At 39.9% G+C, this 57,671-nt stretch carries 39 protein-coding genes (1 of these 39 running past the window's edge); 23 read left to right on the plus strand and 16 right to left on the minus strand.

What is annotated here, in order from left to right; genetic code table 11:
• Nucleotides 1–337 precede the first annotated feature (337 nt).
• The 16 genes from JWQ54_RS21515 to JWQ54_RS21590 all read left to right on the plus strand — a co-directional run bounded on the left by JWQ54_RS21515 (nt 338) and on the right by JWQ54_RS21590 (nt 33,279).
• On the plus strand, nt 338–1,375 hold the full coding sequence (locus JWQ54_RS21515; protein WP_299589198.1) for a DUF4097 family beta strand repeat-containing protein: 1,038 nt from the start codon (nt 338–340) through the stop codon (nt 1,373–1,375).
• A 324-nt stretch (nt 1,376–1,699) separates the two neighbouring features.
• On the plus strand, nt 1,700–4,120 hold the full coding sequence (locus JWQ54_RS21520; RefSeq protein WP_299589201.1) for an ABC transporter permease: 2,421 nt from the start codon (nt 1,700–1,702) through the stop codon (nt 4,118–4,120).
• Between the two features lie 118 nt (nt 4,121–4,238).
• Nucleotides 4,239–6,608, plus strand: coding sequence for an ABC transporter permease (locus JWQ54_RS21525; RefSeq protein WP_299589204.1), 2,370 nt, complete (start codon nt 4,239–4,241; stop codon nt 6,606–6,608).
• Nucleotides 6,609–6,721: 113 nt separating this feature from the next.
• Nucleotides 6,722–9,157 carry an ABC transporter permease gene (locus tag JWQ54_RS21530; RefSeq protein ID WP_299589206.1) on the plus strand — a complete coding sequence of 812 codons (2,436 nt, stop codon included), beginning with the start codon at nt 6,722–6,724 and terminating at the stop codon, nt 9,155–9,157.
• A gap of 136 nt (nt 9,158–9,293) precedes the next feature.
• Complete coding sequence (locus tag JWQ54_RS21535) at nt 9,294–11,723, plus strand: ABC transporter permease (RefSeq protein ID WP_299589208.1); 2,430 nt, start codon at nt 9,294–9,296, stop codon at nt 11,721–11,723.
• Between the two features lie 128 nt (nt 11,724–11,851).
• Entirely contained in the window at nt 11,852–14,317 is a 2,466-nt protein-coding gene (locus tag JWQ54_RS21540) for an ABC transporter permease (protein WP_299589210.1), read from the plus strand.
• A gap of 239 nt (nt 14,318–14,556) precedes the next feature.
• Nucleotides 14,557–16,983, plus strand: coding sequence for an ABC transporter permease (locus tag JWQ54_RS21545; RefSeq protein ID WP_299589212.1), 2,427 nt, complete (start codon nt 14,557–14,559; stop codon nt 16,981–16,983).
• Nucleotides 16,984–17,085: 102 nt separating this feature from the next.
• A complete protein-coding gene (locus tag JWQ54_RS21550) occupies nt 17,086–19,449 on the plus strand; it encodes an ABC transporter permease (RefSeq protein ID WP_299589214.1) in 2,364 nt (787 codons plus the stop codon).
• Between the two features lie 117 nt (nt 19,450–19,566).
• Nucleotides 19,567–22,026, plus strand: a complete 2,460-nt coding sequence (locus tag JWQ54_RS21555; protein WP_299589216.1) for an ABC transporter permease — start codon at nt 19,567–19,569, stop codon at nt 22,024–22,026.
• A 63-nt stretch (nt 22,027–22,089) separates the two neighbouring features.
• A complete protein-coding gene (locus JWQ54_RS21560; protein ID WP_299589219.1) occupies nt 22,090–24,510 on the plus strand; it encodes an ABC transporter permease in 2,421 nt (806 codons plus the stop codon).
• 135 nt (nt 24,511–24,645) lie between these two features.
• Nucleotides 24,646–27,045 (plus strand): ABC transporter permease, encoded by a 2,400-nt coding sequence (locus JWQ54_RS21565; RefSeq protein WP_299589222.1) that lies wholly within the window; start codon nt 24,646–24,648, stop codon nt 27,043–27,045.
• Between the two features lie 300 nt (nt 27,046–27,345).
• The gene (locus JWQ54_RS21570) at nt 27,346–28,023 is read left to right on the plus strand and encodes an ABC transporter ATP-binding protein (protein WP_299589225.1); all 678 of its coding nucleotides are present in this window, start codon (nt 27,346–27,348) and stop codon (nt 28,021–28,023) included.
• A 24-nt stretch (nt 28,024–28,047) separates the two neighbouring features.
• A complete protein-coding gene (locus JWQ54_RS21575) occupies nt 28,048–29,397 on the plus strand; it encodes a TolC family protein (RefSeq protein ID WP_299589228.1) in 1,350 nt (449 codons plus the stop codon).
• Between the two features lie 170 nt (nt 29,398–29,567).
• Nucleotides 29,568–30,161, plus strand: coding sequence for a porin family protein (locus tag JWQ54_RS21580; protein ID WP_299589231.1), 594 nt, complete (start codon nt 29,568–29,570; stop codon nt 30,159–30,161).
• 210 nt (nt 30,162–30,371) lie between these two features.
• Nucleotides 30,372–32,153: a glycoside hydrolase family 9 protein gene (locus JWQ54_RS21585; protein ID WP_299589234.1), complete on the plus strand. Its 1,782-nt coding sequence runs from the start codon at nt 30,372–30,374 to the stop codon at nt 32,151–32,153.
• A gap of 91 nt (nt 32,154–32,244) precedes the next feature.
• A complete protein-coding gene (locus JWQ54_RS21590; RefSeq protein WP_299589237.1) occupies nt 32,245–33,279 on the plus strand; it encodes a glycosyl hydrolase 53 family protein in 1,035 nt (344 codons plus the stop codon).
• Between the two features lie 4 nt (nt 33,280–33,283).
• Here the strand turns inward: JWQ54_RS21590 and JWQ54_RS21595 are convergent, their stop codons facing one another.
• The 5 genes from JWQ54_RS21595 to JWQ54_RS21615 all read right to left on the minus strand — a co-directional run bounded on the left by JWQ54_RS21595 (nt 33,284) and on the right by JWQ54_RS21615 (nt 38,167).
• Nucleotides 33,284–34,342, minus strand: coding sequence for a DUF3667 domain-containing protein (locus tag JWQ54_RS21595; RefSeq protein WP_299589240.1), 1,059 nt, complete (start codon nt 34,340–34,342; stop codon nt 33,284–33,286).
• Nucleotides 34,343–34,363: 21 nt separating this feature from the next.
• The gene (locus JWQ54_RS21600; protein ID WP_299589242.1) at nt 34,364–35,623 is read right to left on the minus strand and encodes a nucleoside permease; all 1,260 of its coding nucleotides are present in this window, start codon (nt 35,621–35,623) and stop codon (nt 34,364–34,366) included.
• Nucleotides 35,624–35,779: 156 nt separating this feature from the next.
• A complete protein-coding gene (locus JWQ54_RS21605; protein WP_299589245.1) occupies nt 35,780–36,382 on the minus strand; it encodes a bifunctional nuclease family protein in 603 nt (200 codons plus the stop codon).
• Nucleotides 36,383–36,412: 30 nt separating this feature from the next.
• Nucleotides 36,413–37,390 (minus strand): electron transfer flavoprotein subunit alpha/FixB family protein, encoded by a 978-nt coding sequence (locus tag JWQ54_RS21610; protein WP_299589248.1) that lies wholly within the window; start codon nt 37,388–37,390, stop codon nt 36,413–36,415.
• Between the two features lie 39 nt (nt 37,391–37,429).
• Complete coding sequence (locus JWQ54_RS21615) at nt 37,430–38,167, minus strand: electron transfer flavoprotein subunit beta/FixA family protein (RefSeq protein ID WP_299589307.1); 738 nt, start codon at nt 38,165–38,167, stop codon at nt 37,430–37,432.
• Nucleotides 38,168–38,273: 106 nt separating this feature from the next.
• On the opposite strand from JWQ54_RS21615, the gene JWQ54_RS21620 reads away from it, so the two are divergent.
• Nucleotides 38,274–38,597 (plus strand): tetratricopeptide repeat protein, encoded by a 324-nt coding sequence (locus tag JWQ54_RS21620; protein ID WP_299589251.1) that lies wholly within the window; start codon nt 38,274–38,276, stop codon nt 38,595–38,597.
• Nucleotides 38,598–38,727: 130 nt separating this feature from the next.
• On the plus strand, nt 38,728–39,927 hold the full coding sequence (chrA, locus tag JWQ54_RS21625; protein ID WP_299589254.1) for a chromate efflux transporter: 1,200 nt from the start codon (nt 38,728–38,730) through the stop codon (nt 39,925–39,927).
• A gap of 10 nt (nt 39,928–39,937) precedes the next feature.
• On the opposite strand, the gene dnaB is transcribed toward chrA, so the two are convergent.
• Entirely contained in the window at nt 39,938–41,506 is a 1,569-nt protein-coding gene (dnaB, locus tag JWQ54_RS21630; RefSeq protein WP_299589257.1) for a replicative DNA helicase, read from the minus strand.
• Nucleotides 41,507–41,802: 296 nt separating this feature from the next.
• Here dnaB and rlmB point away from each other — a divergent pair, with 296 nt between their 5' ends.
• Nucleotides 41,803–42,567 (plus strand): 23S rRNA (guanosine(2251)-2'-O)-methyltransferase RlmB, encoded by a 765-nt coding sequence (gene rlmB, locus JWQ54_RS21635; protein WP_299589259.1) that lies wholly within the window; start codon nt 41,803–41,805, stop codon nt 42,565–42,567.
• A gap of 85 nt (nt 42,568–42,652) precedes the next feature.
• Here the strand turns inward: rlmB and JWQ54_RS21640 are convergent, their stop codons facing one another.
• Nucleotides 42,653–43,738 carry a mannose-1-phosphate guanylyltransferase gene (locus JWQ54_RS21640; protein WP_299589261.1) on the minus strand — a complete coding sequence of 362 codons (1,086 nt, stop codon included), beginning with the start codon at nt 43,736–43,738 and terminating at the stop codon, nt 42,653–42,655.
• A gap of 331 nt (nt 43,739–44,069) precedes the next feature.
• Here JWQ54_RS21640 and recQ point away from each other — a divergent pair, with 331 nt between their 5' ends.
• On the plus strand, nt 44,070–46,262 hold the full coding sequence (recQ, locus tag JWQ54_RS21645) for a DNA helicase RecQ (protein WP_299589309.1): 2,193 nt from the start codon (nt 44,070–44,072) through the stop codon (nt 46,260–46,262).
• Between the two features lie 91 nt (nt 46,263–46,353).
• On the opposite strand, the gene JWQ54_RS21650 is transcribed toward recQ, so the two are convergent.
• On the minus strand, nt 46,354–48,255 hold the full coding sequence (locus JWQ54_RS21650) for an OmpA family protein (RefSeq protein WP_299589263.1): 1,902 nt from the start codon (nt 48,253–48,255) through the stop codon (nt 46,354–46,356).
• Nucleotides 48,256–48,408: 153 nt separating this feature from the next.
• The gene (locus tag JWQ54_RS21655; protein ID WP_299589265.1) at nt 48,409–49,032 is read right to left on the minus strand and encodes a 7-carboxy-7-deazaguanine synthase QueE; all 624 of its coding nucleotides are present in this window, start codon (nt 49,030–49,032) and stop codon (nt 48,409–48,411) included.
• A gap of 182 nt (nt 49,033–49,214) precedes the next feature.
• Between JWQ54_RS21655 and JWQ54_RS21660 the strand changes: the two genes are divergently transcribed.
• The 3 genes from JWQ54_RS21660 to JWQ54_RS21670 are packed head-to-tail and all read left to right on the plus strand — an operon-like array spanning nt 49,215 to nt 50,751.
• Nucleotides 49,215–49,979 (plus strand): hypothetical protein, encoded by a 765-nt coding sequence (locus tag JWQ54_RS21660; RefSeq protein ID WP_299589267.1) that lies wholly within the window; start codon nt 49,215–49,217, stop codon nt 49,977–49,979.
• A 5-nt stretch (nt 49,980–49,984) separates the two neighbouring features.
• Nucleotides 49,985–50,317, plus strand: a complete 333-nt coding sequence (locus JWQ54_RS21665) for a Rieske 2Fe-2S domain-containing protein (protein WP_299589270.1) — start codon at nt 49,985–49,987, stop codon at nt 50,315–50,317.
• Nucleotides 50,314–50,751 (plus strand): hypothetical protein, encoded by a 438-nt coding sequence (locus tag JWQ54_RS21670; RefSeq protein ID WP_299589273.1) that lies wholly within the window; start codon nt 50,314–50,316, stop codon nt 50,749–50,751. Before JWQ54_RS21665 ends, JWQ54_RS21670 begins: the two co-directional genes overlap by 4 nt.
• Nucleotides 50,752–50,821: 70 nt before the next feature.
• Here JWQ54_RS21670 and JWQ54_RS21675 read toward each other — a convergent pair whose 3' ends face one another.
• From JWQ54_RS21675 to JWQ54_RS21705, 7 genes are all read right to left on the minus strand, one after another.
• Nucleotides 50,822–51,703 (minus strand): bifunctional 5,10-methylenetetrahydrofolate dehydrogenase/5,10-methenyltetrahydrofolate cyclohydrolase, encoded by an 882-nt coding sequence (locus tag JWQ54_RS21675; protein ID WP_299589274.1) that lies wholly within the window; start codon nt 51,701–51,703, stop codon nt 50,822–50,824.
• Between the two features lie 76 nt (nt 51,704–51,779).
• Nucleotides 51,780–53,567 (minus strand): translation elongation factor 4, encoded by a 1,788-nt coding sequence (gene lepA, locus JWQ54_RS21680; RefSeq protein ID WP_299589275.1) that lies wholly within the window; start codon nt 53,565–53,567, stop codon nt 51,780–51,782.
• A 95-nt stretch (nt 53,568–53,662) separates the two neighbouring features.
• The gene (locus JWQ54_RS21685) at nt 53,663–53,881 is read right to left on the minus strand and encodes a hypothetical protein (protein WP_299589276.1); all 219 of its coding nucleotides are present in this window, start codon (nt 53,879–53,881) and stop codon (nt 53,663–53,665) included.
• Between the two features lie 105 nt (nt 53,882–53,986).
• Nucleotides 53,987–54,619 (minus strand): type II CAAX endopeptidase family protein, encoded by a 633-nt coding sequence (locus JWQ54_RS21690; protein WP_299589277.1) that lies wholly within the window; start codon nt 54,617–54,619, stop codon nt 53,987–53,989.
• 129 nt (nt 54,620–54,748) lie between these two features.
• A complete protein-coding gene (locus JWQ54_RS21695; RefSeq protein WP_299589278.1) occupies nt 54,749–55,291 on the minus strand; it encodes a hypothetical protein in 543 nt (180 codons plus the stop codon).
• Between the two features lie 112 nt (nt 55,292–55,403).
• Complete coding sequence (locus JWQ54_RS21700) at nt 55,404–57,074, minus strand: hypothetical protein (protein ID WP_299589279.1); 1,671 nt, start codon at nt 57,072–57,074, stop codon at nt 55,404–55,406.
• Nucleotides 57,075–57,184: 110 nt separating this feature from the next.
• Nucleotides 57,185–57,671 carry the 3' end of an ABC transporter transmembrane domain-containing protein gene (locus tag JWQ54_RS21705; RefSeq protein WP_299589280.1) on the minus strand. 1,340 nt of this gene lie beyond the right edge of the window, so only the last 487 of its 1,827 coding nucleotides appear in the window; its start codon lies beyond the right edge, outside the window; the stop codon is at nt 57,185–57,187.

Raw genomic sequence — 57,671 nt, forward strand, 5'->3', positions numbered from 1 at the left:
CTGCAAATCCCGGTAAGATACTCCACCTTTTAAATACTCTGAAACGATGGCTGACTTGTTTATATTATGATTCATCTTTCCACTGTTTATTTGTCAACCTATTTTAGGGAAAGTCAGTTGAAAAAAATGGAACGCTTTGCCGGCGTGAATACACAAACTTGCGCTTCGCCTCATCTAAAACTACGGCTGCTCATGGTTGGAGAAGGGTTGGGATTAGGTGACCGTTTGCTTATGTCGAACTCTCGTTAATGACATTGGTCAATCCAGGCCATTATTATTTTTAACACCATGCAACGTAGTGAAACAAAAAGTAGTCTAATAGATAAATAAACTTAAAATGATGAAAACTTACCTTGCACTATTATTAATTGCCTGCTCAAGCACGGTTGCTTTGGCCCAGGGCAATTCGGATAAAACTCCTTATCAAACCAAATCATTAGCTAATGACGCTATTAAGGATGTATTTGTAAAGACATCGGGCGGCAGTATTTCTGTTAGCGGAGGAGGCGAATCACCCCGTATTGAAATCTATGTACGCGGCAATAATGGCCAGGAGCTTTCAAAAGAAGAAATTGACAAACGCCTTAGTGATGACTATGAGCTTAATGTTTCTGTAAGTAATCACGAATTACATGCAACTGCAAAAAGAAAGCATGAAGGAAATTTTAACTGGAGAAGGCAACTGAGCATTTCTTTTAAAATATTTACGCCAAGGCAAGTTGCTACTCATCTAAATACCAGCGGCGGAAGTATCCACCTGGACAATTTAACCGGTGCTCAGGAATTTAGCACCAGTGGCGGCAGTTTGCACATGGATAACCTGGCTGGTCTGATAAAAGGCGAAACGTCAGGCGGTAGTATTGATGTTAGCAATTCAAAAGATAATATCAACCTTGAAACAAGCGGCGGAAGCATCCGTGCAAAAAATTGCCAGGGTAAAATAAAGCTGGAAACATCAGGTGGTTCATTACACCTTGAAGCATTAAATGGTTCAATTACTGCTAACACAAGTGGAGGCAGCATCCAGGCAAATGATATAAAGGGTGAGTTAATTACCGGCACATCTGGCGGCAGTGTTAATTTATCAGCCATGGCCTGCAGCCTTAATGCATCTACAAGTGGTGGCAGCATGCACGTAGATATGCAACAGTTAGGAAAATACGTTAAGCTTGATGTTAGCGGAGGGCATGTTGATCTGAAGCTTCCCTCAGGCCAGGGCATGACCCTTAATTTGTCTGCAAGTAAAATAAATACAGCCCACATAAGCAATTTTAGCGGTGAGTGGGAAAAAGACCATGTAAAAGGTACTTTAAACGGGGGCGGGGTGCCGGTTAATGTTGATGCCAGCGATAACCTGACTATAAGCTTTAATTAGTAGATTCAAATAGTTTTGATCAACGGTTCTGATGTGCTAATGGTGGCATATCAGAACCGTTTTTTGTTTTATCCCCATCATAGGTTTTAACTTCAATCAAATCCGAAATCGGAATTCCGAAATCCGAAATCAAAAACTACTGTCCGCAGGCGTAACACAGGGTGTTCGTTAATGATACAGTTATAATTAAAATTAAAATACAATTAATTGATTTGCAATATGTTATATAATTGGTATGTATTTTAAACCTATTATTAAAAAAACGAACAATACACAAGGGGATTCTAATGGCAGTTAGCAAATCCCCACCAATAAATTAATTAGATGATTAAAAACTTTATAATAACAGCCTGGCGAAATTTGAGGAGAAACAAAGTATTCTCGCTTATAAACGTTTTTGGATTAGCGGTTGGATTAACCTGCTGTATGCTTATAAGCGCTTATTTATACCAGGAATTAACATACGATACTTATTCTGCAAATGCTAAACAGCTGTATAGAGTAGGTTTGCGTACCGATGCAAATGATGCCAATAATTATCCGAATGTTGATATAGCAGTAGGGCAGGGCATAAAAAATGCGTACCCCGAAGTGCTGGCTACCACCCGCTTGGAAAACCGTGGACCGGTATTTGTAAAATACAATGATAAGCAGTTTAAGGAAGAGAAAATTGTACTGATTGATTCAAATTTTCTCCAGTTATTTTCAATCCCCTTATTAGAAGGTGATATTAAAACTTCGCTTACCGAACCCAATAGTGCAGTTATAACAAAAGCTTTTGCATTGAAGTATTTTGGTAATTCATCAGCTCTAAATAAAGTTCTGACCATAGCGGATGTACCTACCAGGATTACCGGTGTTATTGATAAAGTTCCGGATAACTCGCATTTTCATGCTGATGCGTTTATGAGTATCTCAACTTTTATAACTGCTTCAACAAAACAAACGTGGAGCAATATTGGCTATTACACCTACCTGTTGCTAAACAAAAACGCTGACATCAAAAAACTGGAAGCAAGTTTCCCGCAGCTGGTAACCAAACATGTGGTGCCTGAAATTCAGACTGACATGGGGGTTAGCCTGGCCGAAGCTCAAAAATCTGTAAATACCTTTAAGTTTTTTTTACAACCTATAACTGACATTCACCTGCACTCGGCAACCAAATATGAATTTGAGGCCAATGGTGATATTCACTATGTGTACATATTTGGCGCCCTGGCATTATTTATTTTACTGTTAGCCTGTATCAACTTTACCAATCTTTCAACTGCAAGCTCGTCAAAACGCTCAAAAGAAATTGGGATCAGAAAAGTATTAGGATCCGAGAAAAACAAGCTGGTTTCGCAATTCCTTACAGAATCTGTGATGCTTACGGCCTTAGCAATGCTTTTTGCACTGGGTATAATTTACCTGTTGCTGCCATATTTTAATAATCTGGCCGGCAAACACATTAACTTCGGATTTTTCCTGAATTACCAGGCTCTGATTTTAGAAATTACCCTTACAATATTTGTTGGCGTGGTAGCGGGTATTTATCCTGCATTTTTCCTATCGTCATTTAAAATCCTGGCAGTGTTAAAAGGGAATAGCGTGGCTCAAACTGCAGGCAAAGGTGGATTACGCAGCAGCTTAATTGTGTTTCAGTTTGCTATATCAACTGCACTTATTATAGCAACCTTTGTGGTTTACCAGCAACTGCATTATATGCAAAACAAAAAATTGGGTTATGATAAAAACCAGGTTTTGGTAATTAACGATGCCTACACGCTTGGTAATAATATCAATGCTTTTAAACAACAGCTTTTAAATGATAACAGAGTGGTAAATGCTACTATATCAAGCAGTGTGCCTGGTTATAATGGGGGCGTTGATGGCACACAAATTTATGCCAAAGATGTTGCTGATAAAGGCACCCGGTCTGAAATCCACACAAATATTTTTCATGTGGATAATACCTATATCCCAACATTGGGCATTCAATTAATTAAAGGGCGAAACTTTTATCCGAATGCTCCCGGCGATTCGGCTTCGGTTATTATTAACGAAGCAGCTGTACGCGATCTGGGTTGGGGAAATACTAATCCGCTTGGAAAAACAATTATTCGCTCGGGGCAGCGGCATTTTACAGTTGTTGGGGTAGTAAAGGATTTCCACTATACATCGGCCAAACAAAAAATTGTTTCATTAATGATGTTGAGCGGACATAGTACAGGGTCAGTAATAGTTAAAATAAAAGCTGCAGATGTTCATACACTTGTAAATGATATTAAAAACCAGTGGACCGCTTTCAATCCTGGCGGCGTGTTTAACTACACATTTTTAGACCAGCAATTTGCTTCGCTATACAACACCGAGGAACGTACCGGGCAAATATTCACATCATTTGCTGTTATCGCTGTAATTATAGCCAGCCTTGGCCTGTTTGGTTTAGCAGCGTTTATGATCCGCCAGCGGGTAAAAGAAATAGGGATCAGGAAGGTTTTAGGTGCAACATCGGGCAGCATTACAGTAATGCTATCAAAAGAGTTTTTAAAGCTGATAGTTATTGCATCGTTAATTGCTTTCCCGATAACATGGTATGCCATGAGTAAATGGTTACAGGATTTTGCCTACCGGATAGATATTCAATGGTGGGTATTTGTACTGGCGGCAGGTATAGCTTTATTGGTAGCTACAATTACAATCAGCTTCCAATCAATTAAAGCAGCCCTGGCAAACCCGGTGAATAGCCTGCGTTCTGAGTGAGGTTGGTCATTAGGCACTAGTCATTTGTGGATTAGACTAATTATCCAATAATACAATTTACAACCTCAAAGCACGAATGACTAATGACAGCGAAGCGAATGACAAATGACTAAATACAATGATAAAAAACTACTTCAAAACCGCGTGGCGGAATCTGGTAAAGAATAAATTTTATTCAGCAATCAATATTGCCGGACTTACTATAGGCATGGCAATCGGGATGCTTATTTTATTATGGGTACAGGATGAGCTAAGCTTTGATTCTTTTCATACAAAAACAAAAAACATCTACCGTGTTAATTCATTTTTGGGAAGCGGGAGCACCAAAAGAATTTGGGATAATGCACAGGCGCCGGTAGCAACTTATGCTTTAAAAGAAGTGCCTGGTGTTAAAAATGCGGTACGTATAACCCATGCCTACAATAGCGTTTTTGGTTATAAGGATAAGCTATTAAAAGAAGAAAATGCAGCATATACCGATCCTTCGCTTTTTAGGATGTTTGATTTTAGATGGATAAAAGGAGATGCCAAAAATCCATTCCCTAATAATCAGTCTGTAATCATCACACAATCTACAGCGAAAAAGTATTTTGGGGAAGAAGACCCTATAGGGAAAGTGTTACAGCAAGATCATAAGGACAATTATACAGTGAGCGGTGTAATTGCTGATTTTCCGGATAACTCAAGCATAAATTATAATATGCTGTTCTCAATGAACCTGGTAGCCAGGGAATATAACGGCAAGGGTTTCTGGAAATCACTTGATAGCAACTGGGGTAATTTTGGGTATACTACTTTCTTTGAAATTCAACCCGGTACGCCTATAAAACCCATTGGGGAAAAACTGATCCGGATCCAGGCAAAAAATGCACCATGGATAAAGGTGAATTTAAAGGAGAATGCCTATCAGTTACAACCACTTTCAACAATTCACCTGTACCAGGCAGATGGCACAGCATCAGGAATGCAAACGGTTAATATATTTTTAATTGTTGCTGTTTTAATATTGCTGATAGCCTGTATCAATTATGTTAATCTTTCAACCGCCCGGTCGATGATCCGCGCAAAAGAGGTAAGCATCCGTAAAATTGTAGGCGCTCAAAAAACACAACTGTTTGCACAGTTTATTATTGAAACAGTTCTGTTTTTTGGTATCGCGCTGGTATTTGCATATGTCTTAATTACCCTGCTAATGCCATATTATAACCAGATCTCGGGAAAACACATGCACCTTAACCTTGCCGATCCCGCAGTATGGAAAATAGTTTCGGTTACTGTTATCGGTACATTGCTGGCATCATCTATCTATCCATCTATATTGTTATCGTCTTTTGAACCATTAAAGGCATTAAAAGGGAAAATAACATTAGGCGTGGGTAATGTTACTTTCAGGAAGATATTGGTTACCACCCAGTTTGTTTTTTCGGTTACCCTGATAATTGTTACCCTGGTAATTGGCAAACAATTAAAATATATCCGTGAAAAAGACCCGGGTTATGACCGTTCGCAGGTTTTCTCTTTCAATATGGGCGAAATGCAAAAACACCAGGATGTGGTTAAAGCTGAATTAAGAAATCATCCGGGGATTGAGGCTGTAACTTCATCGGATAATAACCTGGTAAATAACATGCATACCACTGCAGGTGTAAACTGGGATGGGAAAGACCCTAATGCCGGTATCGTTATACATCACCTGGGGATAGATGAGAAGTTTATCCCGTTGATGAAAATTAAATTATTGGCCGGAAATAATTTTTCGGGTGTAAAATCAGACTCAGCCCGTTTTATCTTAAACGAAACAGCCGTTAAATTAACCGGGATAAAAAATCCCATTGGTAAACGCCTGAAGTTACAGGAAACCGAGGGAACCATTATTGGAGTTGTAAAAGATTTTAATACAGCATCGTTAAAAGAAAGGATTGAACCTACTGTAATTTATTTTGAGCCTAACGGTCGTTTACTTTATGTAAAAACCACCGGTAAAAATGCCGCCAAAGCCATTGCTGCGGCTAACCGCTTATGGAACCGGTATAATCCGGGTTTTCCCTTTGAGTATAGCTTTATGGATGAAGAATATGGCAACCTGTATAAAACCGACCAGCGAACAGGCATTTTATTTAACCTTTTTTCTGCAATCGCAATTATCATTTCATGTCTTGGCTTGTTAGGATTAGCAACATATACAGCACAGATCATGACAAAAGAGATCGGGATCCGCAAAGTACTGGGTGCGAGCGTATCCAGTATAGTAACCCTGGTTTCGAAAGATTTTTTGAGGCTGGTTTTGCTTTCTATCGCAATAGGTTCGCCAATTGCATGGTGGGCTATGAATAAATGGCTGCAAAATTTTGTTTACCGGATCGATATTAACTGGGTGATATTTCTTTTGGCAGGTTTAATGGCTGTAGGAATTGCATTGATAACTATCAGCTTCCAGTCAATAAAAGCGGCCATTGCAAACCCGGTGAAGAGCCTGCGTTCCGAGTAAGATTAGTCATTGGGCATTAGTCATTTGTTTAACCGGATGATTAATCAAAATGACCAATGACACAGCTTTAAGACACTAATGACCAATGACACAATGACTAATGACTAAATAAAATGATAAAGAACTATTTGAGGAGTGCTTTCAGAAATATCAAAAGGCACCCGTTTATCTCATTCATCAACATATTTGGCTTAACCGTGGGGTTAACCTGCTGCTTGCTTATTTTGGCTTATATTATAAATGAGCGCAGCTATGATAAATTTAACAAGAACGCTAAGGATATATACAGGGTAACCCGGATCTTTTACACTGCGCCGGGAGTTGAAAACCTGCACCTGAGCGCGGTTGCGCCGCCCTTTGGCCCTTTGCTTAAAAATGCATTTTCTGACATAAAAAAAATGACCAGGATGCTGCCAAACGGAACAGTTGCCTTAAAGTACAACGACAAGCTTTTTAATGAAAAGAATGCCGTTTTTGCTGATGAGAACTTTTTCGCGCTGTTTAATACACCGATAGTAAAGGGCGATGCTAAAAACGGTTTGCTTAACCCTTACAGCATAATGCTCTCAGAGGATATGGCTAAAAAATATTTTGGCGATGAAAATCCAATAAACAAATCCATTTTACTGGATAACCCAAAGCATGATTTTAAAGTGACCGGTGTTTTCAAGGCATTCCCGGCTAATTCGCATATGCATCCTGAAATATTAATGTCATTTAATACTCTAAAGGATTCGGCTATTTATGGTGAAAAACAATTGCAAACTAATTATGGCAACAACTCATTTTATACCTATCTGCTTTTCCCTAAAGATTACAATGTTGAACGGGTTAAAGCGCAGTTACCTGATTTTCTTGATAAATATGTCAGTTTCCAAGGTCTGCCCGGGAACCTGAAAACCCACCAGGTAACAAAGCTGGAACTGCAAAATTTGACTGACATTCACCTTAAGTCGCACCTTGATGATGAGATTGAGGAAAACGGCGATGTAAAACGCGTATATATATTTTCAGCAATTGCTCTCTTTATTTTGCTGATAGCCTGTATAAACTACATGAATTTGTCTACTGCCAGGTCGGCCTTAAGGGCAAAGGAAATTGGGATCAGGAAGGTAATAGGAGCACAGCGGAAAGAGATCATCAGCCAGTTCCTAAGCGAATCGGTATTAATTACCTGGATGGCGCTCATCCTTGCTGTTATATTAACGCTTTTACTAATACCATTTGTAAATAAGCTGTCCAGCCAGTTTTTATCGTTCAATAGTTTGCTGCAGTGGAATATTTTATTGCCGTTAATCGCGCTTCCGTTTGTTATCGGGTTGATAAGCGGTATCTACCCGGCAATTTTTATGTCATCATTTCTACCTGTAAAAGTTCTGAAGGGAATAATAAAAACAGGATCGGGTGGTATTTCTTTCAGGAAGGTGCTGGTAGTAGTACAGTTTTCAATTTCTATAATTTTAATTGTGGCGACAACTGTTGTGTTTCAGCAGCTCCAATACATCCAAAAATTGGCGTTGGGTTTTAATAAAGATCATATTATAACGATGAATTACCCGAATGCCTTAACCAAACAATATGAAGCATTTAAAAATGATTTAAAAAGAAACACAACCGTTAAAGAAATAGGCATCTCATCCCGCATTCCATCCGGGCGCTTACTGGACGATCAGAATGCAAAGATAATAGAGGGGGGATCATTGCAACCCATCAAAATCGACCTTAAATATATCACCGCCGATTATGGTTTTATTCCAACCTATGGCATGCAAATGGCAGCAGGACGGAACTTCTCAAAAGCTTTTGCGAACGATACCAACAATTTTATTATTAATGAGGAAGCAGTAAGGGAATTTGGCTGGAAAACAGCTGAAAACGCATTGGATAAGGATATGGTGTATGGCAGTACCAAAGGAAAAATAGTGGGAGTAGTTAAAGATTTTCATTTTGAATCGTTGCATCAGAAGATCATCCCGTTATTATTTAGTTTGCCGTCGCCTAACAATTACTATGGTAAAATTTCGATAAAGGTTGACGGCAATAATACCAAAGCCGCAATAGCTGCTGTTGAACAAACATGGCACAAATACCTGCCCGAAACACCATTTGATTTTACTTTCCTGGACGAACGGTTTGGCCAGCTTTACAACAGTGAACAGCAGCAGGGGAGTCTGTTCACAATATTCTCGTGTATTGCTATATTTATTGCATGCCTTGGCTTGTTTGGTTTATCGGCCTTTACCATAACACAAAGGGTTAAAGAAATTGGTGTGCGCAAAGTATTGGGTGCCAGTGTTCCGCAGATAGTTACCGAGCTTTCCAAAGATTTTTTAAAGCTTGTTTTGATAGCGATGATAATTGGGTTACCTGTAGCTTTTTTTTCAATGAATAAGTGGTTTTTAGGTGATTTTGCATTCCGCATTGACATTAGCTGGTGGGTATTGTTGATGGCGGGTGTAATAGCTCTGATTATCGCTTTTTTTACCATAAGCTTTCAATCAATTAAAGCAGCACTGGCAAATCCGGTGAAGAGTCTGCGTTCCGAGTGAGAGTAGTCATTGGTCATTAGTCATTAGGTCATTTGTTTAGGCGGGTGATTAGACTACAATATCCAATGACACAATTTATAACCGTAATACACCAATGACTAATGACAGCAAAGCGAATGACTAATGACCAAATAACATGATACGAAACTATTTAAAAAGCACCATCCGTAATATTATGCGAAATAAATTTATTTCGTTTATAAATATTTTCGGCCTTACAGTAGGTTTAACGTGCTGCCTGCTTATCCTTTCGTATATTATTAATGAAAAAAGCTACGACTTATTCAACACCAATGCCAAAAACATTTACCGTGTAACGCGTACTTTCTATGCTGCTGATGGAACGGCGAGCCTTCATACAGGTTCAGTAGCTCCCCCCTTCGGGCCCTTGCTCAAAAATGCCTTCCCCGATATTGAGCAAATGACAAGATTATGGCCCACGGGGTCGGTTACGCTAAAATATGGCAGTAAGCTTTTTAACGAAAAAGATGCTTTTTATGCAGAAAAAAATCTGTTCTCAGTTTTTAGCATTCCGGTTTTAAAAGGCGATGCTAAAACAGCCCTCGCTGACCCATATAGTGTTATGCTAACCGAAAGTATGGCAAGAAAGTATTTTGACGGCGCCGACCCGATGAATAAAACTATTCAGCTTAATGGCAACAAGCGCGAGTTTAAGGTAACCGGTATTTTTAAGGAACTTGCCCCAAACTCCCATTTCCATCCCCAGCTACTGCTATCATTCAATACACTTAATGATACCAGCGTTTACGGCCAGATACCTCTGACAACAAGGTTTAACCATAATGCTTTCTTTACTTATTTGCTTTTTCCTGAAAACTATAATGTAGCCCGAATTGAGTCGCAGCTTCCATCGTTTCTTGATAAATATGTCCACTTAAATAATTTACCCGGTAATACCAAAACGCATCAGGCTACAAAGCTCGACTTGCAAAAGTTAGCCGATATACACCTTTATTCCCATCTTGATACAGAAATAGAGCCAAACGGAGATATAAAGAGGATCTATATATTTTCGGCTATCGCGTTGTTTATTCTTTTGATAGCGTGCATTAACTACATGAACCTGTCGACAGCACGGTCTATATTGAGGGCAAAAGAGATAGGCGTAAGAAAGGTGGTAGGGGCACTGCGAAAGGAAATTATCTGGCAGTTCCTGAGTGAATCAATTCTGATATCCTTTATAGCTTTGGCGCTTGCATTTGCAATTAGTGTACTGGTTGCGCCGGTCATTAATAAAATATCCGGTAATAACTTTTCAATAGATGTGCTTCTGCAATGGAAGGTTTTGTTGCCGATGTTTTTTCTGCCATTTGTAATTGGCCTGATAAGCGGGGCGTACCCAGCCTTGTTTATGTCATCGTTTTTACCGGTTAAAGTACTTAAAGGAATATTTAAGGTTGGCTCCGGTAATATTTCGTTCAGGAAAGCACTGGTTGTTACCCAATTCTCTATTTCAATAATACTGATAGTTGCAACCGCTGTGGTTTACCAGCAGTTACAATATATGCAGAACAAAAACCTTGGTTATAATAAAGACAATATTATTACAATGGACTACGGCCCCGGTTTTGTTAAACGATATGAATCCTTTAAAGCCGACCTTTTAAGAAACCCGGCAATAAAGAAAATTGGTAAATCCAGCTACATTCCATCTGATCGTATTTTAAGCGCATCAGATGCTGCGGTAATGCACAACGGTTCGATGCACCAGGTTAAAATCGAGCTTAAATTTGTACAGGCAGATTATGATTTCAACTCCACCTATGATATGCATATGGCTGCCGGACGGGAATTTTCGAAAGCATACCCAACAGATACAGCTGCCTACATAATTAACGAACAAGCTGTTAAACAACTGGAATGGAAAACAGCCGAAAATGCGATTGGCCGTGATATAAGTTACGGCGGCGTAAAAGGCAAAGTTATCGGCGTTGTTAAGGACGTGCAGTTTGAGTCGCTGCACCAAAAAGTGATACCCCTGCTTTTTCAATTACCCAGGTTTGATTATTTCGGAAAGCTTTCTATTAAGGTAGACGGGCACAATGTGCAGGCGGCATTGGCGATGATAAGCAGCGTATGGAAAAAGTATCAGCCAGACACGCCGTTTGAATTTTCTTTTCTTGATGATAAGTTTGCTAAACTCTATAGCGCAGAAGAAGAGCAGGGCACATTGTTCACCATATTTTCGTGCATAGCAATCTTTATAGCTTGCCTCGGATTATTAGGGCTATCAGCCTTTACAATAGGCCAGCGGGTTAAGGAAATTGGCCTGCGCAAAGTGCTGGGTGCAAGCGTGCCACAAATAGTTGTAGCGTTATCGCGCGATTTTTTGAAGCTGGTGATAATTTCTGCACTGATAGCCATACCTGTAGCATGGTATGCCATGAACACGTGGCTGCTTGATTTTGCATTCCGCATCAGTATTAGCTGGTGGGTATTGGCAATGGCAGGTGTAATAGCATTGATAATAGCTTTTGTTACCATAAGCTTTCAGTCAATTAAAGCGGCGTTGGCAAACCCGGTGAAGAGTCTGCGTTCGGAGTGATTAGAGGCTAGAAATCAGAGATTAGGTTTTAAAAAGCATGTTATAAAATTTCGGCTATGAGCTATGAACCATCAACAATGAACTATAAATAGAACCATCAACAATGAACTATAAATAAACCAACTGTCATGATAAAAAACTATTTTAAGATTGCTTTCAGGGGATTTTGGAAGCACAAGCTGTTTACATTTATAAATATAATTGGCTTATCAATAGGCATAAGTGCTTCATTAGTAATTTACCTCATTGTTCATTACGATCTTTCTTTTGATAAATTCCATAAGGATAGCGACAGGATCTATAGAGTTGTAAGTAATTTTAGCTTCCAGGGTAACCCAAGCTATACTCCCGGCGTTTGCGGCCCGTTAGCTGAAGCCATTAAAAGCCAGGCAACCGGGGTTGAATTAACTGCTCCACTTTTTACGCTAACCCCTGATGTATTTATTGCCGGAAAAAAAAATATTCCAACAAGATTTAAGGCCCAGGATAAAATTGTACTGGCGGACCAGGCATACTTTAAAATATTTAATTACGTGTGGCTCGCCGGCTCGTCCACCAATGCGTTAGATGCACCCAACCATGTTGTATTAACGTCGGAGCGCGCAAAGCTTTATTTCCCATCGTTGTCTTATGATCAGATGATAGGCAAAACTGTTACATATGATACCATTAAAACAACTGTTACAGGCATAGTACAAACGATAACAGAAAACACCGATTTTGCTTTTCATGACTTTATATCTTTTAGTACAGGTACAGCAAATAAGGATTTGGCCGATCAACTGGGGTTAAAAGAATGGGAAAATACAAATTCAGCCTCGGAGGTTTTTATCAAATTGTCGCCAACCGCTTCTGCAGCAAATGTTGAAAAGCAACTAAATACAATATTAAAGAAAAGCAGCCCGCCGAGACCCGAATTAAAAGGAAGCACCCACGCATTTAGCCTGGAGCCACTAGGCAACATTCACTTTAGTGAAAAATACGGAACATTTGATTTTAGCTCATCAGCTAATAAAACCACGTTATATGGTTTATTGGTAATAGGCGCATTCCTGTTGCTATTGGGATGTATAAACTTTGTGAACTTAACCACTGCTCAAGCAACTCAAAGGGCAAAGGAAATTGGCATCCGCAAAACTATGGGTAGCAGCCGCATGCAACTGGTTATACAATTTTTAAGCGAAACTTTTTTTATTACCCTGTTTGCAGTTATTATTTCGATGCTGCTGGCCCCGTTAATATTGAAGCTATTTGCTGATTTTATAGCCCCGGGCATTAAAGCTGATTTTATTCATCAACCTAATATTATCCTGTTCCTTATTGCGCTCACTATCATTGTAAGCTTCTTATCCGGTTTTTATCCTGCGCTCATGCTGTCGGGATATAAACCTGTTTTAGTACTAAAAAATCAGGCACAAAGCAATAGCAATAAAACCAGGAATGCCTGGCTTCGTAAATCGTTAACAGTTTCGCAGTTTGTTATAGCGCAGTTTTTTATAATGGCAACGGTTTTGGTGAGCAAGCAAATTTATTACGCATTGCATAAAGACCTTGGCTTTAAAAAGGATGCCATCATTTTTATACAAAGCCCCTGGAAGACTCGCAACATGGACCGAAACATTACATTATTAAACAAACTGCGTTCCATACCGCAGGTTGAAATGATAAGCATTGGCGGGGCGCCTCCGTCGTCCGGAAATACCAATACCACTGCGGCCGTATATATGGATGGAAAAAAGGAAATAAGAACCGGCGTAGAATTGAAAAGTGGCGATGAGAATTTTATTAAGTTATATAAGATCAAGCTGCTTGCAGGCAGAAACATAAAAAAAAGCGACACCTCAAGGGCGTTCCTGATAAATTATAAATATGCCCAAATACTTGGTTTTAAAAATCCAAATGATGCCTTAGGCAAACAGATTATTAAGTTTAATGGTGATCATAAAATGAAAATTGTTGGTGTTGTTGCTGATTTTTATGAGCGGTCATTGCAATCGCCTATTAATCCTTTGGCTATTCTTTTTGGTAAGGACACCTATCAAACCGGGACATTTCATATTGCATTAAAACCTCAAACCGATGGTGGCAACGAGTGGAAGAAGGCTATTGCGACAATGAGAAAGCAATACAAGGAAATTTACCCCGACGATGATTTTGACTATCATTTTTATGATGAATCAATAGCCAAATTTTATGCCGGTGAGCAGCATACTGCAACCTTGCTCAACTGGGCTACCGGCTTATCAATATTTATCAGCTGCCTGGGCTTACTTGGTTTGGCTATCTACACAACCAACCAGCGAACCAAGGAAATTGGCGTGCGCAAAGTGCTCGGTGCTTCGGTTACGCAAATAGTAACCTTACTATCGTCAGAGCTGGTGTGGCTGATACTGCTGGCGTTTATACTGGTAACGCCAATAGCATGGTATGCCATGAACAAGTGGATACAAACTTATGCCGACAGGACCCCGATAAGCTGGTGGATCTTTGCAGCAAGCGGCGCGGGGATGCTAATTGCAGCGGTATTTACTTCGAGTTTTCAAACAGTTAAGGCCGCAATTGCAAACCCGGTAAAGAGTCTTCGTTCGGAGTGATTTTTTTTAGTCCGAAAGTCAGTAAAGTCCGAAAGACCGTAAGAAAGATTGCTACATGAGGCTTTCGGACTTTACTGACTTTCGGACTTTCGGAATCCCACAACTGTATCATTACCGAACACCAGGTGTTACACTTACGAACATATTCGTACACTAATACATTATATAAATATCTGATTATTAACAATTTAAATATTTGGTATGTATTTTAACCGTTTTGTATCACTAAGAATTTTATCATGCTTAAAAATTACTTTAAAATAGCCTGGCGCAACATAGTCCACCATAAAGCGTATGCCGCCATTAATGTTTCTGGCTTAACGGTTGGTATTGCCGCCTGCTTACTTATATATGTTGTTGTTCAATACGAGTTGAGCTTTGATACCTTTAGGCCAAATTACAAAAATATTTACCACGTTGTCACCCAGGAGAAACGCGAAGATGGGTTTTCCTATAATCCGGGCATCCCTATCCCCTCAACAGATGCTTTAAGGCTTGATTTTCCGCAGGCAAAAGTAGCAGCGATAAATTTAAATTACGGCAGTCAAATAACAGTACTTAGTAATGTTTCAAATAGCGCTGCCAACAAAAAGTTCACTGAAAATTTGGGTGTAATGTTTATGGAGCCACAATTCTTTGACATTTTTAGTGCTGCATGGTTAACCGGTGATAAAAAAGTACTTGCAGAGCCCAATATGGCTGTTATTGATAAAAGTACGGCCATTAAATATTTCGGCGATTGGAAAAACGCCATCGGCAAACTGCTGAAAATGAATAATGTGCTCACTTTAAAGGTAGCCGGCGTGATTGAGGATGCACAGCCAAACAGTGATTTCCCGCTGAAAGTACTGGTATCATTCATAACCTGGAAACAGCACCCTAATGATTATGGATATGTTAACGACTGGCATTCAGTAAGCAGCAATCACCAGGTGTTTATGCAATTGCCTGCTAACGAATCATTTATCAGGGTTAATGAACAGCTTAAAACGTTTAACCACAGGCATTCAGGCGATAAGGGCAGAGTTGGCCGGGTGCAATTTTTACAGCCCTTAAGCGAAATGCACTTTGATACCCGCTTTGGGGGCTCCCTTGGCGACCATATGACTACGAAAGCAACATTGCGTACGCTGTCACTTATTGCCATACTTATTATTCTAATGGCTTCCATTAATTTTATTAACCTGTCAACGGCACAATCTGTAGGGCGGTCGAAAGAAGTTGGGATCCGTAAAGTATTAGGGAGCAGCCGGGTTCAGTTAATAAGCCAGGTTATGGGCGAAACAACAATTATCGTTATAGGCTCGGTATTGCTGGCTATGGTTGTTGCAAAGCTTGCATTACCCTATCTCAAAAACATCGCCAGTGTGCCGGACAGTATCAGTTTGCTTAGCGTGGGCAGCGCGCTGTTTTTGCTATTAGTAACCGGCATAGTAATTCTTTTATCAGGCCTTTATCCTGCATTAGTGGTATCGGGTTTTAAGCCCGTATTAGCGCTTAAAAATAAGATCACAGCTGCTTCAATAGGTGGGATCCCGTTGCGCAGGGGGCTTGTGGTAATGCAATTTGCCATTTCGCAATTACTGATCATCGGTACCATCATCGCCATAAAGCAAATGAATTTTGTTAATGAGGCCGATCTCGGGTTTAATAAAAGTGCGGTGCTGATAATTCCCGGCTATACCGATAGCATTAGCCTGCGTAAAATAGAACCATTTAAGCAACAGCTAATGCAAAATGCCGCGGTTAAGTCGGTAAGTTTTGCTTCGGACGCACCATCGTCAGAAAATAACTGGGGTACAAACTTTTATTTTGATCATTCGACGAAAGAAAACGGCATCACCACATTTTTGAAATATGGCGATGCCGATTATTTTAAAACCTTTGGATTACGGTTTATTGCAGGTAAAGGCTATGACCAAAGCGATACAGCCAGGCAGGTTGTAGTAAATGAAACTTTTATAAAAAAGCTTGGCATTCAGCGTGCTGAGGGTGCGTTAGGCAAAACTGTAAGGTTAGGCGGCAATAAAGCATTTTGGGCTCCTATTGTTGGCGTTGTTAAAGACTTCAAAACCAATTCGTTAAGAGAAGAAGTTAAACCGATAGTTATTTCTCCGCGAAAAAACTTCGAATCGCAGCTTGCTATTAAAATAGAAACGAAAAATCTGAGTAACACCGTAGCAACTTTACAAAAACAATGGGAAAATATGTATCCCGAATATGCCTACAATGGCTTTTTCCTTGATGAAAACATAGCTCAATTTTACAGGCAGGAGAACCAGCTGGCCCTGGTTTATAAAATATTTGCGTGTATAGCCGTATTTATTTCATGTTTGGGCCTGTATGGGCTGGTATCATTCATGGTGGTACAAAGAACCAAAGAAGTTGGGGTACGTAAAGTATTGGGGGCTTCGGTAAAGAGCATAGTCTTCCTGTTTTCAAAGGAGTTTGTAATACTGATATGTATCTCGTTTATGATTGCGGTTCCTGTATCATGGTACCTGGTGTCGGGCTATCTTCAAACCTTTGTTTATCGGATCTCCATAAATGTTGATGTGTTTTTACTGGCTCTGGTAGCTTCAATTATACTGGCATGGGTAACAGTAGGTTATAAAGCGGTAAAAGCTGCATTGGCAAACCCGGTATCGAGTATGAGGAGTGAATAAAGTCATTGCTCATTGTGTCGTTAGTCATTGGTGGGGAAATCGCTTGACTAAGTACACCAATGATTAATGACAGCGCAGCAAATGACGTAATGACCAAATAAAATGATAAAGAATTATTTCAAAACCACATTACGCAGCCTGTTAAAAAACAGGGGTTACAGCTTTTTAAACATCACCGGTCTGGCCATCGGGATAGCTTGTGCCTCACTGATATTTTTATGGGTGCAAGATGAGCTTACCTATAATAGTAATTTCAAGAAGAAAGACAACCTGTACACTATTTATGAGAATCAAACCTATAGTGGAAAGGTCAGCACATTCCATGCTACCCCCGGGCCAATGGCAGAAGCTATCAAATCCGAGATCCCTGGGATAAAGAATGCCGCAATATTGTCAAATTATGATCAAATGGTTTTTGCACTTGGCGATAAAGCGATAAATGAGAAAGGCGCTTATGGCGATCCCGAAATATTCCCAATGCTTGATCTGCCATTTGTTTTTGGCAATGCATCAAATGCTTTTCATGAGCTGCACGCCGTTGTAATTAATGAAACCATGGCTAAAAAGTTTTTTGGCGATGCTAGTCCTATGGGAAAATCCTTAAAAATGAACAATGAACAGGATTTTACGGTAACAGGTGTTTTTAAAGATCTTCCTAAAAATTCAACTTTTCAGTTTCACTGGCTTGCACCACTAAAAAATATAGATCATAAACAGCCATGGATGCAGGTTTGGGGTGCTAACTGGGCACGTACCTATGTTGAGCTGGAGCCCTCTGCTGATGTTAATGCGGTTAACAAAAAATTACGCCACTACATAACCACAAAAGCCGCCAACAATACTACGGAATGCTTCCTGTTTACTATGAACGACTGGAACCTCCATGATAGTTTTACCGATGGTAAAAGGGATGGAGGCGGCAGGATAACCTATGTGCGCTTATTTGCCATTATAGCTTTCATTATTTTAACTATTGCCTGTATCAACTTCATGAACCTTTCTACCGCACGGTCTGAGCAACGGGCTAAAGAAGTTGGTGTGCGTAAGGTAATGGGCGCAGGGAAGAGTAAGCTGATAGTCCAGTTTATTGGCGAAGCGGTTATTATGTCGTTTATTGCTGTTCTGGTAGCTATATGTTTTATTTATTTGGCCTTGCCATCATTCAATAACCTGGTACAAAAAGAACTGGCTGTTAATATTTTTGAGCCTGCCCATATTATATATTTAATTGCGATTGGCCTTATAACCGGTTTATTGGCAGGAAGCTATCCGGCATTTTACCTATCTTCATTTAATCCAATTGCTGTATTAAAAAATATAAAAATAAAATCGAGCACCAGCTCCGGCCTTATCAGGCAGGGCCTGGTGGTTATGCAGTTTTCTGCATCTATTATACTGATAATTGGCACCGTTGTTATTTATCAGCAGATCCAGCATGTAAAAAACAGGCAGCTCGGATACAATAAGAACAACCTGATCTATATTAATACGCAGGGCAAAATGGCCGACAATTTCACCAGCGTTTACAACGACCTTAAAAAATCAGGGGTTGTGGAAGATGCCGCTTTAAGCAGTGACCCTGTATTGCAGATAGGGAGTAATAGCGACAATTATAAGTGGGATGGAAAAGACCCTTCAAAAAATCCGTTGATCAGCTGGGAAAATGTAAGCGCGCAGTTTATCCCGACAATGGGGATGAAGCTTGTTGCAGGCAAAAATTTCAATGCCAATGCATCATCAGATAGTAATAATGTAATCATAAACGAAGCATTTGCCAAACAAATGGGTAAAGAAGGCCGGGTAGGCGGGATTATACGTGAGGGTGATAACAAGCAGCGTATTATAACCGGCATTGTGAAAGACTATTTGTATAATGATATGTACACATCAGGCGCGCCATTAATGTTATACAATCACCCGGAAGGTACCTATATTTTAAGCATCCGGGTTAAACAAAACGTTAATATGCAGGATGCTTTGGCTAAGATAGGCTCAATTGTAAAAGCGGATAACCCCGGATATCCTTTTGAATACCAGTTTATTGATGACGACTTTAACCAGTTATTTAAAACAGAAACCTTAACAGGCACATTAGCAGGCGTTTTTGCGGGGCTGGCTATATTTATATCATGCCTGGGATTGTTTGGGCTGGCTGCATATACCGCTGAACGCCGGATTAAAGAAATTGGTATCCGTAAGGTACTGGGCGCATCCATAGCAGGCCTTACAAGCTTACTCTCAAAAGACTTTTTGCAGCTGGTGGGGATTTCATGCTTAATTGCTTTTCCGGTTGCCTGGTGGGCCTTAAATAACTGGCTGCAAAGCTATCAGTACAGGGTAAGCATCCACTGGTGGGTTTTTGCTACAGCAGGCGTTATGGCCATAATTATAGCACTGGCAACAGTAAGTTTTCAAGCCATAAAAGCAGCGTTGATGAACCCGGTGAAAAGTCTTAGGAGTGAGTGAGGTTAGTCATTGATCATTGTTTGGACGGATGATTAGATCAAATATCAATGACATAATTTAATGCCTTAAGGTATAATGACTAATGACAGCAAAGCGAATGACTAATGACCAACTAAAATGATAAAAAGCTATATTAAAATTGCCTGGCGCAGTATGATGAAGAATAAGTTCTTCTCCATTGTAAATATTTTCGGTTTGGCGGTAGGGCTTACCTGCTGTATGCTGATAGCGCTATATCTGCATTATGAAACCAGCTATGACAATTATCACAAAAACATTGATAACCTGTACCAGGTTGGCACAACAAACATAAAAAAAGGTGAAAAGGATGATAAGGCCCCTTATACTTCTCCGCCGGTTTCTGCTGCTTTAAAACAGGAATTTCCGGAGATTACAGCAAGTACAAGGTTGTTGAATTTATTTACTGATGATGTAAATCTTGTTCAATATGCTCCGGCCAATGGGGATAAAAAATCATTTTTAGAAGGACACGGTTTCCTTGCCGACTCTTCTTTCTTTAAAATGTTTACCTATAATTTTATTGAAGGTAACGCCCATATCGCGCTAGCAAACCCTAATTCGGCGGTGATATCAGAAACTATGGCAAAAAAGATCTTTGGCGATCAACCGGCCATTAATAAGGTGCTGCACATCAGCAGTAACATGAATGCCGACAATGATTATACGATAACAGGAGTTTTTCGCCCGGTAAATAGTCCGTCGCATATTGATGCCAATTTCTTTTTATCATTTGCAGGTGGCGGCATGGACAAATATCTCCAAAAACAGGGAAATGATTTTGCCCGTAATAATATGTTTTACACCTATATTTTATTAAAGCCGGGTACTAATGCAGCGAGGCTTGAAAGTAAGTTTGCTTATTTTGTTAAAAAATACGAAGCCAATGACCTGAAGCGCATGGGGCGCAATAAAAAGCAATTCCTTGCTTCTGTTAAAGACATCCATTTAAGCAAGGATCTTACTTCAAATGTAACTGCCCCCGCAAGCAGGACTTATTTATTTATATTAGCATCAATAGCCCTATTTACCTTATTGATTGCCTGTATTAATTTCATGAACCTGTCAACCGCACGGTCATCAAAACGATCATCAGAGGTAGGAATAAGAAAGGTTTTAGGGGCTGAAAAAAGCTCCCTTATCCGCCAGTTTTTGGGCGAGTCTGTTTTAACTACTTTTATAGCATTCCTCATTGCTGTGCTATTTACGGTTTTACTTTTACCTGTGTTTAACCAGGTTTCAGGTAAGCAAATAATTCTGTCATTTGCTGCAGATAAATTTTTGTTTTTATATTTCCTGCTGATGGCATTGGTAACCGGCCTTATAGCAGGAAGCTATCCTGCGTTTTACCTGTCATCTTTTAACCCGGTTAAGGTTTTAAAGGGTAAGCTCACCAATTCGCTGGCAGTAGTTTCAATCCGTAAAGGCCTTGTGATCTTCCAGTTTATCATTTCGGTTGTGCTCATCATAGCATCGGTGGTTATAGCCAGGCAAATGAATTATATGCGCACTGCCGATCTTGGCTTTGCAAAAGATCAGCAAATTGTGATCCCGCTCCGGACAAACGACTCAAAGGCTGTTTATGGCGCACTTAAAAACGGGACAAAAAGCAGCACACAAATTATTTCGGTAGGGGCATCGGCTTATTATCCCGGGATCACTAATCCAAGTGATGCAGTTTTCTATAGAGATGGCCAGTCGATGAATGATGCCAAACATACCCGCTTAAATTATGTAGACGAAGACTTTTTACGAACGCTGGATATTAAAGCGGTATCCGGCAGATTGTTTTCTGCTCAATTTAAGTCGGACACGGGTAACCGCATCATAGTCAATGAAACAGCCGTAAAAGAGCTTGGATTGGCAACACCACAAAAAGCTATTGGCCAAAATATCCATTATGACTTGCAAGGAAAACAATACAGCACTCAGATAGTGGGAGTTGTGAAAGATTTTCATTACGAAGACCTGCATTCGCCCGTTACACCGTACGGGTTTCAATTGGTGGCTGACAAAAGCCAATATAACTACCTTATAGTTCATGCTAAATCCGGCAATATGACACCGGTATTAAAGATGATAGAAAATTTATGGCATAAGTACGATCAGAATGACCCATTCGAGTACAACTTCCTGGATGAGCAATTTCAAAAGAACTATGATGCAGATAACAGGCTTGCAGCAATTGTAGGCTACTTTACGATTATAGCTATACTGATATCATGCCTGGGCCTGTTTGGCCTTGCAGCATTCAGCGCCGAACAACGAACAAAAGAGATTGGCGTACGCAAAGTTTTAGGAGCAAGTGTAAGCACAATAGTTTCGCTGCTTTCTATTGATTTTTTAAAGCTGATAATCGTATCTATAATTATTGCCTCGCCAATTGCTTGGTGGGCAATGGATAAGTGGCTGCGGGGCTTTGCTTATCGCAAACCAATAGACTGGACAATTTTTGCTTACACAACCATCATAGCTATAATAATAGGCGTACTTACCATCGGCTCGCAAGCCTTGAAGGCGGCTGTTGCGAACCCGGTGAAAAGTTTGAGGAGTGAGTAAGCAGTTTGGCAGTTAAGAAATAAAAATATCGAAGCGCAAAGTAATGACTAATGACCAAATAAAATGATAAAAAATTACATCAAAACTGCCTGGCGCAGTTTGCTCCGGAACAAAAGCTACACAACCATAAATATTATTGGCCTGGCAATAGGAATTGCAGCCTGTTTGCTCATTTTCCTGGTTGTGCATTTTGAAACCAGCTTTGATAATTTCCATTCAAAAAAGGATCGGATCTATAGAGTGGTTTCGGCATCCCAAACTCCAAACGGTTTTAGTTTGGGGAGTGGTGTACCGCTTCCTACTGCCGAAGGGCTACGGACGGATTTCCCGCAAATAAAGGATGTTGCAGCAATATTCCGTTATGGCGGCCATTATACTGTAGATAATAAAAAAGGGCAGGCCGTAAAAAAATTTAAAGAAGATGATGCCTATTATACAGAGCCGCAGTTCTTTAACATTTTTGATTTTGGATGGCTTGCGGGTGATAAAAAGACAGCACTGTCTGAGCCCAACACCATTGTTTTAACCCAGGATGAGGCAGAAAAGTTTTTCGGAAACTGGCATGATGCTATGGGAAAGGTTATTAAATATGAAAACAAAACCAGTCTTAAGGTAACGGGTATTTTAAAAAACTTACCTGCAAATACTGATTTTCCAATTAAGATAGCTGTATCGTACGCAACTATAAAAGAAAAAGGCAGCAATTTTTATGGTAACCTCAATGACTGGGTAAGCACTTTCGGCACGCACTATGTTTTTATGGTACTGCCTGATAATATGAATGTAAGCCTGTTTAATAAAAACCTGGAAGTGTTTACCAAAAAACATAAACCGGCCGAATATGCAAAGCAGGGTTTTCAGTTACAGGCTTTAGGCGACATGCATTACAATACTGAAGTAAGTATTTTTACTTTCCATCCTTTCGGCAAGCAGCTTTTAAGCGCCATCAGTTTAATCGGGGCATTTCTATTAATAATTGCCTGTGTAAATTTTATCAACCTGGCAACAGCACAGGCTGTTAACAGGTCGAAAGAAGTAGGGATCAGAAAAGTACTTGGCAGCAACCGCAAGCAACTGATATTTCAATTCATCAGCGAAACATTTATTATCACGCTTTGTGCAGTAATATTGGCTATTGGCTTTGCCGAAATTACTTTACCTTTATTAAACAAGTTACTTGAAATTAAGCTTAGCGGTGCTTTCCTTTCCGACTCAACAATATTGTTATTCTTATTCAGTGTTATTATTAGCGTTACCCTTCTTTCAGGTTTATATCCGGCTATGGTGCTGTCGGGCTTTAACCCCATTGCTGCACTTAAAAACAAGGTGGCCTCAGCCCGCACAAGTGGGATCTCCTTACGCCGGGCACTGGTGGTATTACAGTTTTGCATAGCACAGGTTTTGGTGATAGGCACATTGGTTATTATCCACCAGATGAATTATTTCAGAACCAAATCATTAGGGTTTGAAAAAGATGCCATACTTACGGTTCCTTTTCCTGGTGATAGTATCAGCAAAACAAAATTAAATTCACTACGGGATCAGCTAATACAGCAACCGGGGATAAAAGATGTTAGCTACAGTTTTACAAGCCCGTCAGACAATGATAGCTGGAGCAGCGATTTTACTTATAATAATTTAGGCAAAAAGACAGATTTTGCTGCCAATTTAAAATGGGCTGACGCTGAATATTTTCGCCTATATAAGTTGCAATTTCTTGCCGGACAAGCCTATGCAAAAAGTGATACCATTCATTCCTATATAGTAAACCAAACTCTGTTAAAGAGATTAGGCGTACATGATCCTAAAGAAGCGATCGGGAAATATATTAACCTATGGGGAGATAAAAAGAAAACCGCGCAAATTGTAGGCGTAGTAAAAGATTTTAATGTAAGCTCACTGAAAGAGGAGATCCCCCCGGTTTTAATGAGCTCGTGGAAGGACGTTTACCAGGTAATTAATATCAAGATACAGCCTTCAAATATCAACAGTACACTGGCCTCCGTTGAAAAGTTATGGAACAGTAATTTCCCTGATGGCCTGTATGAATATCAATTTTTAGATGATAAAATAGCTGAATTTTATAAAAGCGAAGATCAGCTATCCACCTTGTACAAAATATTCGCCGGTATAGCTATATTTATATCATGCTTAGGCTTATACGGGCTGGTTTCATTTATGGCGGTGCAACGCACAAAGGAAGTTGGCATCCGTAAAACGCTGGGTGCATCAGTAAGCCATATTGTTTATCTATTTTCAAAGGAATTTACACTGCTTATTTTAATAGCTTTTGCCATTTCGGCGCCAACAGGCTGGTATTTTATGAATAAATGGCTGCAAGCCTTTACTTATAAAGTAAGCCTGGGGCCGGAAATATTCATTTTGGCTATACTGGTATCAATTGCTATTGCATGGATAACTGTAGGATACAAAGCTATAAGGGCAGCATTGGTGAACCCGGTGGAAAGTCTTAAAAGTGAGTGAGGTTAATCATTGGTCATTAGTCATTAAGTCATTTGTTTAGGCGGATGATTAGACTAAAGATCCAATGACACAATTTACAACCTTAAAATACTAATGACTAATGACAGCAAAGCAAATGACTAATGACCAAATAAAATGATTAAGAATTACCTTAAGATCGCCTGGCGAAACATCTGGAAAAACAAGGTTTTTTCGGCTATAAATATTATTGGTCTTTCCGTTGGAATGGCAGCCTGTATTGTTATCATGCTGTTTGTTTCGTACGAAAAAAGTTTCGACAACTTTCATACAAAAAACATTTACAAGCTTGATGAAGTGCAAAAATTTCCCGGTATGGTATCGTCACAAAAGGTGGGACTATCCATGTTCCCGATGGGGCCAGCATTGCAGGCTGATTTTCCGGAAGTTACAAATTTCACCCGCATCAGGTGGCAGGAGAAATTCCAGCTTACTTTTGGCGAAAAAAGAGTTTTTATTCCGGAGGCTTTTTTTGTTGATACTACTTTTTTGAACATATTTGATTTTAAGCTGATAAAGGGAGATAGAGCTACTGCATTATTGAAACAACATAGCGTTGTACTCACTGAAGAAACTGCTGAAAAAATATTTGGGAAGGATGATCCTATCGGAAAAACGATAACCCATTACGGAGGTGATACCACAACCTATGCGGTAACAGGGATTGCTGCCAATCCTCCAAAAAACTCACATTTACAATTTGACGCCTTATTTTCATTTAATACAACCTTTAAGCCCTGGATGTTTACCAACTGGGGCGGTAACTGGTTAGATACTTATTTGGTATTAGCGCCCGGCACTAATGCTAAAACCTTTGAGGCAAAAATGCCGGCCTATCTTAAAAAACATATGAAAGGGGATGGCTGGAAATATTATGAGTTATTTTATTTGCCGATTAAAGATATTCACGCTAATTCAGCAACAATAGGACTCGACTATCTTAACTATCAGAAGTTCGATAAAAACTTAACCAATTTATTTCTGGCTATAGCGCTTATTGTACTGGTAATTGCGTGTATAAACTTCATCAACCTTTCAACCGCACGATCAGCGGAAAGAGCTAAAGAGGTGGGGATCCGCAAATCTATCGGAGCATACCGTTTTCAGCTGGCAATCCAGTTTTTAGGCGAAACAGTAATGCTGGCATTAATAGCATTAGTATTTGCAATAGTACTGGTTGAAATTGCGCTGCCATTTATCAATAGCTTAAGCCACCGTGATTTGAGCCTTCCTATTTTTAGTAATATAGGAGTAGCCTTATTAATTATTGCCTGTACAGCTGTTGTGGGCTTAATTTCAGGCATCTATCCGGCTGCATATTTATCCGGTTTTCAGCCCGCGAAAGTTTTAAAGGGTTCCATCCAAACAGGTAAAAATAAGGGTCTATTAAGAAATATTTTGGTGGTAGGCCAATTTACCAGCGCCATCTTCCTGATGATAGCCACTGTGCTTGTGGTTAAGCAATTATATTTTATGCAGCACCAGGATCCGGGCTTCAGCAAAGATCAGGTGGTTACCGTTCCACTGAACATGGTTTCACCAGCTAAATATGATCTTTTAAAACAGCAGCTGTTAACCAGTAATCTGGTAAAAGGCGTAACCGCTGCACAGGACAATTTAGGGAGCCATTTAGATCAGTCGGGAATAGAATTCAGACCATCGGATGCTCCTAAACGGCAATTAACGGCAACAAGACTTATAACTGATGCAGACTACCTGAAGTTATATAAGATCAAGCTTTTGATGGGCCAACACTTTTCGGGAGAGAAACCGCAGGAGGGAAGGGAGTACATTATAAATGAAGCCCTGGCAAAAGAATTATTAAAAGATCAGCCTAAAAAGCCTTTGTCATCATTAATAGGACAAACATTCGGGTACGATTCATTGGGCACCATAAAAGGAATAGCTAAGGATTTCAACTTTAATTCGCTGCATTACAAAATTGAGACTTTGTTTATGCTGAGCTATAAGGGCGATGGATTTAGCACCATGTCTGTTAAAATAAATGGCGACGAAACAAGCAAGGCGCTGGATTTTATAAAAAATACGTGGAAAAGCACCGTGCCCGATATTCCATTTGAATACCAGTTTCTGGACGATCATTTTAACGAGGTTTACCATGTTGATGACCAGGTAAGCAAAATTGTAGGGATCCTGGCAGGCCTGATCATCATTATATCTTGCCTTGGTTTATTCGGGCTTGCATCGTATTCGGCAGAAAAACGGATAAAGGAGATAGGAGTGCGTAAGGTGCTGGGTGCATCGGTACAAAATATTACGATATTGCTATCAAAAAACTTTCTCAAATTAGTAATCATAGCAAATGTTATAGCCTGGCCAATTGCATGGTTTGTTATGTACAACTGGCTGCAGGATTTTGCTTACCGTATAAGTATCCAGTGGTGGATCTTTATTGTAGCGGGGATCCTTTCTATATTGATCGCGTTTTTTACGGTAAGCTTTCAATCAATTAAAGCAGCGGTTACCAACCCGGTGAAGAGTCTTAGAAGTGAGTAGGCAGTGGGCAGTTAAAATTTACACGCACAGGAATCTGTTTCCCAATCTTTCGGTCTTTCGGACTTTCCGACTTTCGGACTCAAAGATTGTATCATAACCGTACGCCCCATGTTACATAAGCGAACAGTTTTTACTTAAAGTTTAATTCGCAATTATCTGATATATAGCAATTTAAAAGTTTGGTATGTTATTGATACTTATGTACCAGAATATGGGAAAGCTATAGTTAATTCAAATACTTATTTAATAAATTAGCAACTCAATAATTCACTAAATCACTAATTCAATAATTTATAACAAATGTTATCACTTCAGCATATTTCGAAATTCTACCAGGCCGGCGGCAACAAGAACATTGTACTTAACGATATTAACATTGAGGTTGACGAAGGCGAGTTTATCTCTATTATGGGTCCGTCAGGTTCGGGCAAATCAACATTACTTAATGTTATCGGCATGCTTGATGAGCAGTCAGAAGGATATCATTATTTTGTAGGAAATGCAGTACATCAGCTTAAAGACAAACAGCGCTCAGCACTGTATAAACAATATATTGGTTTTGTTTTCCAGGCATATCATCTTATTGATGAGCTTACCGTATATGAAAACATAGAGACCCCGCTAATTTACCAGGATTATAAAGGAGCCGAGCGTAAAGCCATGGTTGCCGATATGCTCGACCGTTTTCAGATAGTTGGTAAAAAAGATCTTTTCCCGGCACAATTATCCGGCGGACAGCAACAGCTGGTAGGCATTGCCCGGGCGCTGATTGCCAAACCTAAATTGTTACTGGCTGATGAACCTACAGGTAACTTAAATTCAAAACAAGGCGAAGAAATAATGGAACTGTTCCGTAAGCTTAATAAGGAAGATGGGGTTACTATAATACAGGTAACGCACTCCGAAAAAAATGCCGAGTATGGTTCCCGAATTATTAACCTTTTAGACGGTAAAGTAGAATCATCAAGAAAGTTCTAACCCGAAATAAATATCACAGAAATCATGTTTTTTAAAAAAATACCACTACTACTTTTATTTTTATCAATAACTGCACTGACAAAGGCCCAGCAACAAACACAGGTACAGGACAGCGTTTTAACGCTGCAGCAATGTGTCGATATAGCCATAAAAAATAACCTTGACGTAAAGAAAAGCGAAACACAAATGGCAAGGGACCGGATTGCTTGGCAACAAGCACGCGCAAACCTTCTCCCAAATTTGAATGCTAATTCTTCTTACAATATTAGTTACGGGCGTGGTACTAATACATCAGGCGTTACAGTTAGTGCCGCCCAAACAAAATTTGCCAATTTTTCTCTTAATAGCAATTTTCTTTTATTCAATGGTTTAAATGCAATAAATAGCATTAAGCAAAATTCCTTAGCTTACCAGGCAGGGAAAATGGATTTTCAGCAGGTAAAAGACGAAACTACTTTAAATATAATTGCTTTGTATTTCTCTGTTCTAAATACCGAGGATCAGCTTACCCAGGCTAACCTGCAATTTGAAGCTACAAAAGTAAACCTTGAGCGCGAGACCACACTGAACAATGCAGGTAGCGTAGCACCTGCAGAATACTACAATATTAAAGGCGCACACAGTACCGACCAAATAAATGTTTACAATGCCCAAACAGCAGTTTTAACGGCCAAAATAAATTTATTAGAAGCAATGAATGTGCCTTTTAAAAAGGATGTTAAACTTCAAAGGCTGCAGGCTGGGCAGTCACCTGCAATTTATACCCAACAGTCGGATGAAATATATTCATCAGCGTTAAATAGTTTAGCAATGGTTAAAGCAGCGGATCTGCGTGTCAAAGCAGCAGAAAAGGAAGTACTGGCAGCAAAAGGCAAGTATTATCCAACTTTATCATTCGGTTACGGTTATAATACGCAATATTCAAATAGCTTCAATGGCAACACACCACCTGCAAGTTTTAGTTCGCAATTCAGAGACAATAAATCTTACGGGCCCAGCCTCAATTTATCGGTACCTATTTTGAATTATTTTCAAACCAGAAATAATGTAAAGCTGGCCAAACTGGATTTGATAGATGCAAAAGATAACAATAATTTCACACAAGTTCAGCTTAAACAGCAGATTGACCAGGCACACGCGAATATGACTAATGCCTATGATCGTTTGCAGGAACTTAACCAGCAGGTGGCAACCTACCAGGCAGCATACGATGCTACAAAAGTCAAGTTCGATGCAGGGGTTATAACATCCGACTTGTTTATATTAGCAAAAAACAACCTTGATGCGGCTAACACCAACTTAATTAATGCGCGGTACGACTATTTAATCCGCACAAAAATATTAGATTACTACCAGGGGAAACTGGCATTTTAAACTTTAAAAATTCTTTTTTTTGGATTAGTAAAATTTATTCTAATTTTATTCCAGAATCTACCAAATATCCGGTTTGCATTAAAACTAAACAATGCAGACCGGATATTGCTAATTTTGGGGGCCCCTAAAGAAATTCAAAACAAAACAGTCAACATTAGCCTTTATTAACTATGAAAAAACTTATCCTCACCCTAACAATTCTTGCAGCAGCTTTTACTTTTACATCGGCCCAGGTACTACCGTCATTTCAATTAGGTATTAAGGGGGGCGTAAATCTTTCCAAGCTTAATTATTCAGGTTCAACATTTAACAGCAGTAACCGCGCCGGCTATTTAGGCGGTTTATGGGCAAGGGTTGGAGCTTTAGGCTTTAACTTTCAGCCGGAACTTTACCTAACCGCTAAAAATGTTGAGATCTCTGATAATGGCACCTCTGTAAAGGCAAAATTTACAAGTCTGGATGTTCCGCTTTTATTTGGTGGTAAAGTTGGTGCTTTTGGATTTGGCGGCCGCTTTTATACAGGTCCTTTGGTATCTTTCGCAATTAATAAAGATAATAGCCTGGGAAACGCTTTTGGTAATGCAACGTCTTTCAATTATAAGGATCAAAACTTTGCATGGGTGTTCGGTGCAGGTGTTGACATTAAAAATATCTCTATTGATCTGCGATACGAGGCTGGGCTAACCAAACAAACATTTGGCGATTCGCATACCAGGGTTAGCTTGTTTAATTTAAGCCTTGCTGTGCCTTTAATTAAAATATAAGCGATCAGATTGCTAACAACTGATCTTTAATTTATACAAAAGGTCTGCCCCAACAAGGTAGGCCTTTTGTTTTATAAGCTTTGACACGGTTGTGACTTTTCTAAACGTGCAGGTTTAGTATTATATTTATATAGCTAATTATCAATTTATACTTATTGTACGGATTGCACATATCTTTATAAACCATTTATACTATAAATACCTATCCTAATGAATAAAAAATATTACTTCTCTATAGTGTCCCGAATGTGGCTGCTGGCTGCTATGGTAGTTTTTATTATTCCAACCGCCTTTTCCCAGGAAGCCACAGTAAATGAAAGCGTAAATATCCGGTTAAATCAAATAGGCTTTTATCCGGAGGGATTAAAGACAGGTATTATTTTAAACAGCAAAAGCAATGCTTTTTATATTCAAACTTTAGATAAGAAAAATGCATTTACAGGCAAATTGAAAAAATCAATTAAGCCGGGTTTAAACGGTTATTTTACAGATATAGCCGATTTTACAGCTTACAATAAGCCAGGTAAATATTTGCTATATGTACCTGGTTCAGGTTATTCTTATCCTTTCGAAATTAAGCGGTCAGTTCATCGTAATGTTGCAGCTGCAGGTATAAAAGCTTATTATTTTATGCGCGCTTCAATTGCCCTTAAAGAAAAATATGCGGGCAAATGGAGTAGGGCAGAAGGGCATCCGGATACCAATGTATCGATCCATCCATCAGCAGCAAGTGATAAGCGTTTGTCAGGCATATCAATTTCTTCGCCGGGGGGATGGTATGATGCAGGCGACTATAACAAATACGTTGTAAACAGCGGGATTACTACAAGCACCTTATTATCACTATACGAAGACTTCCCTGCTTACATGAAAACTGTTAAGCTAAACATTCCTGAAAGCGGGAATAAGATCCCGGATGTTTTGAACGAAGTGCTGTGGAACCTGCGGTGGATGCTTACCATGCAGGACCCTAATGATGGCGGTGTTTATCATAAGCTGACCAATGCCGCATTTGATAAAATGGAAATGCCTGAAAAAGGCACTGAGCCACGCTATGTTGTACAGAAAGGAACAGCTGCTGCGCTTGATTTTGCAGCAGTTATGGCACAGGCAAGCCGGATCTTCAAAAAGTTCCCAAAGGAGCTTCCGGGTTTGGCGGATTCATGCTTAACACAGGCGGGCAAAGCATGGGAATGGGCGATTAAAAACCCAAACGTTGCTTACAACCAGGATGCCATGAACCAAAAAATTGAACCTAAAATAACAACGGGTGCCTATGGCGACAGAGACTTTAGTGATGAATTTATTTGGGCTGCATCAGAATTATGCGTCAGTACCCAAAAACCGGAATTTTTAAAGGCAGTGAATCTTTTGCCTGATACCAATATGCCAATACCAACCTGGAGCCAGGTAAGATTGTTAGGGTACTATACATTGATAAAAAACGGTAATTCATTGGGTGTAAATGCACCAAAAGAATTACCGGAGCTCAAAAAGAGGTTGCTTGCCTTGGCTGACAATTTGATTAGCGGGGCAGATGGAACAGCTTATAAAACAGTAATGACAAAATCAGTCCGCCATTTTGGATGGGGAAGTAACTCCGAGGCAGCTAATGAAGGTGTCGCACTGATCCGGGCTTACAAGTTATCACCCAATAAAAAATACCTTGATTTTGCCCTTGCCAATCTTGATTATATTTTAGGCCGCAATGGATCAGGCTATTGTTATGTAACCGGTTATGGGAGCAAAACGCCTATGCATCCGCATCACAGGCCATCAGTTGCTGATGGTATTGTCGACCCAATCCCAGGCTTATTAGTTGGTGGCCCTAATCCTGGTATGCAGGATATGATCCGGGTTCCATCCATTGTGCCTGATGAGGCTTATATTGACGATGAACGGGCTTATGCAGCAAATGAAATAGCTATTAACTGGAACGCCCCGTTTGCCTATTTAGCCAATGCAATTGAAGCGCTCCAAAGTAAATTATAGGCACATGATAATAAATGTTAAATAAACACTTTATTTTAAGACCCTGATCATATATTTGTTTAACCAAATTTATAATCTAAAAAATACAGCCATGAAAAAAAGGTGGTGGGTTTACTGCAGTTCAATATTATTGATTTTAGCCTGTTCAAATAAAGCAGGCACGCCACAGCCCGAAACTTACAAGCCGCCTGTCGTATCATCTACTTTTGCCAAGGGAGCTGATATCAGTTGGGTTACGCAAATGGAGTCGTCAGGTGTAAAGTTTTATGATAAAACGGGTAAGCAGCAAGACCTTTTTATTTTAATGAAAAGCCTTGGGTTTAATTCTATCAGGCTGCGTGCCTGGGTTAACCCAGCCGGGGGATGGAACAACACCGCCGACCTAATTGCAAAAGCATTGCGCGCCAAAAGTGCAGGCCTGAAGATTATGATAGATTTTCATTATAGCGATAGCTGGGCCGACCCGGGCAAACAATACAAACCGGCGGCCTGGGCGGCACTTGATATGGCGGGATTAGAAACCGCGGTACATAATTACACAGTTGATGTAATGAATACGCTTAAAACCAATGGAATTACTCCCGATTGGGTGCAGGTTGGCAATGAAACCAACGACGGGATGCTTTGGGAAGATGGACGCGCATCAAAAAACATGGCAAACTTTGCTGCTCTTATAAAAAGTGGCTATTCCGCAGTAAAATCAGTAAGCAGTACTACTAAGGTTATTGTTCATATTTCGAACGGGTTTGATAATGGCCTGTTTCGCTGGATGTTTGACGGGTTAAAGGCGAACGGCGCGCAATGGGATATTATCGGCATGTCGCTTTACCCATCAACCGATAATTGGTCTGCTTTAAACAGCCAGTGCCTGTCAAATATAAACGATATGGTAACCCGCTACTCAACACCATGCATGGTGGTTGAGGTGGGAATGAATGCAGCAGCTACAACTACGGCAAGGAGTTTCCTTTCGGATATTATTACCAAAACAAATTCTATCGCAAATGGCAATGGCCTTGGCGTTTTTTACTGGGAGCCCGAAGCTTATAACTGGCAGGGGTATGGCCTTGGCGCTTTTGACAATAGCGGAAAACCTACCATAGCTTTAGATGCGTTTGGAAACTGATATCCTATGCAAGGGTAAGGGCAGTAACAACCAATACAACGCAAAAGCAAAGCATAAGCACAATTACATACATAAAATACATGCCTATAAGTTTAGTTATGGTTCTGAATATATTCCGTTTGTAAACAACCCTTAATGAGCGATAGATGTACCATACAATATAAAAAAACGCAAAACCGCCAATTAAGCCCTGCCACCACTCTACGGATGGAGCTATCAATTGCAGCAGCATAATAAACGCCAAAAATATGAACAGGAAACAATGCAAATGAAGCGAATATATCAGATGTTCAACATAGAATTTTTTATTGCGCCAAAAAGTAACCTTTAATATCAATGCAAACAGTGGAAGCATCAGGAACATCATTTTTGGGATGTTATGTTTTAGCTCATCAAAAAATACTTCTTTTGATCTTGTTCCGTACTTAGCTTTATATTCAAACCCTTTTTTGTTGATCAGCCTGTCAAAAAAGCCATCCCGTTTCCCCTCTGGCAGTTTTTGTTGATTAGCAATGTATTGGGCATAAGTGGTGTCATCAGAAAATACAAGCAAACCCGATTTATACCTTTTGACAACCTTCTCATCAGAAGTAAGGTCCTTTTTTACACCGTCTTTTTTGATCTTATCTAACAATGCCTTTTTCTGGGCGGCGCTCAGGCTATGATTTTTAAGAACGGCATTATTAACGGAATCAATAAGTTTTGATGATGTTACCGGTTTATTAGGCGTTTCATTAACCTTTACAACGTCGTGCCCGGTTTTAAACAGCAGTAAGAAGTAAACAATGCTGATAAAAATATACATTTTAACCGGGTGCAAATACTGTGCGCGCCGGCCGGCCATATATTCATTGGTAAGATAACCAGGTTTAAAAAGCAGCGGTTTTAATGTGTGAAAAAACTGATGATCGAAATGAAAGTAGTCGCTTACGGCATGGTTCATCATGTGGCCAAAACTTTCCTTTAGCTCCAGGTTTTCCTGCCCGCAGTTATGGCAAAATTTCCCCTCTAATAAAGTACCGCAGTTAAGACAGTCGTTTTCCTGCCTGTAATGTTTTTTCATCTTTAGTGTTGAAGAAATTGTTTAGGCATGTTCTATAGCAAGCTTAAGTGCTGCATTGTGTTTATATCTGAATACAAAAGGAAAGATCACGGCGATCACTAAAGCATATCCCGCAAAAGTAAGCCAGATGCCCTGCCAGTTTTTGCTTTGATCAGCATGGGTAAAAAATTTATCAATAATTACACCGCTTGTAAAACTCCCAAACAATGCGCCAAAACCGTTCACCATCATCATAAATAAACCCTGTGCGCTGCCTCTTATTTCAGGCGGCACCTGTGTTTCAACAAATAAGGAGCCTGAAATATTAAAGAAATCAAACGCCATACCATATACGATGCAAGACAGCACTATCATCCATAATCCGCCGGCGGGATCTCCAAAGGCAAAAAGACCAAACCGTAACACCCAGGCTAACATACTAAACAACATTACATATTTAATCCCGAATTTCCGGAGAAAGAATGGAATAGCCAAAATAAAGAGTGTTTCAGAGATCTGCGATATGGACATAATAATAGCAGGATATTTAACAGCAATAGAGCCCTTATATTCAGCTACATTTTTAAAGTCGTGGATAAAAGTATCGCCATAGGCATTGGTAAGTTGAAGCGCTGCACCTAAAAGCATTGAGAATGCAAAAAAGATAGCAAACCTTGGAGTTTTAAATAAGGCAAAGGCATTTAACCCCAATGAATTCACAAGTGATTTATTGTCAGTTTTATTAAAAAGAGGGGGGCACTTAGGTAGCGTGAACGCATAGATTCCCAGAGTCAACGCTACTGCCGAGGCGATATAGAACTGGTTTGCAGATGTTTCATTATGTGTAATGCTTACAGTCCATAATGCGGCAATAAAGCCGATAGTGCCCCAGATGCGAATCGGAGGATATTCTGTAACTACATCAATATTGCTCCTTTTTAAGGCTGAATAGGCAACAGTTATTGATAGGGATAGGGTCGGCATATAGAATACCATATTCAATAAAATTACCCAAAAAAAAGTTGTGGGGTTAGTTACCATAGGTAAACTAAATAATGTTAGCGCCCCCAGTACATGCATTACACCATATAGCTTTTCAGCATTGATATATCTGTCGGCGATAATCCCGGTAAGGGCTGGCATAAAAATCGCAGAAATGCCCATCGTAGAAAATATGGCTCCGAATTGCGCCCCCGACCACTGTTTGTTTTGAAACCAGTATGCGCCAATGGTAAGCAACCATGCTCCCCATATAAAAAACTGCATAAAGTTCATCAGTATTAAGCGAAACTTAATATTCATATGTTACCAATTTAAACAAGGTATATTCAGCATTATATTAAAATCGGAAAGTAATGAAATAAATGTGAATCAGGAAACTATAAAACGTAGTATTAACGTAAAATAGAATAAAATTTAGACTATTTGCTAGCGGGTATTAATCGGAATATCTAAGGTTCAGGATGCTTTCCTGCGATTGAGCTCATCGCGTATTTTGGCAGCTTTTTCGTATGATTCTTCCGCCAGGGCTTCCTGTAATTTTGTTTTTAGCTCATCAACGCTTAGCGAGGTAAAACTACTTGTTGATGTAGTTCCTGAAGGTTTGTCATCCTTGGTTTCATTAATGTTTTCAAGGTAAACAAAATCATTCCCTTCAATTACTATCCCTGCGGTTGAAAGTATAAACTCAAAAGTGTAGATAGGACAGTCAAACCGCACGGCAACGGCTATGGCATCGCTCGTACGTGCGTCAATTTCAACAACCTTTTTCCCATCGGTACAAATAAGCTTGGAGTAAAAGATCCCATCAACCAGGTTATAAATAATAATTTCCTGAATCTTGATGTTGTATGCCTCGCCAAGGCTTTTAAAAAGATCATGAGTGAGCGGACGACTGGGTGTCATCTTCTCGATCTCAATAGCAATTGCCTGTGCTTCAAAGCTTCCAATAATAATCGGGAGCCTTCTGCGGCCGCTAACCTCGCCCAAAACCAAAGCATAGGCACCAGACTGCGTTTGGCTATATGACAAGCCAACAATGTCCAGTTTTATTTTTTTCATATCATTACCCATCACTACAGATTCTTTTTTTTATGCTGATGCTTTATATTCTTTAACAGCTGCAATTAATTTTGGTACCACTTCAAAAGCATCACCAACAATGCCATAGTCAGCTACTTTAAAAAACGGGGCCTCCGGGTCTTTGTTTATAACAACAATTACTTTTGATGAACTAACCCCCGCAAGATGTTGTATCGCACCCGAAATTCCTATTGCAATATACAAATTTGGACTAACAGCAATACCTGTTTGGCCAACATGTTCGCTATGCGGGCGCCAGCCGTTATCTGATACCGGTTTTGAGCAGGCTAAAGCTGCGCCAAGTAAATCTGCAAGTTCTTCAACCATTCCCCAGTTTTCAGGGCCCTTAAGCCCACGACCTCCGGAAACTACTATATCAGCATCAGGTAATGAAACTTTATCAGTTGAGCGCACAATTTCCTTAATCATTGCTTTAAAATCCGAAGCATTACCTTCCACTGAGAAATCTTCAATAGCTGAAGAAACACTTTTTTCTACTACTTTGTAGGAATTTGGTGTTAACGAGATAACTTTGTTAGTTGATGTTAATTCAACAAGTGCAAATGCTTTTCCTGAAAATGCCGTTTTCTTAACGGTAAACTTTCCATTGCTTTGATCTGGCAACGATACTGCGCCATCTGCAAGTCCGGCTTCCAGCTTAACAGCAATTCGCGGTGCTAACCCACGACCCGAGAATGAGTTGGATAATACAACAATATCTGCACCCTGCTTTTTGGCGGCCTCTGCAATTACAGAAGCATATGCCTGGTTTATAAAGTTTTTTAGTTTCGCGGTCGAAACATTTAAAACCTTTTCTGCCCCGTATTTGCCAAGTGCAGTTAATTCTTCATCGCTTACGTCGCCAATGGAGATAGCAACCAAATTGGTATTATTCTGATCGGCAATGGCGCGGGCATATGAAACGGCTTCAAATGTTGATTTTTTGAATTTCCCGTCCGCGTTTTCCGTATAAATTAAAACTGACATATTGTTATAATAAGATCATAAATAGGATTAAGGCCTTTGTTAAATAACCCGTGCTTCTTCGTGCAACAGATCAACCAGCTTGGCAGTGTCATCTGCAGAAACCAGTTTTACCTGCCCGCGTGGTGCAGGTGTTTCATAACTAATAATTTCTGAAAATGTTTTAACTTCAACAGGTTCAATAACATTTAAAGGTTTGGTGCGTGCTGACATAATGCCCCGCATGTTTGGTATTTTGGGTTCTGCAACACCTTCTGCTGTACCGGCAACAATAGGCAGGGGGATGGTCAATACTTCTTTACCGCCTTCAATTTCACGTTCAACAGTTACCTTATCACCATCAAGATCTAGTTTTTTTATGATAGATACTGAAGGCAGATCCAAAAGTTCGCCAAGCATGCCGGCTACTTTTGAACCATTATAGTCAATTGATTCCCGCCCGGTTAATACCAGGTCAAAGGGATTTGCCTTGATATATTCGGCTACCTGGTATGCAACATACCATGCATCATGAGGTTTTGCATTTACACGCACAGCATCAGTAGCGCCAATAGCCAGCGCTTTGCGAATGGTAGGCTCTGTTGCTGCCTCACCTACATTTATTACTGTTATAGTGCCTTTACCGCCATCAGTCAGCTCAATTGCACGTGCTAATGCAATCTCATCGTAAGGGTTTAATATAAATTGAACACCGTTATTATTAAATTGGGTGTTATTATCAGTAAAAGTTATTTTTGTCGTTGTATCAGGGACATTGCTAATGCAAACCAGGATTTTCATCATATTGTTTTTTTAAAGATGAATACCTATTAAGTAAATGAACGAAATGCGTTTTTCAGTCATAAATAGGTTTATGCAAATTTAGTTAAAAAAGAGAGAGTTTAAAATGCAGATAAGCAGATTAGAGAAGCTATTGGAATTTATAAAGAATGAACCGGAAGATCCGTTTCTAAAGTATGCGCTGGCGACCGAGTATCTGCGTATTAATCAAACAGATAAGGCACTGGAATACTATGAAGACCTGGTAAATAATCATCGTGATTATGCAGGTACTTATTACCATTTAGGTAAATTGTATGAAGCATTGGGACGTAAACAGGACGCAATAAACACTTATGAAACCGGCATGAAGGTAACCCGTGATCAGCACGATAACCATGCTTTTTCGGAATTGCAGGGTGTTTATAACGAATTGACAGATGATTATTAGGGAGTTGATAGTTCATAGCAGAAAATTAATTAAGAAAGAAAGAAAGAGACAATATTCGTTCATTGCAGCTATCACCTATGAACTTTAATCCATGAACTACCAATTGAAGCTACTATGAACCAATGCACCAATGACTAACAAGCAGCTTATCTTTTTGCGTGATGTAACCTTATATACATTTACTGCTTTTGGCGGGCCACAGGCGCATATAGCTGTTTTGCTTCGTGAGTTTGTTGAAAAACGACGGTATATTACCGAGGAGGAGCTGATGGAGCTGAACGCTTTGGCTCAATTACTTCCCGGCCCTTCATCAACACAAACCCTTGTTGGTATAGCATGGAAGGTTGGAGGCTTGCGGCTAGCCATCATTACCTTCCTGATCTGGATCCTGCCATCTGCAACTATAATGTGCCTTGCAGCCATTAGCTATAACATGTTTGCCAACAAGGCTAAGTTTACTGAGATATTGCGCTTTATACAACCTATAGCTGTGGGTATTGTTGCTTATGCTACTTATTCATTTGCCAATAAGTTTTTAAAGACAAGGGTTAGCACGATGCTTGCAATAGGTTCACTTATTGCTACCCTTATTCTGCAAAATGCTTATGCTTTTCCTTTGCTTATTTTATTGGGAGGGATTATTTCATCGGCCTTAGAAACCCAGCCCCAGGAAAATGAGCTTCGGGTTAAACTGTTTTCAAACGTAAACCCAAATAAGGTAACTTATTTTATTGGCATCCTTTTATTTTTTGCTGCACTTGGTGCGCTTATAAACCAAACTTCGGTATTTAGCTTGCCTATCCGCCTGTTCGAAAACTTTTATCGCAACGGGATCCTTATTTTTGGCGGAGGACAGGTATTGGTACCGCTTATGTACACCGAGTTTGTAAGTGTTAAGCATTATCTTACAAGTTCAGAGTTTCTGTCAGGTTATGCATTGCAACAGGCTTTACCCGGCCCTACTTTTTCGTTTACCTCATTTTTAGGAGGCATTGCCATGGGCAATAAGGGTGGGGGAATAATCGGCCAGGTTTTTGGAAGCGTGGTGGCAGTTATCGGAATAAATTCTCCCGGACTTATACTGATCCTATTTATTGTTCCTTTTTGGAACGATCTTAAAAAAATTACCCGGATAAAAAACTCATTGAGCGGTATAAATGCTGTAGCTGTAGGTTTTATGGCTACCGCTTTAATATTATTGATAAGGCCTTTTGGTTTAAACTGGATGGCTTATTTAATTATGACTTGTTCGTTTTTAATTTTAAACTTCACCAAAATAAAAACGCCGGTAGTTATTATTATCGGCATTGTTTTGGGATTGATATTTTAGAGCAGGCCCACTAAAATGGAACCGATCCGTCATCATCATCCATTTGATCCATTTTAGATGGCCTGATAATAAAGTTACTTGGTTTTTCAAATTCATTTGAAGGAGTTAAACCAGAGAAAGCATTCGCTGGTGTAAATGAGCCGTCCATTCCCTGGTCTAAATCGGTAAACTTAACAAATTTACCCACAAACTTAAGTCGCACTCTTCCGGTCTCACCATTACGATGTTTTGCTATAATTACCTCACCTACACCGGCGGTTGGCATGTTATCTTCATCAACTTCCAACCCGTAATATTCGGGGCGATACAGGAATAATACCATATCTGCATCCTGCTCAATTGAACCAGATTCACGCAAATCTGAAAGCATCGGCCTTTTTGATCCACCAGGGCGGCTTTCAACAGCACGGCTTAATTGCGATAATGCTATAACCGGTACATTTAGTTCCTTAGCTACAGATTTTAATGCCCGTGAAATACTACCAATTTCCTGTTCGCGGTTACCGCCGCCTTTTGCATCAGCAGCCTTACCATGCATTAGTTGCAAATAATCTACGATGACCAACTGTATGTCATGCTGTGATTTTAAACGACGGCACTTGGCCCTGAACTCGAAAATGTTAAGGGCGGGGGTATCGTCAATAATTAAAGGAGCCTGTTCAAGCCGGCCAATTTTTGAGTGGATCTGCGCCCATTCCCATTCTTCCAGGTTACCTTTACGGATCTTTTCCTGTTCAATCTCAGTTTCACCGGATATTAAACGATTTACCAACTGAACCGAGGACATTTCGAGTGAGAACACAACAACAGGCTTATTAAAATCAACCGCGGCATTACGCGCACAGGTTAACACAAAGGCTGTTTTACCCATTGCAGGACGGGCAGCGATAATAACCAAATCAGATTTTTGCCAGCCTGAGGTCATGCGGTCAAGGTCTGTAAACCCTGAAGCAACACCGGTTAAGCCGTCTTTTTTATCTTTAAGTGCTTCAATATCCTTTAAAGCTTCATGCATCAGGTCATCCATCTTGCGCGAATCGCGGCGAAGGTTGTTTTGAGCAATTTCAAAAAGATTTTTTTCAGCCCTGTCTAACAGATCAAGCACGTCTGATGTATCTTCATATGCACTTTGGATAACATCCGTGGAGATCCTGATCAGTTCACGCTGGATAAATTTTTGGATAATGATCCTTGAGTGATATTCAATATTTGCTGCAGATGCAACACGATTGGTAAGTTCGGTAATATAATAGGCTCCACCTATCATTTCCAGCTCGCCCTGCTGCCTTAATTGAGCTGTAACAGTAAGAATATCCACCGGCGATGACTTTTCGAACAACATGCGGATAGCCGCAAATATTTTCTGGTGACTATCTTTATAAAAAACGTCAGCTTTTAAAATATCGATTACCGAAGATAATGCATCTTTCTCAAGCATTAGGGCACCCAATACAGCTTCTTCCAAATCAATTGCCTGGGGCGGAAGCTTCCCTAACCCGCTATAAGGGGTTGGGTTGGTTACTCTGTTTCTCCTGTCAGTATTTGGCTTATTGTACTGGTTATCGTTTTCCAAAATCATACTCAACAAAAATATACAAAAATTACCCGGAACCACATCAGATTAATTAACATCCGTTGATTTTTCAAAAAAAAAATCGTTAAAAGAATCCTCATTTTCAATGCCTGTGCCTAACATCTGATGTTTGTAAAATGTTAGTAACTTTAAATTGCATTTGACTGTCAGTAATTTAAGCACATGTTGATAAACTTTTAAATTGTTAACTATTCATAAAAAACCAAAACGGTGCATTGGTTCAATAGATGCTAAAATCAATTAATATGGCTATTTTTGCTGCCTTAATTTATTAATTTATAATGTCGTACAACAACAGGGAAAGCCGTGAGAGCAACCAGGTGGTTTTTGGAACCCGTGCAGTTATTGAGGCCATACGCTCGGGCAAAGAGATCGAATCCTTATATATCCAGAGAGGTATTGGTGGCGAGTTGCTAAATGAGCTCAGGGCTTTACTGCATGAGTTTAATATAACTGCCCAGCAGGTGCCGGTTGAAAAGCTTAACCGTATTACCATGAAGAATCACCAGGGTGTGATCGCATTTATTTCGCCAATTATTTACCAGAAGATAGAAGACATTATTCCAACAATATATGAGAGGGGAGAAGTGCCGCTGATCTTGGTGCTTGATTCTATTACTGATGTACGCAACATGGGCGCCATTGCCCGCACGGCAGAGTGCAGTGGTGTGCATGCAATAGTTGTACCTGCAAAGGGATCGGCACAAATTAATCCTGATTCAATAAAAACATCAGCGGGAGCTTTATATAAAATACCTGTTTGCCGGCATGATAACTTTATGCAAACTGTTAAATTCCTTCAGGAATCGGGCCTGCAATTAGTTTGCTGTACCGAAAAAACCCAGGAATATATTTACAAGCCGGATTATACTGTACCGACGGCCATTGTAATGGGTTCAGAGGAGGACGGTGTACGTAATGATATTATCCGGATAGCAGATCATCTTGCCAAGATCCCCATGTATGGTGAAATTGAATCTTTGAATGTGTCAGTAGCAACCGGGGTGATATTGTATGAAGCGATCCGCCAGAGGCGGGTTGAATAAGTTGATTGAGTTAGATTAGGTTGATTATGTTAAGAAGCTTCAACCACTCACTTAATCAACCTAATCTAACTCAATCAACTCTCACCTAAATATACTTCGCCCCAAATTGGCGCTTCACATCGGCAACAACTTTTTTAACGTTTTGCTCCTGGTCGCGGGGGCAGATCAGCAGGGTATTATTGGCTTCAACAACAATGAAATCATGAAGTCCCTGTAATATAACCAGCTTTTCGCCCGGCACATTAACCATACAGTTTGATGAATCATACATGATCACTTTATCGGCCGGGATAACTGCATTACCTACATAATCTTTTTCGGCAATGTCATAAATAGATGCCCAGGTACCCAGGTCGCTCCAACCAAATTCAGAAGGCAGTACATATACATTATTTGCCTTTTCCATTATACCATAATCAATAGATATATTGGTACATTGCAGGTAAGAGGTGTGGATATGCGATTTTTCATCAGCCGTGTTATACACGGGCCTTGCTTCAGCAAAAATTTCATACATATCAGGCAAGTAACTGCTAAAAGCATTCACAATTGCCTTAGCCGACCATACAAAGATCCCTGCATTCCATAAAAAATCGCCGCTCTGCAAAAATGTTTTAGCTATTTCGAGGGTTGGCTTTTCTGTAAAGGTTTTAACCTTGAAAAAATCATTTTTGAGACTATGTTCAGTGTATTGAATATAACCGTAGCCGGTATCGGGCCTTGATGGTTTTATGCCTAAAGTTATAAGACAGTTATGTGCAGTTGCAGCTTCAAGTGATTTTTCAATAGTACTTATAAAAGCAGCCTCATCAAGTATCAGGTGATCTGAAGGAGCAACAACAATGGCAGCGTCCGGGTTAAGGCTTTCAATTTTAAAAGATCCGTAAGCAACACAGGGAGCAGTATTACGCATTACCGGTTCGGTCAGGATCTGGTTATCGGTCATACCCGGCAGCTGCTGTTTTACCAACCCGGTATAAATCTCATTTGTTACTACGTAAATATTTTCTTTAGGGCATATTTTCAGGAAACGCTCATAGGTGTTTTGAATCAATGTTTTCCCGGTACCCAGTATGTCAATAAATTGTTTAGGGTATGATGTACGGCTAATGGGCCAAAACCGGCTTCCAATACCGCCTGCCATTATAATGGCATAGTAGTTTTTGTTCATATGTGATTAAACAATTTTCATTAAAGTTGTTTGTTTTCCGTTGATAATAAAACTATAATGAACTTTTTATGCTGATTTTGTTTATCGGCAGTTCATGATGGTTTTATTTGGTAAATGCGGGGGCAAAATTGGTTAATAATTTGTAAAATATGAATTAAATAGAACTAAATAAACACGTGTAACAAATACTTGATGTTAAACGGGATAAATAAACAAATTGTTTTTCATAGAATAATCATTTTTGTATAAAATTTTAAAGTAATTCCATCGTTTATTGAGAAAAATTTGTTACTTTAAACTTTTAAATACAATCAAGATTACGTTTATAATGATAGAAACTAAGAAGTCGCTTTTTGATAATCTCCAGAACTTTTTCGGGTTCGATAATTTTAAGGGAGAGCAGGAATCGATCATAACTAATATACTGGCGGGTAACGACACATTTGTGATTATGCCAACAGGTGGCGGCAAATCCATGTGTTATCAATTACCCGCTTTGATGAGTGAAGGTACGGCGATAGTAATTTCCCCTTTGATCGCTTTGATGAAAAATCAGGTTGACCAGTTAAGAGCCTTTGGAGGCTCGGACAGTATAGCCCATTTTTTAAATTCGTCACTAACCAAATCAGATATCGGAAGAGTTAAGGACGATGTATTAGCGGGCAAAACCAAGCTGCTGTATGTTGCTCCCGAATCACTTACCAAACAAGAAAATATTGATTTTTTGCGCCTTAACCAAGTGTCGTTTGTAGCAGTTGATGAAGCGCATTGTATTTCGGAGTGGGGGCACGATTTCCGCCCGGAATACCGTAAGATAAGGCAGGTGATCAGTAACATTGGCGATAATATACCTATTATTGCTTTAACAGCTACAGCAACCCCTAAAGTGCAGCAGGATATTCAAAAAAACCTGCAAATGAACAATGCTACTATTTACAAATCATCATTTAACCGCTCGAACCTGTTTTATGAAGTACGCGCTAAACGTAATGTAATTAAAGAGATAGTTAAGTTCGTTAAGCAAAACCAGGGCAAGTCAGGTATCATATATTGCCTTAGCCGTAAAAAGGTTGAAGAAGTTGCCGAAGCACTGAATCTAAACGGTATTAAAGCGTTGCCATACCATGCCGGTTTAGACCCTAAAGTGCGGGCTGATACACAGGACAAGTTCCTGATGGAAGACGTAGACGTTATAGTGGCTACCATAGCCTTTGGTATGGGGATTGACAAGCCCGACGTCCGTTATGTAATTCACCATGATGTACCAAAAAGCATGGAAGGCTATTACCAGGAAACGGGCCGCGCCGGGCGTGATGGGGGCGAAGGCGTTTGCGTTGCCTTTTATTCAGAGAAAGATATTGACAAGCTTCAAAAATTCATGAAGGATAAACCGGTTTCGGAACGCGAAATTGGTACCCAGATCCTGAAAGAAGTAATTGACTATGCCGAATCATCAGTTTGCCGGCGTAAACAGCTGCTTCATTACTTTGGCGAAAACTTTAATGAGGCCGGTTGTAACAACATGTGTGATAACTGCTGCGGAGCTAAAGAGCATTTTGATGGCGAGTTGCACTTGCACAGGGCATTAAGCCTGATAAAACAAATTGGGGAAAAATTTGACGACCATCATATTATCAGCATCCTTATGGGTGAGGATATTGCACAGATAAAAAATTACGGGCATGACCTGCTTGATTATTATGGCTCGGGTAAGGAAGATGGTGCAAACTTGTGGAATTCATTATTAAGACAAGCACTACTGAATAATTTCTTGTCGAAAGATATTGACCAGTATGGTTTACTGCGATTAACTAAATCAGGAAATTCATTTATTGATAATCCATACAGCATCCGGTTTGTATTGAATAAGCCAATTGAAGCAACAGATGACGATGATGATGCTGACGGCCCTAAACAAGGCGGTGGTGCTTTAGATACAGAATTATTGCAGATGCTTAAAGATCTGCGTAAAAAACTGGCTAAGCAAAAAGGCCTGCCCCCGTTTGTTATATTTCAGGATCCATCGCTGGAGGAAATGTGTACGCATTATCCTATCACAACCGAAGAGTTGAAACAGATCTCAGGCGTAGGGGCAGGGAAGGCGCTGAAATTTGGCAAGCCTTTTACTGATCTTATCCAGAAATATGTAGAGGACAACGACATTGACCGCCCTATTGATATGGTGATAAAAAGCGCCGCAAATAAATCGGCACTTAAAGTATTCATCATTCAAAATATCGATCGTCATTTAAATTTGGATGATATAGCCGCTTCAAAAGGACTGTCGTACGAAGAGATCCTGAAAGAGGTTGAAACCATTGTTAACTCAGGCACCAAGCTCAATTTAAACTATTACATCGACGAAATTATTGATGAAGACAAGCAGGAGGAGATCTTTGATTATTTCCGCACTGCCGAAGTTGATTCAATAGATGATGCATTGGCGGAGCTTGGCAGCGATGATTATACCATTGAAGAGGTGCAGCTAATGCGGATAAAGTTTTTATCTGAAATGGGAAATTAAGCGAAAAGCAGAAAGACCAAAGCAAAAAGCAGAAAGCGTAAAGAAAAGGATTAAAACCCCTGCTTTACGCTTTCTGCTTTTAGCTTTTACCTTACTTAGAGATTATTTTAAACTCAGTCCTCCGGTTATTTTTACGGTCTTCCTCTGTAGTGTTTGGCGCAATGGGCTGTGTTTTACCATAACCTTTATAAATAAGTCTGTCGGCAATAATTTTACTGCTTACAAGGTATTGATAAACTGATTTTGCCCGGTTTTCTGAAAGTGTTTGATTTAGCTGATCGTTACCCACATTATCCGTATGGCCCGATATTTCTATATGTACCGTTGGATTCACAGTTAAAAACGATACCAGTTGCTGTAGCTCTGCAACCGACTCAGTTTGTAAGTCGAATTTATTAGTGTCAAAAAATATATTGTTTAGTACCACTTTATTACCAATTTCAATCGGCTCAAGCAAAACAGAAATATCAAATGGGTTTTTAGGTTCATGGCCAATCAGCGAAAAGTTGGCCGAATAAAACAAGTATCCGCTTTTTGAAATATTTAAACCATAGTTTTTACCGGCAGTTAACGTAGCTAAAAAGTTCCCTTGCGCATCATCACTATAATCCTGGTAAACGGCTTCATTTTTTTGGAGATCAATTATTTCTACAGCAGCTTCAAGCGGTTCTTTGGTTTTTGCATCGCTCACTGTACCTTTTACATAGGTAACAAGCTGTGGTCGCAAATTTGGCGGTAATATAAAAGTGTAAATATCATATCCACCAAAGCCATTTAAATTATTTGATGAGAAAAAAGCATAACTGCCGTTAGCTGTTAAGGTCATGCCGTTTTCATCACCATTTGAATTGATAGGGTAGCCCAGGTTCTCGGGCTTTTGCCATTTGCCATCATTACTTAAACGACTTATAAACAGATCTTTTCCACCTAAACCCGGCCATCCGTTAGAGCAAAAATAAAATGTGCTATCATCCGGGTGGATAAATGGCGATTGCTCATCATAAACTGTATTGATGTTTGGCCCCAGGTTTACAGGCTCACCCCAGCCCTTTTCTGATAATGAAGATTTCCAGATATCGTAACCTCCATAACCGCCTTTGCGGTTACTTACAAAATAAAGCGTTTTCCCATCGGCGCTAATTGATGGCTGCGATTCCCAACCGCTGGTATTTACCGGGGGACTTAAATCAAATGGCTTGCCCCAGTCATCGCCTTTCTTTTGTGCTATATAAATATCACAGCGCCCAAGTCCATCAGGACGGTTACAGCCCGTAAAAAAAAGGTACTTACCATCCTGGGAAATAGATTCGGCGCCCTCATTATATTGAGGCGTATTTATCAGGCTACTTAAATAGGTGGCTGTTTGCCATTTGTTATTCAGCTTATCGCTTTTATAAAAATCTTCGTTATTGTTTATTTTACGGGTAAATATCAGTGTACCCTCATCAGCAGTAGCAACGGGCAGGTATTCGTCTGCGCCTGTATTAATTTCGGGCCCAAGGTTAATGGGTTTAAAAGCTACCGGGTGCGCTATTGCCTGGATACTGAATTTACAGTCGGCAATCAGCTTTTTAGCGTAATCTGTATTTTGTGCAGTGATGTTTGGATAAGTTAAATATTTTTCAAGATGCTGCTGTGCTATTTCATATTTCGCGCTGTTTATTTCCATTTCTCCGGCTTTAAGATATACAGCACGGTTAAATTCAGGATTTAAAGTGATCACTTTATGAAATTGCTCGATAGAAGCTTTGTAATTGCGCATTTGCCGCAACAGGTCGCCTAACACAGCATGGGCCTCAACAAACTTATCGTCGGCCGCTATTGCTTTTTGCAAATTTCCAACAGCATCGTCATACAGATGATCGTCAAGGCTTTGATTAGCCATTGCAAAGTATTTAATAGCTTCTCTATCGGCAGTAGAGTATTGCCTCTGTTGGGCGAATATATAATTGGATGTTAAAAATAACAGAACCGAGAAGAAAATAACTCTCATTGGTTTTGATACGTGATTTTGTACCCTAAGTTACATTTTTTTTTTGGATGTGGATGTGCGGTCAAGATACAAGAGTCAAGATAGAAGAAAAAAAAGAGCAATTGTTAAGATTTGTTTTCTTGATTCTTGACTCTTATTTTCCTGATTCTTTCCCTAAGGTATATTCAAATACTTGTGCGTTTGCAAGGATATTTCCCACTGCGGGTTATTCATTACATAATCAACTATAAGCGGGATCATTTCTTTTGATTTCGACCATTCGGGTTGTAAAAACAGCTTGCAGTTTGGTGAAACAAGCCTGGCGTTTTCCTCGGCAAAAGCGAAATCAGATTTGTTAAACACGATCACCTTTAACTCGTCGGCATTCGCTGCAACAAGATGCATGGGCGCTTTGAATTTTTTGGGTGATAAACAGATCCAATCCCAATTACCTGATAACGGATAAGCACCGGATGTTTCAATAAAAGTTTTGATGCCCCGTTTCTGTAAACCGGCTGTTAAATAATCCAGGTTATAGATCAATGGTTCACCGCCTGTTACCACTACCGCCTTTGAGGGATGTTTGGATGCATTTTCAATGATCTGATCGGCTGCGGTTAATGCGTGCAGCTCTGCATCCCAGCTTTCTTTAACATCGCACCAATGGCAACCCACATCGCACCCGCCAAGACGGATAAAATAGGCAGCCTTACCTGTATTGTATCCCTCGCCCTGTATCGTATAAAACTCTTCCATTAAAGGAAGCAATGTGCCGTCTTCCGGTATCTGGTGTGCCATAATTAAGCTGCAAATGTACAGTTTTGAGCTTAAAGCAGAAAGCGTTTTAGACTTAAAGCACAAAGCAGAAAGCTGAAAGATAAATCACTTTCAATAAATTTACATTTCATCCATAAAAAACCTTTTGGCTTTTTGCTTTTACCTTTCAGCTTTTTTATTTATTATTACTTAAAATTTGCATTATGAAAAAGCTATACTTTTCGGTACTATTTTTCGTTCTGCTTTGCTTCTCTTCATGTGTAGATATTGAGGAGCAATATAATTTTAAACAGGATGGATCATGTAACGTAGTTTACGGTTTTGATATGGGCAGCGCCGTATCAGTATTAATGAACCTGATGTCTGATTCTGTTAAAGCAACTCCACAATTCTCGCTGGTGAAAGATACTACCTTAAACTTTTATACTGCCCTGCCCGATACTACGCAGTTAAAAATGAGCACGGAAGAAGCTAATATGGCTAAAACCAGTAATCTGTCGATAAAGATGGATCTGAAAAAAAGCATAATGAAAGTCAGCGTTAACCACCTGGCAAAAAATTCGGCCGATCTTGAATATTATCTTAAACATATTTCAAAGATCTCGATGAACAGCCAGCTTAAATCAATCTCAAAAGGGGAGAAGCAGCCTTTAGGTTTTGATGCCCAGCAGCTGGTGGCGGGAGAAGACTATTACACTTATGAAATAACTCCGCATAAATTTTACAGGATAATTGATAAAACAAAATTTAATGCATTTTTAAAGAAAACTTCATCGGCATTTTCAATGGCAAAAGCCATGCTGATTGATATGCCTTATAAAGTGATATTGAATTTTGCAAAACCTGTAAAAAGGGTGAACAACCCCAAAGCCATAGTATCAGCCGATAGAAGACGGGTTACTCTGATCACCAACATGGATGATGTAATGAAAAACCCATCATTAATGAATTTAAAGATCGATTTCTGATATTTATGAAGTGGTACAGGATACCTGGTATTGAAGACATTGATAAACCTTTCATTAAAAAAGTAAAAGCCGGCACCATAAGCATTTGCCTTGTTGGATATAAAGGAGAGGTATTTGCAGTATCAGCAACATGCCCTCATCAAGGCTTCGACCTAAGTTTAGGCTCGTGCGAAAACGGAAAACTTATTTGTCCCGTTCATAATTATTCTTTTGATTTGCAAACAGGCAAAGGAAATTACGATTACCTGAAAACCTATGCTGTAAAAATAAAGGATAACATCGTGTATATTGGAATCAGTTCCGTTTGGGACGATATAAAGCAAGTATTTAGTAAATGAACGTAAGAGCTATTGATTATATAACTGAAGATTTTTATGAATCGTTAAGCTTCCAGGATGGTGAACTGCCCGACCTGGAAACTGTACAGAGTGTGTTTTATGCTGATGGCCTGCTGGTAAACAATAGTTTTGGCAAGCCGGTAACCTTTACAGCAGAGTCTTTTGTTCAGACCATGGAGGCCCAGATTGCATCAGGTACCTTATTGCAATTTATGCAGCGCGAGCTATACTCAAAAACCGACATATTTGGCAAAGTAGCGCAGCGCCTGAGCGTTTATGAATACAGTTTTGCCGATCATGAAATAAACAACCTTCCCCGTGGTATTAACTATATCCAATTTATATGGGTTGATGACAGCTGGCGGATTACCTCAATGGTCTGGAGCGACGAAAATGAAAATCACCAAATTCCTGGGGAATATATTGGTCATTAGTCATTAGTCATGGGTTTAACTGACGAAGCGTTTCACCAAGATTCAATGACTAATGACTAATGACCAATGACTATGAATACACCTCTTTATTAGCCGATGCCAAAGTGTTCTTCAGCAAACCAATAATGGTCATTAACCCAACGCCACCGGGTACAGGAGTGATCCATGAAGCTTTTGGGGATACGTTTTCAAAGTCAACATCGCCATAAAGCTTAAAACCTGATTTGGTGGCAGTACTGGTTTCGCGGTTCATACCCACGTCAATAACCACCACACCGTCTTTTACCATATCGGCAGTGATGAAGTTCTTTTTGCCGATGGCTACAATAAGAATATCAGCATCGAGCGTAAATTTTTTGATATCAGGTGTGCGGCTATGGCAAATGGTTACTGTGCAGTTGCCCGGAGTAGTGTTACGTGCCATCAAGATGCTCATAGGCGAGCCTACAATGTTGCTGCGGCCAACTACAACACAGTGTTTACCTGAAGTATCAATGCCATATTCTTTCAGCATTAACGTAATGCCGTAAGGAGTTGCCGGGATAAACGATGGCAGGTTCCGCTGCATACGGCCAAGGTTAACCGGGTGAAAGCCATCCACATCTTTGCGGTAATCTATTTTTTCGGTTACTTTCTCAGGATCAATGTGTTTGGGCAGCGGTAATTGTACAATAATACCGTCAATATCGGCATTTGCATTAAGTTCAGCTACTTTGGCTAATAATTCTTCTTCGGTTACTTCATTTTCATAACGCACTAAGGTTGATTTAAAACCTACCGCCTCACAGTTCTTTATTTTACTGGCAACATAAGTTTCACTGCCACCATCATGACCAACCAGCACAGCAACCAAATGCGGCTTGCGCCCGGTTTCTGCCAATATTTTAGCTGCTGCTTCAGCTATTTCACCTTTAAGTTTTTCTGATACGTATTTTCCGTCGAGTAATTGCATTTTATTGAGATATGAGACGTGAGATTTGAGATATGAGACAGAAAAAAAATCTCACGTCTCATATCTCACATCTAATTTAGTCTAACTTAAGCACCGCCATAAATGCCGATTGCGGGATCTCCACATTACCAACCTGGCGCATGCGCTTTTTACCTTTTTTCTGTTTTTCCAATAGCTTGCGCTTGCGGGAAATATCACCACCGTAACATTTGGCAGTAACGTCCTTACGTAAGGCTTTTACCGTTTCGCGTGCTATAATTTTGGCACCAATAGATGCCTGGATAATAATTTCGAATTGCTGGCGCGGGATCAACTCTCTTAACTTTTCACAGATCTTTTTACCGAAATCGTAAGAGTTCCCCCTGAAGATTAATGACGATAGCGCATCAACAGGCTCAGCATTTAAGCGGATATCCAAACGTACCAGGTCCGACCGACGGTAACCTATTTGGTGGTAATCAAACGAGGCATAGCCTTTGGATATGGTTTTCAATTTATCATAAAAATCAAAAACTATCTCGCCCATTGGCATCTCAAAGATCAGCTCAACACGATCGGAAGTTAAATACGACTGGTTTTTTATAAAGCCACGTTTTTGGATACACAATGACATTACTGGCCCTACGAATTCAGACTTGGTAATGATAGTCGCCTTAATATAAGGCTCTTCTACATAATCAATCTTGCTTGGGTCAGGCAGGTCTGATGGGTTATTTACTACTATAGGTTCACCACGGGTGGTATAGGCGATATATGATACGTTGGGAACAGTAGTGATCACCGTCATATCAAACTCGCGCTCTAACCGCTCCTGGATGATCTCCATGTGCAGCATCCCAAGGAATCCGCAACGGAAACCAAAACCTAATGCCGCTGATGATTCCGGTTCAAATACCAGCGATGCATCATTTAACTGCAGCTTGGCCATTGACTCACGCAATTCTTCGTACTCATCTGTATCCACCGGGTAGATGCCGGCAAATACCATTGGCTTTACTTCTTCAAAACCCTGGATCCCTGTTTCGCAAGGGCGGTCGACGCGGGTTATGGTATCACCCACTTTTACTTCGCGCGCTTCTTTTATGCCGGATATAATGTAACCAACATCACCCGTTTTAATAACATCCTTAGGCAGCTGTTTTAGCTTTAAGGTGCCTACCTCGTCAGCAAGGTATTGTTTTTCGGTAGCAAAGAATTTTACTTTATCACCTTTGCGGATCTCGCCGTTAACCACTTTAAAGTAGGCAACAATACCACGGAACGAGTTAAAAACCGAATCGAAGATCAAAGCCTGCAACGGTGCCTCAGGATCACCCACAGGGTGTGGAACTCTTTTAACAATGGCTTCTAAAATCTCATGCACCCCCATACCTGTTTTGCCTGACGCGGCTAAAATATCTTCGCGTTTGCAGCCTATCAGCTCAACAATCTGGTCTTTAACCTCTTCGGGCATAGCTCCGGGAAGATCCATTTTATTCAAGACCGGGATGATCTCCAGGTCATTTTCTAAAGCAAGGTATAGGTTGGAGATAGTTTGCGCCTGGATCCCCTGTGCTGCATCAACAATAAGCAAAGCACCTTCACAGGCTGCTATGGAACGTGAAACTTCGTAGGAGAAATCAACGTGCCCGGGAGTATCGATCAGGTTCAGGATATATTTTTGACCGTTCAATTCATAATCCATCTGTATCGCATGGCTTTTTATGGTGATGCCCCGCTCACGTTCCAGGTCCATATCATCAAGCAATTGAGCCTGCGATTCGCGCTGGGTTATGGTATTGGTATATTCTAATAACCTATCGGCAAGTGTGCTCTTACCGTGGTCGATATGTGCTATTATACAAAAATTACGAATGTGTTCCATTGAAGCGCAAAAATAGCTTTTTAGGGCGACATTTTGTTATAGGAGATTTCGGAATTCGGAATTTCGATTTCGGATTTAGGTTTTAGGGTTAAAGCTCAGGCATAAGTTAAAGAAAAATCGACTATTTCCGGCTTTTCGATAGCAGTAATTTCTGGATGGGTATTATCTTCAAAATACAATTCTAAAGCCTCTTGTAAATTAGCTAATGTATCGCTCTTTGTATCACCGAAACTTGATACCTCAATATTTAAACACCGGGCAACAAAATAATCTCCTTCTTTCCAAACAGCACTATTGATTTGAATAGTTTTCATATTATTCATTTTATCAAAAAAAAAATTATATGATATACAAATACGCTACAAGAAACATCCAACCCATGGCATTGAATTTAAATTTTCAGCTCTATATAAAAGTATTTATAACAGCTCAAACAAACAGGCTGTTAAATTAAAAGCGAAGTGAAAACATATTCCATACCATAATGTGTCTTCCTTCAGGCGTACGTATCCTATAAAAATGGCGAAGGGAATGAGCCAAAACAAAGAAATAAAACTAAGATGTATAATAGCGAACAAAAAGGCCGAAATATAAATTGCCTGTGGAGCGTCAACAACTTTAAGCAGAATATTCAGCAAATACCCCCGGAAAGCAATCTCTTCAAAAAGCGCAGGAGTTACGGCTGTAAACAATACAACTACCATTTCATAAAAAACGTTTCCCCTGGCAAAAATAAAATAATGTGCTTCTTTTGAAAAGAGCGCAATATTCAACCAGCCCACCGTGTAGTGCACAACAATTGAGCCGATCATAGCTATAGCAAGGTAAGCCGCCAGCTTTTGCCACGAAAAGTTCCGCCATACAAAAAGTCGTTTGTTCTCCGTCCACCTGTCGGCAAAAAAAGTAACAGCGGTGATCCAAAGAACCGCTTCAAATACCATGTCCCAAAATAGTGTATTGAAAAATGAAACGAATTTTGAGACCGAGCATGAAAGTATATAAATACCGTAGAACAAGGCAGCCTGTTTCAGCAGCAGCCAACGGCTTTCCAAACTTAGTTCACTTGTTAAGATTTGCTTAGCGCCGCATGCAGGGCAAAATCTACCGGAAGTATTTATCAAAGCCTCACACTGAACGCAGGCCTTTTTATCAAACACTGAACTAACTGACTCCTCCAAAACTTATGAAAGGTTATTTTCTTTCCTGATCTTCTCTATTTCTAGTGCCGATTTAAGCCCCTTTACCAATAAGCCAACAATTACTATTTTAAGAAATATGCCACGAACAATGCTAACAGGATCGACAATTGCATCTAAAACCAATATGATAGCATATAAGCATAAACCGGATATAATGCATGCCAGTGGTTTTTTCCTGCTATAACCTCCAAGGGCCAAAAATAACATGGCCAAAATAAGATTAGTGATGAGCGTGGCAATGGCATCCGGGCTGTCCTTTTTAAGAAAATAAAAGATCATACCGCTAACTACAAAAATGCCGCTCAGATAATACAATACATTCCCTGCTTTCCTTACTTTGTCATTAAAATGAAACAGGTCGATGTTCCGGAAATCATGGTTTAAGCGAAAATCTTTTTGTTCCTGTTCTGTTCCTTTTACAGGATATCCGCAATTTTGGCAGTAAACATCATCTGTAGCAACATTTGTAAAGCATGAATCACATCGTTCAAGAGATTGAGCCGGTGCTGAAAGGGAATTTTCCATTTAATTATATTGTGAGGTTTTTAGTTTTCTAAATATAATTATAGAAATTGATTTTGAAAGAAATCTGATTAATTTATTAAAACGAATCGGCACTGAGGCAGAAAGCATTGCTCTACATTCCACTTTCCACAAATACAGGTGTTTCCGTAACCTCAATAGTCACCTTGCCATTGGTTGTATTAACTACCTTGCTCTCCATAACATCGGCGCCTATTTTTAAAGTGTGGATATTTGCTCTGGCCGCTTTTTCCAAATCCAGAGTATAGCTTGCTTTTCTCCCGGTTTCATCGGGAATGGTTAACACGTACATTGTTTTATTGCCAAGCTGATATTGGTCAACCAATGGATCCTTGCTAATGGTTTTTATATAATTATAACTGCCCATAAGCTTTGTTGCTTGTAAAATATAATCTGCAGCGGGTCTGGGTTTTATCCCTTCGGCGAGGCCCGAGGTAGCGTATTGTGTTGAACCTCCTCCATTATCGTCAAACAACTGGTAAAAAAAAACCCGTTTAACACCATAACGAATGTATAGGAGGGACGTGCGCAGGATCCAGTCGGCCTGGTTAGCTAATACTGTTTTTGCTCCTATAGATTCAGCCCTTTGGTAGCTTTCCTGGTTTATGTCGTAGCCTGTTTCAGTTACCCAAACTTCCGGATGCTGCGGCAGGCTGTTTGCTAAATTAACAAATGAGTTGGCTATGCTGCCCGAGATTGAAAGTTCAGGAGCTATGCCGGTTGTGGCTTTCTTTTGCACCCTTACATCGCCGTTGTTTGAGTATAAATGGTAGTTGATCACATCAAAGCATATATTAATACTGCCATCTTTTTTATATCCCCGGTTGGCCTTGCACCAGTCGATTATTTTTTGAACAAACTTTACATCGGCAGTTGCTAAGCCGCCCATAACTACCTGCATATCAGGGTCAGCAGCTTTTACGCCAACACCCGGCCCAAGCTTACCCATATTTCCATCATAAAATGCCGACAAATTTGCTGCATATTGCTCAGCAGTTTGATGTGTTTCATCACCACCCCACCACCTGTCGCGCTCGTTGCCGCATTCTATGTATTTTATTAATCCCATTCCAATAAGTGGCTGGTTTGGTATATCGCCGTTCCAGCGTTTTCTGGTATCTACTTTAACCAGGTTTTTATCTGCATTTTTATTGTAGCCATACCGTGCTGTAAACTGGAATGCGGCACGGGCCTGGTCGGCATATGATGCTGGGTCATTTAAGCTTTGTCCGTATGGCACAGGGGCATTATCATCGTCCCTTGAGCTTGCCGGGTAAGTGTTTTGCAGCCATTCAGGGATGTTTTTCAGATCAGCTAAAACTAAAATGCCATCCTTTTTGCAGCGCTCATAAATTACATCGTAATCCCAGCCACCGTTATTGGTAGGGTTAAAGGTATAATTGCCTTTTGTGGTTTCAACACGGTTCCAGTTCAGGTAATGCCTTAAAGCCGAGAAAGTTTTCACCAGGGCCATATTATCCTCATAAATATGCTTCCTGTCGTTAGGGCTGGCAGGGTTTTCTAAAAAATTCCATTCGTAGCCATTTATACCGAACATATTTTTTAGCGGGACTGTATTACTGCTATGGTCAACATTTATTTGAGGCTGATTTACTGCAGCAATCTTGTTGGTGTCTGGATTGGTAGACTTGTTTAAGTAGGCAACGCTTTCAGCATTACTCTTTACGCCCGACCGGCAGTTAGTACCAAATGAAATTATAGGGATAATACTTAAAATAAGTTTGCAACAAGGCTTCAAATACATATATAATGTTTGCTTTACCGCTTAATTATGGTTGATGTAATGCAACACAATATATTAAAATCGGTTTGTAATGATGACATTATACGTACTTTTGAGGCTGAGGGTTATAACTAACTAACCTCAAATTGTAGTGCGCTAAGGTACCTGTATAGCCCTTGCTCATTACCTATCAGCTCCTGGTGGCTTCCTGATTCAATAATTTTTCCTTTCTCTAAAACGATGATCTTATCAGCCTCACGGATAGTTGAAAGGCGGTGAGCAATAATTATTGAAGTGCGATTTTTCATCAGTTCTTCCAACGCTTCCTGCACCAGGCGTTCCGATTCTGAATCTAATGATGAAGTGGCTTCGTCAAGGATCAATATAGCCGGGTTTTTTAATAACGCCCGTGCAATAGCGATCCGCTGCCGTTGTCCACCGGATAATTTAACACCACGTTCACCAACAATAGTATCATAGGCTTCTGGAAAAGAGGTTATAAACTGGTGAGCATTAGCCCTTTGCGCGGCCTGGATAATTTCGTCATTGGATGCACTAAGTTTGCCATAGGCAATGTTTTCTTTTATCGACCCGCCAAAAAGCATAACATCCTGTGGT

This window comes from Mucilaginibacter sp. (assembly GCF_028288225.1).
In the GTDB taxonomy this organism is placed as follows: domain Bacteria; phylum Bacteroidota; class Bacteroidia; order Sphingobacteriales; family Sphingobacteriaceae; genus Mucilaginibacter.

Excerpts from the sequence above, each read along its gene's own strand:
- JWQ54_RS21515 (WP_299589198.1), top strand. The coding sequence starts at position 338 with ATGATGAAAACTTACCTTGCACTATTATTAATTGCCTGCTCAAGCACG.
- JWQ54_RS21520 (WP_299589201.1), top strand. The coding sequence starts at position 1,700 with ATGATTAAAAACTTTATAATAACAGCCTGGCGAAATTTGAGGAGAAAC.
- JWQ54_RS21525 (WP_299589204.1), top strand. The coding sequence starts at position 4,239 with ATGATAAAAAACTACTTCAAAACCGCGTGGCGGAATCTGGTAAAGAAT.
- JWQ54_RS21530 (WP_299589206.1), top strand. The coding sequence starts at position 6,722 with ATGATAAAGAACTATTTGAGGAGTGCTTTCAGAAATATCAAAAGGCAC.
- JWQ54_RS21535 (WP_299589208.1), top strand. The coding sequence starts at position 9,294 with ATGATACGAAACTATTTAAAAAGCACCATCCGTAATATTATGCGAAAT.
- JWQ54_RS21540 (WP_299589210.1), top strand. The coding sequence starts at position 11,852 with ATGATAAAAAACTATTTTAAGATTGCTTTCAGGGGATTTTGGAAGCAC.
- JWQ54_RS21545 (WP_299589212.1), top strand. The coding sequence starts at position 14,557 with ATGCTTAAAAATTACTTTAAAATAGCCTGGCGCAACATAGTCCACCAT.
- JWQ54_RS21550 (WP_299589214.1), top strand. The coding sequence starts at position 17,086 with ATGATAAAGAATTATTTCAAAACCACATTACGCAGCCTGTTAAAAAAC.
- JWQ54_RS21555 (WP_299589216.1), top strand. The coding sequence starts at position 19,567 with ATGATAAAAAGCTATATTAAAATTGCCTGGCGCAGTATGATGAAGAAT.
- JWQ54_RS21560 (WP_299589219.1), top strand. The coding sequence starts at position 22,090 with ATGATAAAAAATTACATCAAAACTGCCTGGCGCAGTTTGCTCCGGAAC.
- JWQ54_RS21565 (WP_299589222.1), top strand. The coding sequence starts at position 24,646 with ATGATTAAGAATTACCTTAAGATCGCCTGGCGAAACATCTGGAAAAAC.
- JWQ54_RS21570 (WP_299589225.1), top strand. The coding sequence starts at position 27,346 with ATGTTATCACTTCAGCATATTTCGAAATTCTACCAGGCCGGCGGCAAC.
- JWQ54_RS21575 (WP_299589228.1), top strand. The coding sequence starts at position 28,048 with ATGTTTTTTAAAAAAATACCACTACTACTTTTATTTTTATCAATAACT.
- JWQ54_RS21580 (WP_299589231.1), top strand. The coding sequence starts at position 29,568 with ATGAAAAAACTTATCCTCACCCTAACAATTCTTGCAGCAGCTTTTACT.
- JWQ54_RS21585 (WP_299589234.1), top strand. The coding sequence starts at position 30,372 with ATGAATAAAAAATATTACTTCTCTATAGTGTCCCGAATGTGGCTGCTG.
- JWQ54_RS21590 (WP_299589237.1), top strand. The coding sequence starts at position 32,245 with ATGAAAAAAAGGTGGTGGGTTTACTGCAGTTCAATATTATTGATTTTA.
- JWQ54_RS21595 (WP_299589240.1), bottom strand. The coding sequence starts at position 34,342 with ATGAAAAAACATTACAGGCAGGAAAACGACTGTCTTAACTGCGGTACT.
- JWQ54_RS21600 (WP_299589242.1), bottom strand. The coding sequence starts at position 35,623 with ATGAATATTAAGTTTCGCTTAATACTGATGAACTTTATGCAGTTTTTT.
- JWQ54_RS21605 (WP_299589245.1), bottom strand. The coding sequence starts at position 36,382 with ATGAAAAAAATAAAACTGGACATTGTTGGCTTGTCATATAGCCAAACG.
- JWQ54_RS21610 (WP_299589248.1), bottom strand. The coding sequence starts at position 37,390 with ATGTCAGTTTTAATTTATACGGAAAACGCGGACGGGAAATTCAAAAAA.
- JWQ54_RS21615 (WP_299589307.1), bottom strand. The coding sequence starts at position 38,167 with ATGAAAATCCTGGTTTGCATTAGCAATGTCCCTGATACAACGACAAAA.
- JWQ54_RS21620 (WP_299589251.1), top strand. The coding sequence starts at position 38,274 with ATGCAGATAAGCAGATTAGAGAAGCTATTGGAATTTATAAAGAATGAA.
- chrA (WP_299589254.1), top strand. The coding sequence starts at position 38,728 with ATGACTAACAAGCAGCTTATCTTTTTGCGTGATGTAACCTTATATACA.
- dnaB (WP_299589257.1), bottom strand. The coding sequence starts at position 41,506 with ATGATTTTGGAAAACGATAACCAGTACAATAAGCCAAATACTGACAGG.
- rlmB (WP_299589259.1), top strand. The coding sequence starts at position 41,803 with ATGTCGTACAACAACAGGGAAAGCCGTGAGAGCAACCAGGTGGTTTTT.
- JWQ54_RS21640 (WP_299589261.1), bottom strand. The coding sequence starts at position 43,738 with ATGAACAAAAACTACTATGCCATTATAATGGCAGGCGGTATTGGAAGC.
- JWQ54_RS21650 (WP_299589263.1), bottom strand. The coding sequence starts at position 48,255 with ATGAGAGTTATTTTCTTCTCGGTTCTGTTATTTTTAACATCCAATTAT.
- JWQ54_RS21655 (WP_299589265.1), bottom strand. The coding sequence starts at position 49,032 with ATGGCACACCAGATACCGGAAGACGGCACATTGCTTCCTTTAATGGAA.
- JWQ54_RS21660 (WP_299589267.1), top strand. The coding sequence starts at position 49,215 with ATGAAAAAGCTATACTTTTCGGTACTATTTTTCGTTCTGCTTTGCTTC.
- JWQ54_RS21665 (WP_299589270.1), top strand. The coding sequence starts at position 49,985 with ATGAAGTGGTACAGGATACCTGGTATTGAAGACATTGATAAACCTTTC.
- JWQ54_RS21670 (WP_299589273.1), top strand. The coding sequence starts at position 50,314 with ATGAACGTAAGAGCTATTGATTATATAACTGAAGATTTTTATGAATCG.
- JWQ54_RS21675 (WP_299589274.1), bottom strand. The coding sequence starts at position 51,703 with ATGCAATTACTCGACGGAAAATACGTATCAGAAAAACTTAAAGGTGAA.
- lepA (WP_299589275.1), bottom strand. The coding sequence starts at position 53,567 with ATGGAACACATTCGTAATTTTTGTATAATAGCACATATCGACCACGGT.
- JWQ54_RS21685 (WP_299589276.1), bottom strand. The coding sequence starts at position 53,881 with ATGAAAACTATTCAAATCAATAGTGCTGTTTGGAAAGAAGGAGATTAT.
- JWQ54_RS21695 (WP_299589278.1), bottom strand. The coding sequence starts at position 55,291 with ATGGAAAATTCCCTTTCAGCACCGGCTCAATCTCTTGAACGATGTGAT.
- JWQ54_RS21700 (WP_299589279.1), bottom strand. The coding sequence starts at position 57,074 with ATGTATTTGAAGCCTTGTTGCAAACTTATTTTAAGTATTATCCCTATA.